Annotated in this window: 53 protein-coding genes, 1 tRNA gene, 1 pseudogene and 1 other annotated feature (1 of these 56 cut by a window edge); of the genes and pseudogenes, 49 read left to right on the top strand and 6 right to left on the bottom strand. The window is 30.3% G+C overall.

Translation table 4 applies throughout. The features are described 5' to 3' along the window. Nucleotides 1–235: 235 nt before the first annotated feature. Complete coding sequence (locus tag ELUMI_RS04550; protein ID WP_156921436.1) at nucleotides 236–448, bottom strand: hypothetical protein; 213 nt, start codon at nucleotides 446–448, stop codon at nucleotides 236–238. 390 nt (nucleotides 449–838) lie between these two features. Between ELUMI_RS04550 and ELUMI_RS04085 the strand changes: the two genes are divergently transcribed. Next, entirely contained in the window at nucleotides 839–1,051 is a 213-nt protein-coding gene (locus tag ELUMI_RS04085) for a hypothetical protein (protein ID WP_025734735.1), read from the top strand. Between the two features lie 289 nt (nucleotides 1,052–1,340). Here the strand turns inward: ELUMI_RS04085 and ELUMI_RS04080 are convergent, their stop codons facing one another. After that, entirely contained in the window at nucleotides 1,341–2,732 is a 1,392-nt protein-coding gene (locus ELUMI_RS04080) for a lipoprotein (RefSeq protein WP_100618554.1), read from the bottom strand. Between the two features lie 470 nt (nucleotides 2,733–3,202). After that, nucleotides 3,203–4,132, bottom strand: coding sequence for a TMEM164 family acyltransferase (locus ELUMI_RS04075; RefSeq protein ID WP_198514013.1), 930 nt, complete (start codon nucleotides 4,130–4,132; stop codon nucleotides 3,203–3,205). Between the two features lie 101 nt (nucleotides 4,133–4,233). Here ELUMI_RS04075 and ELUMI_RS04070 point away from each other — a divergent pair, with 101 nt between their 5' ends. Next, nucleotides 4,234–4,707, top strand: coding sequence for a PTS sugar transporter subunit IIA (locus ELUMI_RS04070; protein ID WP_025734828.1), 474 nt, complete (start codon nucleotides 4,234–4,236; stop codon nucleotides 4,705–4,707). Nucleotides 4,708–4,767: 60 nt separating this feature from the next. Here ELUMI_RS04070 and ELUMI_RS04065 read toward each other — a convergent pair whose 3' ends face one another. Next, nucleotides 4,768–5,541: a DeoR/GlpR family DNA-binding transcription regulator gene (locus ELUMI_RS04065; protein ID WP_025734827.1), complete on the bottom strand. Its 774-nt coding sequence runs from the start codon at nucleotides 5,539–5,541 to the stop codon at nucleotides 4,768–4,770. A 129-nt stretch (nucleotides 5,542–5,670) separates the two neighbouring features. Here ELUMI_RS04065 and ELUMI_RS04060 point away from each other — a divergent pair, with 129 nt between their 5' ends. From ELUMI_RS04060 to ELUMI_RS03985, 16 genes and pseudogenes are all read left to right on the top strand, one after another. Then, complete coding sequence (locus ELUMI_RS04060; protein WP_035019158.1) at nucleotides 5,671–6,837, top strand: SIS domain-containing protein; 1,167 nt, start codon at nucleotides 5,671–5,673, stop codon at nucleotides 6,835–6,837. Nucleotide 6,838: 1 nt separating this feature from the next. After that, nucleotides 6,839–7,084 (top strand): hypothetical protein, encoded by a 246-nt coding sequence (locus tag ELUMI_RS04055; RefSeq protein WP_025734825.1) that lies wholly within the window; start codon nucleotides 6,839–6,841, stop codon nucleotides 7,082–7,084. Between the two features lie 12 nt (nucleotides 7,085–7,096). After that, a complete protein-coding gene (locus tag ELUMI_RS04050; protein ID WP_025734824.1) occupies nucleotides 7,097–7,675 on the top strand; it encodes a hypothetical protein in 579 nt (192 codons plus the stop codon). Nucleotides 7,676–7,789: 114 nt separating this feature from the next. Next, nucleotides 7,790–9,436, top strand: coding sequence for a PTS transporter subunit EIIC (locus tag ELUMI_RS04045; protein ID WP_025734823.1), 1,647 nt, complete (start codon nucleotides 7,790–7,792; stop codon nucleotides 9,434–9,436). Between the two features lie 127 nt (nucleotides 9,437–9,563). Further along, nucleotides 9,564–9,860, top strand: a complete 297-nt coding sequence (locus ELUMI_RS04040; protein WP_025734822.1) for an MPN207a family PTS transporter accessory protein — start codon at nucleotides 9,564–9,566, stop codon at nucleotides 9,858–9,860. A 147-nt stretch (nucleotides 9,861–10,007) separates the two neighbouring features. Continuing rightward, on the top strand, nucleotides 10,008–12,050 hold the full coding sequence (locus ELUMI_RS04035; RefSeq protein ID WP_025734821.1) for a PTS transporter subunit EIIC: 2,043 nt from the start codon (nucleotides 10,008–10,010) through the stop codon (nucleotides 12,048–12,050). Between the two features lie 76 nt (nucleotides 12,051–12,126). Next, nucleotides 12,127–12,333 carry a hypothetical protein gene (locus ELUMI_RS04030; RefSeq protein WP_025734858.1) on the top strand — a complete coding sequence of 69 codons (207 nt, stop codon included), beginning with the start codon at nucleotides 12,127–12,129 and terminating at the stop codon, nucleotides 12,331–12,333. Between the two features lie 3 nt (nucleotides 12,334–12,336). Beyond that, nucleotides 12,337–13,041 (top strand): hypothetical protein, encoded by a 705-nt coding sequence (locus ELUMI_RS04025; protein ID WP_025734857.1) that lies wholly within the window; start codon nucleotides 12,337–12,339, stop codon nucleotides 13,039–13,041. Nucleotides 13,042–13,141: 100 nt separating this feature from the next. After that, nucleotides 13,142–13,441, top strand: coding sequence for a PTS sugar transporter subunit IIB (locus ELUMI_RS04020; RefSeq protein ID WP_025734856.1), 300 nt, complete (start codon nucleotides 13,142–13,144; stop codon nucleotides 13,439–13,441). A 206-nt stretch (nucleotides 13,442–13,647) separates the two neighbouring features. Then, nucleotides 13,648–14,199, top strand: coding sequence for a translation initiation factor IF-3 (gene infC / locus ELUMI_RS04015; protein ID WP_025734855.1), 552 nt, complete (start codon nucleotides 13,648–13,650; stop codon nucleotides 14,197–14,199). Between the two features lie 25 nt (nucleotides 14,200–14,224). Further along, nucleotides 14,225–14,419: a 50S ribosomal protein L35 gene (gene rpmI, locus ELUMI_RS04010; protein ID WP_025734854.1), complete on the top strand. Its 195-nt coding sequence runs from the start codon at nucleotides 14,225–14,227 to the stop codon at nucleotides 14,417–14,419. A 19-nt stretch (nucleotides 14,420–14,438) separates the two neighbouring features. After that, a pseudogene (gene rplT / locus ELUMI_RS04655) lies at nucleotides 14,439–14,789 on the top strand (50S ribosomal protein L20); the annotation flags it as partial. A gap of 877 nt (nucleotides 14,790–15,666) precedes the next feature. Further along, the gene (locus ELUMI_RS04000; protein ID WP_025734852.1) at nucleotides 15,667–16,623 is read left to right on the top strand and encodes a hypothetical protein; all 957 of its coding nucleotides are present in this window, start codon (nucleotides 15,667–15,669) and stop codon (nucleotides 16,621–16,623) included. Between the two features lie 338 nt (nucleotides 16,624–16,961). Further along, complete coding sequence (locus ELUMI_RS03995; RefSeq protein ID WP_025734851.1) at nucleotides 16,962–17,837, top strand: mediator of RNA polymerase II transcription subunit 4; 876 nt, start codon at nucleotides 16,962–16,964, stop codon at nucleotides 17,835–17,837. Between the two features lie 307 nt (nucleotides 17,838–18,144). After that, nucleotides 18,145–20,628 carry a PTS fructose transporter subunit IIABC gene (locus ELUMI_RS03990; RefSeq protein ID WP_025734603.1) on the top strand — a complete coding sequence of 828 codons (2,484 nt, stop codon included), beginning with the start codon at nucleotides 18,145–18,147 and terminating at the stop codon, nucleotides 20,626–20,628. 69 nt (nucleotides 20,629–20,697) lie between these two features. Continuing rightward, nucleotides 20,698–21,057, top strand: a complete 360-nt coding sequence (locus tag ELUMI_RS03985) for a hypothetical protein (protein WP_025734604.1) — start codon at nucleotides 20,698–20,700, stop codon at nucleotides 21,055–21,057. A gap of 23 nt (nucleotides 21,058–21,080) precedes the next feature. On the opposite strand, the gene trpS is transcribed toward ELUMI_RS03985, so the two are convergent. Then, a complete protein-coding gene (gene trpS, locus ELUMI_RS03980) occupies nucleotides 21,081–22,088 on the bottom strand; it encodes a tryptophan--tRNA ligase (RefSeq protein WP_025734605.1) in 1,008 nt (335 codons plus the stop codon). Between the two features lie 88 nt (nucleotides 22,089–22,176). Between trpS and ELUMI_RS03975 the strand changes: the two genes are divergently transcribed. From ELUMI_RS03975 to ELUMI_RS03960, 4 genes are all read left to right on the top strand, one after another. Then, on the top strand, nucleotides 22,177–22,980 hold the full coding sequence (locus tag ELUMI_RS03975) for a diacylglycerol kinase catalytic domain-containing protein (protein ID WP_025734606.1): 804 nt from the start codon (nucleotides 22,177–22,179) through the stop codon (nucleotides 22,978–22,980). Nucleotides 22,981–23,060: 80 nt separating this feature from the next. Further along, nucleotides 23,061–24,365 carry a thymidine phosphorylase gene (locus tag ELUMI_RS03970; RefSeq protein ID WP_025734607.1) on the top strand — a complete coding sequence of 435 codons (1,305 nt, stop codon included), beginning with the start codon at nucleotides 23,061–23,063 and terminating at the stop codon, nucleotides 24,363–24,365. Between the two features lie 789 nt (nucleotides 24,366–25,154). Continuing rightward, nucleotides 25,155–26,960, top strand: coding sequence for a ribonuclease J (locus ELUMI_RS03965; RefSeq protein WP_025734608.1), 1,806 nt, complete (start codon nucleotides 25,155–25,157; stop codon nucleotides 26,958–26,960). 65 nt (nucleotides 26,961–27,025) lie between these two features. Next, complete coding sequence (locus ELUMI_RS03960; RefSeq protein WP_025734609.1) at nucleotides 27,026–29,536, top strand: DNA translocase FtsK; 2,511 nt, start codon at nucleotides 27,026–27,028, stop codon at nucleotides 29,534–29,536. A 47-nt stretch (nucleotides 29,537–29,583) separates the two neighbouring features. Here the strand turns inward: ELUMI_RS03960 and ELUMI_RS03955 are convergent, their stop codons facing one another. Next, on the bottom strand, nucleotides 29,584–30,084 hold the full coding sequence (locus ELUMI_RS03955; protein WP_025734610.1) for a hypothetical protein: 501 nt from the start codon (nucleotides 30,082–30,084) through the stop codon (nucleotides 29,584–29,586). 355 nt (nucleotides 30,085–30,439) lie between these two features. Between ELUMI_RS03955 and oppB the strand changes: the two genes are divergently transcribed. The 27 genes from oppB to ELUMI_RS03820 all read left to right on the top strand — a co-directional run. After that, nucleotides 30,440–31,780: an oligopeptide ABC transporter permease OppB gene (gene oppB, locus ELUMI_RS03950; RefSeq protein WP_051449474.1), complete on the top strand. Its 1,341-nt coding sequence runs from the start codon at nucleotides 30,440–30,442 to the stop codon at nucleotides 31,778–31,780. A 15-nt stretch (nucleotides 31,781–31,795) separates the two neighbouring features. After that, nucleotides 31,796–32,791 (top strand): oligopeptide ABC transporter permease OppC, encoded by a 996-nt coding sequence (gene oppC / locus ELUMI_RS03945; protein WP_025734612.1) that lies wholly within the window; start codon nucleotides 31,796–31,798, stop codon nucleotides 32,789–32,791. 15 nt (nucleotides 32,792–32,806) lie between these two features. Beyond that, entirely contained in the window at nucleotides 32,807–34,366 is a 1,560-nt protein-coding gene (locus tag ELUMI_RS03940; RefSeq protein ID WP_025734613.1) for an oligopeptide/dipeptide ABC transporter ATP-binding protein, read from the top strand. 3 nt (nucleotides 34,367–34,369) lie between these two features. Next, entirely contained in the window at nucleotides 34,370–36,220 is a 1,851-nt protein-coding gene (locus tag ELUMI_RS03935) for an ATP-binding cassette domain-containing protein (protein WP_025734614.1), read from the top strand. 15 nt (nucleotides 36,221–36,235) lie between these two features. Next, nucleotides 36,236–39,034, top strand: coding sequence for an oligopeptide ABC transporter substrate-binding protein OppA (oppA, locus tag ELUMI_RS03930; protein WP_025734615.1), 2,799 nt, complete (start codon nucleotides 36,236–36,238; stop codon nucleotides 39,032–39,034). A gap of 146 nt (nucleotides 39,035–39,180) precedes the next feature. After that, nucleotides 39,181–41,085 carry a M13 family metallopeptidase gene (locus ELUMI_RS03925; RefSeq protein WP_025734616.1) on the top strand — a complete coding sequence of 635 codons (1,905 nt, stop codon included), beginning with the start codon at nucleotides 39,181–39,183 and terminating at the stop codon, nucleotides 41,083–41,085. A 101-nt stretch (nucleotides 41,086–41,186) separates the two neighbouring features. Further along, the gene (locus ELUMI_RS03920; protein WP_025734617.1) at nucleotides 41,187–41,906 is read left to right on the top strand and encodes a hypothetical protein; all 720 of its coding nucleotides are present in this window, start codon (nucleotides 41,187–41,189) and stop codon (nucleotides 41,904–41,906) included. A 42-nt stretch (nucleotides 41,907–41,948) separates the two neighbouring features. Further along, nucleotides 41,949–43,715 (top strand): excinuclease ABC subunit UvrC, encoded by a 1,767-nt coding sequence (gene uvrC, locus ELUMI_RS03915; protein WP_025734618.1) that lies wholly within the window; start codon nucleotides 41,949–41,951, stop codon nucleotides 43,713–43,715. Nucleotides 43,716–43,742: 27 nt separating this feature from the next. Beyond that, nucleotides 43,743–44,213: a transcription elongation factor GreA gene (gene greA, locus ELUMI_RS03910; protein WP_025734619.1), complete on the top strand. Its 471-nt coding sequence runs from the start codon at nucleotides 43,743–43,745 to the stop codon at nucleotides 44,211–44,213. Nucleotides 44,214–44,251: 38 nt separating this feature from the next. After that, complete coding sequence (gene rsmI / locus ELUMI_RS03905) at nucleotides 44,252–45,139, top strand: 16S rRNA (cytidine(1402)-2'-O)-methyltransferase (protein WP_025734620.1); 888 nt, start codon at nucleotides 44,252–44,254, stop codon at nucleotides 45,137–45,139. Between the two features lie 20 nt (nucleotides 45,140–45,159). After that, a complete protein-coding gene (locus ELUMI_RS03900) occupies nucleotides 45,160–45,471 on the top strand; it encodes a hypothetical protein (RefSeq protein WP_025734621.1) in 312 nt (103 codons plus the stop codon). A gap of 29 nt (nucleotides 45,472–45,500) precedes the next feature. Further along, a tRNA-Arg gene (locus tag ELUMI_RS03895) sits at nucleotides 45,501–45,577 on the top strand. 117 nt (nucleotides 45,578–45,694) lie between these two features. After that, nucleotides 45,695–45,773: a sequence feature (ribosomal protein L21 leader region), on the top strand. Between the two features lie 7 nt (nucleotides 45,774–45,780). Further along, on the top strand, nucleotides 45,781–46,083 hold the full coding sequence (gene rplU / locus ELUMI_RS03890; RefSeq protein ID WP_025734622.1) for a 50S ribosomal protein L21: 303 nt from the start codon (nucleotides 45,781–45,783) through the stop codon (nucleotides 46,081–46,083). A 20-nt stretch (nucleotides 46,084–46,103) separates the two neighbouring features. After that, entirely contained in the window at nucleotides 46,104–46,415 is a 312-nt protein-coding gene (locus ELUMI_RS03885) for a ribosomal-processing cysteine protease Prp (RefSeq protein WP_025734623.1), read from the top strand. 5 nt (nucleotides 46,416–46,420) lie between these two features. Beyond that, entirely contained in the window at nucleotides 46,421–46,717 is a 297-nt protein-coding gene (gene rpmA / locus ELUMI_RS03880; RefSeq protein WP_420855233.1) for a 50S ribosomal protein L27, read from the top strand. Between the two features lie 47 nt (nucleotides 46,718–46,764). Then, nucleotides 46,765–47,685 carry a DnaJ domain-containing protein gene (locus ELUMI_RS03875; RefSeq protein WP_025734625.1) on the top strand — a complete coding sequence of 307 codons (921 nt, stop codon included), beginning with the start codon at nucleotides 46,765–46,767 and terminating at the stop codon, nucleotides 47,683–47,685. A 68-nt stretch (nucleotides 47,686–47,753) separates the two neighbouring features. After that, on the top strand, nucleotides 47,754–49,106 hold the full coding sequence (locus tag ELUMI_RS03870; protein ID WP_025734626.1) for a Sapep family Mn(2+)-dependent dipeptidase: 1,353 nt from the start codon (nucleotides 47,754–47,756) through the stop codon (nucleotides 49,104–49,106). 185 nt (nucleotides 49,107–49,291) lie between these two features. Continuing rightward, nucleotides 49,292–50,158, top strand: a complete 867-nt coding sequence (gene rpsB / locus ELUMI_RS03865; RefSeq protein ID WP_025734627.1) for a 30S ribosomal protein S2 — start codon at nucleotides 49,292–49,294, stop codon at nucleotides 50,156–50,158. 13 nt (nucleotides 50,159–50,171) lie between these two features. After that, entirely contained in the window at nucleotides 50,172–51,071 is a 900-nt protein-coding gene (gene tsf / locus ELUMI_RS03860; protein ID WP_025734628.1) for a translation elongation factor Ts, read from the top strand. Nucleotide 51,072: 1 nt separating this feature from the next. Continuing rightward, nucleotides 51,073–51,720 (top strand): hypothetical protein, encoded by a 648-nt coding sequence (locus tag ELUMI_RS03855; protein ID WP_025734629.1) that lies wholly within the window; start codon nucleotides 51,073–51,075, stop codon nucleotides 51,718–51,720. 105 nt (nucleotides 51,721–51,825) lie between these two features. Then, nucleotides 51,826–52,539 (top strand): UMP kinase, encoded by a 714-nt coding sequence (gene pyrH / locus ELUMI_RS03850; protein WP_025734630.1) that lies wholly within the window; start codon nucleotides 51,826–51,828, stop codon nucleotides 52,537–52,539. 10 nt (nucleotides 52,540–52,549) lie between these two features. Further along, nucleotides 52,550–53,104, top strand: a complete 555-nt coding sequence (gene frr / locus ELUMI_RS03845; RefSeq protein ID WP_035019016.1) for a ribosome recycling factor — start codon at nucleotides 52,550–52,552, stop codon at nucleotides 53,102–53,104. Between the two features lie 82 nt (nucleotides 53,105–53,186). Then, a complete protein-coding gene (gene argS, locus ELUMI_RS03840) occupies nucleotides 53,187–54,845 on the top strand; it encodes an arginine--tRNA ligase (protein WP_025734632.1) in 1,659 nt (552 codons plus the stop codon). Nucleotides 54,846–54,856: 11 nt separating this feature from the next. Next, nucleotides 54,857–56,380 (top strand): MFS cation transporter, encoded by a 1,524-nt coding sequence (locus ELUMI_RS03835; protein ID WP_025734633.1) that lies wholly within the window; start codon nucleotides 54,857–54,859, stop codon nucleotides 56,378–56,380. A 46-nt stretch (nucleotides 56,381–56,426) separates the two neighbouring features. Then, the gene (locus tag ELUMI_RS03830; RefSeq protein WP_025734634.1) at nucleotides 56,427–56,690 is read left to right on the top strand and encodes a hypothetical protein; all 264 of its coding nucleotides are present in this window, start codon (nucleotides 56,427–56,429) and stop codon (nucleotides 56,688–56,690) included. A gap of 101 nt (nucleotides 56,691–56,791) precedes the next feature. Beyond that, a complete protein-coding gene (locus ELUMI_RS03825) occupies nucleotides 56,792–57,646 on the top strand; it encodes a hypothetical protein (RefSeq protein ID WP_025734635.1) in 855 nt (284 codons plus the stop codon). A 13-nt stretch (nucleotides 57,647–57,659) separates the two neighbouring features. After that, nucleotides 57,660–57,671 carry the 5' end (the start) of a segregation and condensation protein A gene (locus ELUMI_RS03820; RefSeq protein ID WP_025734636.1) on the top strand. It continues 822 nt past the right edge of the window, so only the first 12 of its 834 coding nucleotides appear in the window; the start codon lies at nucleotides 57,660–57,662; the stop codon falls past the right edge of the window.

Genomic DNA, 57,671 nt, shown 5'->3' with positions numbered 1-57,671 from the left:
TCTAAATGAAATAAACAATTCTTTTTTCATGTATTTATCTTCTAATATCAATGAATTTTAAAATTATTTTTAAGAGAAATAGTCTAATCAAATTCAAAAAATGTAAAAATTAAATTATTAAGATAAAAAGTACAAAAAGACTAATAGAAAAACTATGTACAAGTTGATTAACTCGATGTTGCCAAAAATTGGGCTTATAACAGGCATTTCATGAGCTAACATATTTATTTAGTAGTTAAAGATATAACATAAAGAGAAACATTAAAATGACCACTATAGAAATAATTATTTTATTGTTTTGCTTAACCATTTTGATTGCTTTTTTAGGTTCACTTTCTGGAGTTGGGGGTGGGGTCTTATATGTTCCTTTATTTTTACTAATTTTGACTTCAAAATCTATGGAATAAATTAAATTTATTTCGACTTTTCTAGTTTTTATTAGCACCACTTTTAATGTTGTTCTTGAATCCTTTAAAAAGAATATTAATTATCTGATTCTTATAGTTGCTGTTTTTTTCACAACCCCAGCCATCTTTTTAGGTAATTATTTAAACACGCTTTTTAATGCTTTTATCATTTAAATCATTATGATTGTCTTTTTAGGAATTGTCACGATTTGTTTAATCTTGTCAGAATATGTTTTTAAAAAGAAGACCCAACAAATAATTGTTGATAAAAAAGCTTTTTGTTGATCAAGATTAATCAACAAAAAGCTATCAAAATTAATATTTTAAAAGTGGCGTTCATTTCCTTTTTTTGCAGGAATTATTACCGCATTAACAGGAATGGGGGTGGGGCAATTATTATACCTATCTTACTACTTTGATGTTTTTTAAACATGAAACAAGCAACCCCAATTAGTCATACAAAAATTATGGTTTCAAGTTTAATGAACTTATTAGTTAATTATCAAATGTTTGGTCAAGGTGATCTTGGATTAAATTATTTACTTCCCATATCTTTTGCAGCACTTGGTGCAACTTTTTTAGCTTTTTATCTAAAAAAGTATTTTACAAAAGAAATTTATATTAAATGACTGTTAATCCTTTAATCTGAGCATCAATGATTAAAATGATTATTGATCTTGTTTAATAATTAAATATGTTTGTAAGATTGAAGATTTGGTGTTGAATAGAAAAACACACTAATTCAACAATATGCCAAAGAGATATTCTAATTTGTAATTATAGATTATAGGAAATTGATTAAATATATGATTAAAATGATACATTTGTAAATTAATAACTTATTTAAGCCCCACAGACAAATAAAAATCACACTTATAAAAAGTGTGATTTTTAAGTTTTATACTATTTTTCAATATGTTTTTTGTATTTATTTTATGCTTTTTTTTCAAAAGTTACATCAGCAAACCCAGTGTGAGTTGTTGAAGATTTAACTTCAATTTTAGCTGTAGTTGCATCTGCAGCTAATTCATCTTTAATTTGTAATTCATCTTTAACTAATTTTGCATTTGGGTTTTTAGCAATAAATGCATCAATAACTGCATCTTTAGTAGTATCTACTTCTAATTTCCCTAATGTTTTGACAAGAGTTCCAATATCTGTTTTAGAACCTTCAACTGGTTTTTTTTCAAAAGTTACATCAGCAACCCCAGTGTGAGTTGTTGAAGATTTAACTTCAATTTTAGCTGTAGTTGCATCTGCAGCTAATTCATCTTTAATTTGTAATTCAGCTTTAACTAATTTTGCATTTGGGTTTTTAGCAATAAATGCTTCAATAACTGCATCTTTAGTAGTATCTACTTCTAATTTCCCTAATACTTTGACAAGAGTTCCAATATCTGTTTTAGAACCTTCAACTGGTTTTTTTTCAAAATTTACATCTACAAAACCTTTGTGAGTTGTTGAAGTTGATTTAACTTCAATTTTAGCTGTAGTTGCATCTGCAGCTAATTCATCTTTAATTTGTAATTCATCTTTAACTAATTTTGCATTTGGGTTTTTAGCAATAAATGCATCAATAACTGCATCTTTAGTAGTATCTACTTCTAATTTCCCTAATGTTTTGACAAGAGTTCCAATATCTGTTCTTTTATCTTCAGTTGGTGTTTTAACTGTAAAAGTTACTGTAACATCTCCGTTAAATATACCTTGACCAATAATTTTTGCTGATTTGTTATCTGTTCCTACTTCAATTTTAATATCTGTAGCTAGAAGATTTGCACCAGCATTTACTTTATTAATTGTTGCTAAAATAGTTTCTGGTTTAACATCAGCGATTTCACCTAAAGCAAGAGTTTTGATCACTTCTTTAATAGATTTTACTGGTTGTCTACTTGGTTCAACAATAACTGTGAATTTTGTCTTCAACAATTCAAGTTTTGGAGCTGCCGCATCAGTTTTAGTTCCTGGTGTTACTGGTGCTTTTTTTGTCCCTTGTAATACGATTGTAGCTTTACCTTCTTTTAAACCTGTAAAACTAATTACTCCGTTTTCAAGTTTTACTTTATCTAAAACTGGTTTTGGTTTTTCTGCATCCGCTTTTGTAGCTGGTGCTGGAACAAAACCTTCTTCATAGGCTTTTACATCATTGTATCCTTCAACTTCTTTAATTTCATCTCTGGTAAGGTTGATTTCACCATGTTTACCAACTTTTATTGTTGAATCAGATACTTTAGCATCATTTTTGCCAGGGTTACATGCAACAACTGTTGCAGCTGTTGCAGCAACCATTCCAACACTTCCTAATAATGTTAATAATTTTTTCATTCTTTCTTTTTGAACTCCTTTTATTTCATAATGTTTTTTATTTGCACATCTCAATCAAATTCTTCAATTAAATAAAAACTTTCGGAGGATTTATTTGAAAAGATTTAATGATATTTTGATTTAAATGTCCGCAAATCATAGTTATTATATTTTTTTTTTTTTTTTATTTGCAAACATTAAAAATCGAAAAAGTGAATAAATATTGCTATAACTACCTAAAAACCATTAAAAAACATGTTTTTATTTAAAAAGTTCAAAAAAAGTTAAATTCAATATAAGGCCGTAAAACCTTGCACTTGATCATTTTTGGCATATTTAAGATGATCAATGTCCTGTTCAATTTAAGAGTTATATCGCTAATCTGTTTCATAGATAAAATATAGCAAATATCTTTTAATAATCGAGCTCAAAAAAATCACACTATTTTTTAAAGTGTGATTATTGGATTTATTTTTTATAAGTAACTTAAATTAATTTTTATCAAGAGGTGGTTTTTTGCCTGAAGTTGTAATTTTATTAAGCAATGATTTTGACGTTTGTTTAAAATTGGCTTTTGTAAAAATTGTTCTAAAACCTAAGATGTTTTCATGAATATCAAATTTTAATCTTTGGGTTCCACAATTTGCATACATTGGTCTTAAGAAATATAACATAGTTCAACACAAAGTTAAGATCAATGGCATTAAAACAAAAATCATTAAAAAGTATTGGTTTAATAAACTGAATCGACCCATTCCTAAGTAATACATTAAGAATTTGTATAGGTAATTTGGACCTCATCATTTATTTAAATCTTCACCAGCTGGAACTGGTTCAAGCGGATTGTTTGGTGAATATGCCATGTTTCAAACCATTAAGAATGTAGCTAAGAAAATCGCGAATGCGGCTGATCTTCTGATGCTTTGTCAACTCAATTTGGCTTTAGTATAACCGAATAAATAAGTATATAAATAAGCAAACATTAGTCCTAAGTGTCCAAAGTAGTAATTTCAATATCTAAAGTTGTCAAAGCCTCAACTTTTTGTATCAGCAGTTGGAACCACAATCACAATAATTGGGGCTAAAATCGCAAAAGGAAGAAATAAATCTAAATTTAATTTTGATGGGACAACCATCAAAATGATCGCTGTGACAGTTAAAATCGCACACAACTCTCAATACATAAACATCGGATTTAGTGTTCCGTCAGCGAATTTAAAGACAAAAATATCTTTAGTGACAAGAAATCAAATTTCCCCAATTAGTAATCATGAACCCACGATAATTCTCACTCAATAAGTTTTAGCGGTTTTGGCTCAAAACTTATGAAAAATAAATAATGAGGAGATCAAAGCAATTGAGGCAATGAGACTAAAAAGAAATTCTGCTAAATGATCCATAAATAAAATAAGTCCTTTCACTGTTTTTCAACACATAAATTATTATATAACATTTTTAAATTGATAATAATATTCGCATAATGTAAAATAAAATTTGAGATTTATATTCTTAAGGAGAAAATATGTGATTGTTTAAAAAGAAAAACAATGAAGTGAAAATTTTTGCCCCAGTTGATGGGAAAATGATTGGACTAGAATTAGTTGAAGATGATGTTTTCAAAGAAAAAATGATGGGTGATGGTTTTGCCATTGATCCAACTGATGGAGAGTTTGTGGCCCCCATTGATGGAGAACTAGTAACTGCTTTTCCAACTAAACATGCTTATGGAATTAAACATAAAAGTGGAATTGAATTATTGTTACACATCGGAATTGATACAGTAACTTTAAATGGTAAAGGTTTTACTTCATTTGTTGAACAAGGACAAAATGTGCAAGTTGGAGATAAACTAGTGGATGTTGATTTTAAAAAAATCAAAGATAAAGTCCCTTCAATTAAAACTCCAATTATTTTTACTAACGATATGGGTAAAAAAATGGAAATTTTAAAAACTGGGGCAGTTAAAAAAGGTGATTTAATTGCGATTTTCAAATAATTTGAAAAACTCAATTAAAGATTAATAGTGAAAAAATAACACAAAGTTCTTTTGAGAGAACTATTGTGTTATTTTTAATTTTTCAGGAGCAATTTGGTCAGTGATTTTTTTGGGCATTTGAGCACTAGTGACGAAAAGATCAAAAGTGTTAATATCACCCACCTTGTAATAATCACCTTTAATTTTAAATTTATTCGGGTCAATTAAAGCAAATTTCTGGTGGCTTTTTTTCAAAGCTGCTTGATAAACTTCACCTTCTAATTGGTTGTTATTATAAAAATTCAAATTTTCATCAACACTATTGGCAGTAAAGATCCCTTTATCAAAAGAACAAATTTGTTCAATTGTTTTAAGAGCATATTCACCAACAAAACTTCCGGTCGAGGTTTTTAATTCCCCACCAATTAAAATAATCTCTTTGATTTTGGGGTTTCTCCTGGCTTGATTAAAAATATGCAACCCACTTGTCACTAATTGTTTAATTGGGGTTTTAATGTTTTTAACAAACAATTCATTTGTTGTTCCTGGATCCACATAAATGATGTCGTCTTCATTTAAAAGACCAGCAACATATTTACCAATTGCATTTTTAGTTGCGTGATTTAAATTAATTTGTTCGTTGCGCGTTTTTTCAATTTGGTAATTACCAATGTATTTGATTAACCCGGTTTTTAAACTAATTAAGTGTTCTTTTTCAAAAAACGCTAAATCCCGTCTAGCAGTAATGTTGACGATTCCAGCTTCTAATGTCAAGCTAAAGTATTCTTTCAAAGACATTTGTTGGCGTTTTTTCAAAACTTCAACAACAGCGTTTCGACGTTCAATTTTATTCATAATCAATTCCTTCTTCGTTATTAAAATTTTATAGTTTTTTTTATAAAAGTGATAATTTTTTTTCACTTTTTTGTTAAACTAAAGGTAGATTAATTTTAGTGAAAAAAAATTAAATCTAAAAGGAGAGCAATGATTTTAAATTTTACCGAAAAAGAATTAAGAGAAAATAAAGGGATTAACACTTTAACTGAAATTCTGCAACAACCACAAATGTGAATCCAAACTAGTCAAATAATTCAAGAAAATGCCGCTGAAATTCAAAAATTTTTACAAAAAAATTTACACCCAACCACAAAGGTAATTTTAACTGGGGCTGGAACTAGTGAATTTGTTGGTTCATCCCTTGTGAGAGATTTGATTGTGCAAGGAATTGATGCTCAAGTGATTCCAACAACAGATATTGTTTCAAATATTGAAGAATATGTGAATCCAAAAACTCCAACGATTTTAATTTCGTTTGCCCGAAGTGGTAATTCTCCTGAATCTGTGGCAACTTTTAAAATGATGAATCAATTTGTGGAAAAGATTCAGCACATCATTATTACTTGTAATAAAGATGGGGCATTATTACAAGTTGCCACAGACCAAAAAAATTGTTTAAAAATTGTTTTACCAGAACAAACAAATGATCAATCATTTGCGATGACTTCAAGCTATTCAAGTATGGTGGTGGCATGTTTAATGGTGTTTAATATTTTTGAATTTGATCGTTATGTTAAAAGAGTCGAACAATTAGCAGTTTCGGTGTCTTTAAATATCAAAACACATTATCAAGAAATTGCTAAGCTTGCTCAAATGCAACATGAACGCATTGTTTATTTAGGATCTGGAAATTTAAATGGGATTGCTCAAGAATCACATTTAAAAGTTTTAGAACTTACAGCTGGGGCAAAAACAGCATTTTACAACACCCCACTTGGATTTAGACACGGTCCAAAATCGGTTTTAAATCAAGAAAGCATTGTGTTCTTATTTATGAATCAAGACCCATATAAAAGAGTTTATGACCTTGATTTATTAAAAGAATTAAGTCATCAAAAACAAGCAAAAACTTTAGTTGTTTTTGATTATAAAAATAATTTGGAAACTAAAGCATTAGCAAACTTTTATTTTGATTGTGAATTTCAAGAAGATTCAACGGCTTTATTGGGATTAAATTATATTGTTTTGACGCAATTATATGCTTTTTATAAGTCACTTGATAATGGCAAAACCCCCGACAACCCTTGACCATCAGGGTTAGTTAATCGGGTTGTTGCTGGGGTTATAATTTATGAGAAAGAAGTTTTAAAATAAAATGACCAATATATCCCATGAAGCCATGCTTGGATTGATTATCGCGACAGGAATTATGTTACCAATTTTAATTGCAGCCCTTGTTTATTGATCAATAATTTTTTATAAAGAAAAACGCGAGTTAAAAATTCGCGAAACAAAATTTACCAACCGTTACTTTAAACTTTTTATTTTATATCTCTTAATTTTATTTACGCTTGCTGATTTTTTGGTCTTCATTGTGTTTATTAGCACTTATTTTAAGTAGAAACGAGGAAATATGAATTGAGAAAAATGAGTTATTCCAGTCATTGTGGCGGTGGTTTTAGTTTTAGGTTTTTGTTTCTTTTCGTTTTTGCATATTGCCAACAAAAGAAATAAAAATTTTATCAATTTATCCAAAATTATCACCGATATTGAAAGCAATTATCATTTAATTCCAACCACCAAAATTCAAGATATGAATTTTGGGATTAAAGTCTTTGATAAATCTTTAGATCTTTACATTGAAAAATCAGCTTACATTCAAAAACGCCGAATCAATCATTCACTAATGCTTTTTGATGCTTATTTAGATTCCAATCGAAAACAAAATCAAGAGATTAAAACTAGTGATGGTCAAATGCACATTGACCACCAACAAAAGGTGATTGAATTGATTGTTCCAGGCTCACCTAATCAAAGTTTTAAAATTGAAGATCTTTTCTATTTAAAAACAGTTTATGACTTTAAAACCAAAGCCTTAATTTTTGAAATTGTTTGTTACAACAACACCCAATCTGTGAAATTTCAGTTGCTAACAGAACCAGATTTATGAGCATTTAACCAACTTATTTTTGATTTAATCAATCAAAAATAAGTTGGTTTTTATTGTCTGATTAAAAACTTAAAAAAATTTTAAAAAAAGTGATAAAAATTTATCACTTTTCTATTTTTAGGAATACAATAATTTATGAGAAAGGAAAAACTCAAAATGAATTTTTTAAAATTAAAAAAACAAAATTCAAACAATCTTCAACCTTCTAATTCACGAGTAATTTGAAGTAGAATTTTTGCCAGACTGCAAATGCTGGGAAAAGCATTATTATATCCAATTGCGATCCTACCGTTTGCAGCTTTGTTAAACCGTTTTGGAACGTTGGGAATGGATTTAAATCCCATCGAAGACGGAGTTAGAAACGTTGGAAATTGAATTGGATTTATTATTTCAAGACCAGGGGCCATTGTTTTTGATAACTTACCATTATTTTTTGCAATTGGAACTGGTTTTGGATTAGCCAAAGAAAACCGTGGTGAGGTTGCTTTGGTAGCAGCATTGATGTATCTGGCGATTACCGCTTTCTTAATTGAAGGTGGTTTGCCATCATTGATGTATAAAGGGGTGTTAACTTTTGACACCCATGATGGAAAAGCTTTCTCTGAATTGTTTTATGTTAAAACATTTGGTATGGTCAACAACAAAATCGAGGTAACAGGTGGTAAGTACATTCTCGATATTGGAGCGTTGGGTGGAATTATTTCTGGTTCGATGACTGCTTATCTATATAACAAATTTAAAGACATTCAACTTCCAGAAGCTTTAGGTTTCTTTGGTGGACGTCGCTTTGTTCCGATGATGGTGATGTTGGTTTCATTACCATTAGCCTTTCTATTTTCTGTAATTTGACCATGAATCCAATTTGGATTAGTTAAATTCGGTGGTTTAATTTCATCAAGTGATGCTTGATCGATTCCAGGTGCCTTTTTATACGCTCTGGTCAATCGAATTATTCAACCATTTGGTTTACATCACATTATTAACACTTTCTTATGATTCCAAATGCCAATTGAAAATTACATTACAGATATTAATGGAAAAATTGTTTTAGATATGGATGCCTTTGGGGGTGATAAATTTAACATCGCCAATTTACAAGCAATTGCTTCACACTGACAAACAAACATTAGTATCACAGAAAGCAATTGAAAAGATTACTTTGTTCTAAGACAAGGATTGGTTGCAAATTCAAATAACACAATTTTTGCCACAGGGAATTTAGCATCAGCAACTGCTGGAATGTATACAGTTTTTGGAGATATTAACGCGTTCCAAAAATCAGTCATTTCTGGAACGTTCCAAACTGGATACTTCCCAATGTATTGAGGGGGATTAACAGCTGCGGCTGGTGCAATGGTGTTAGCAGCTCCAAAAGAAAACCGTAAAAAAACAATTACTTTCTTAGCTGGAATTGCGTTTGTAGCAGCCCTAACTGGAATCGATGAACCAATTGTCTTTGCATTCATCTTTGTTGGTCCAATTCTATGAGCATATAATGCTGTTTTCACAGCTATCTTTGCTGCAATCGGAATTGCGATGCATATGCATATTGGATTTGGATTCTCAGCTGGTCTAATTGATTACATTATTTCTTTTGCTAATTCTTGAGGAATGAGCAAAGCTGAAGCATTTATTCATGGACCAGTTTATGGGGTCACTTCAAATCCATTATGAATGTTATTATTGGCAGCATTAATTGCCCCAGTTTACTTCTTCTCATTCTATTTCACAATCAAAAAATTGGATATTCCAACTCCAGGTCGTGAAAAAGATTTGACAAACATTCAAGTGATGAAAAAGTAAAAACAACAACACTGATTCAAAATTAAACGCACTTTTGCGTTTAATTTTTCTTGCCCGAGATAAGTTAAAATCCTTAATCGCATTTATCTTTTTCTGATATTAAGGCATAATCATTGCAAGGAGCCAGATGATTGCAATTAATTTATTAACGAACTCAACTTCACCAATCTCACAAACAACAGCCATTATTTTTATTGTGGTGGGAGCTGTTTGTTTGCTTTTAGGGATTGGTGTGATCTTTCTTTTAAAAGAAGTATTAAAAAGAAAAAAAGATGCACAAAACCGTGGGTTTAAATTAGAAGATAAAAAATTTACGCATAAAATTTTTAATTTTTGAATTCAATATTTATACTTTTTCATCATTGGGGTTTGTTTCATTGCTGGTCTAGTTTTATTTGGTGTCGGAATTGGATATTTTATTTAAAGCCCTAAAAGGTCTTGATTCTTTGGAAAAAATGGAGTAATTTCCATTTTTTCCATTTTTTTTGATGAATATTGGAAAAATAATTTTATTAATTTTATATAATGAAGGTAGTGTATGAAAGATTACGCTACAAGAAAGGAAAATTAAATGTTCTTATCAATTAAAAAGAAAAAAGAAACTACATTTGGTACTCCAAATAGTCCCAATCAAAAAGCTAGTTTCTTAATGCTCTTACAAGAACTAGGTAAAGCCTTGCAATTTCCCGTTGCATTATTGCCATTCGCTGCGATCTTAAATCGGTTCGGTGCTTTGGGTGTGACTTTCACAACTGATGCAAATGGTGTGATTACCAACGATGTTGGTTATTGAATTTCGTTTATCATTCAAAAACCAGGTAGTGTTGCATTTGATAACTTACCGTTATTATTTGCCATCGGAATTGCTTTTGGTTTAGCCAAAGATCATCGAGGTGAAGTCGCCTTAGTTTCTGCCGTCTTTTATTTCATCATTGCTGTGATGAATGCTGAACACGGACTACCTGAAATGATGTATAAAAATGTTCTAACATTTGAATGACATAAAACAGTTGAAGGTCAAGCCCAATCAGGGTTCTTATCATCACTGTTCTATGTCAAAAACTTTGCCGGTGACGGCAAGACGGTTGTTGGAGGATCGTATGTTTTAAATGTCGGTGTTTTAGGAGGGATTGTGGCTGGATGTTTTTCTGCATACTTATACAATCGCTTCCAAAATGTTAAATTACCTGAAGCACTAGGATTCTTCTCAGGAAGAAGATTCGTCCCAATGATTGCAACTGTTGTTGCAATCCCAGTGGCGTTCTCATTTGCAATTGTTTGACCATGAATTCAATATGTCTTAATGTTATTTGGACAAGCAGTGGCAAACCCGAATAACCCAGCTGTGGCAGTTCCTGGAACTGCAGTTTATGCGATGTTGAATCGTTTATTATTACCATTTGGTTTACACCAAATTTTAAATACATTCTTCTGATTCCAATTACCAATTGGAGGTCCAGTCATTGACCCAATTACTGGACACATCGGAAGTCAGACAATTTGAGCAAATGGAGATATTTCTGCATTTACAAAAGGAATTCAAGGATCAGGATTCTTCCAATCAGGATTCTTCCCAATCATGATGGGTGGAATTCCGATGATTGCTGTGGCCATGATTTTTGCAGCTAAAAAGGAAAACCGTAAAAAAGTCTCAGGATTCTTAGGTGGTGTTGCACTTGTTTCAATCGTTTCTGGAATCACTGAACCAATTGAGTTCTCATTTGTGTTTATCTCACCAATCTTGCTAGGAATTCATGCAGTCTTGACAGGATTATTTGTCGCGGCATCAACCGGAATGGGAATTGAGGTCGGATTCGGATTCTCGGCGGGATTAATTGACTACATTGTCTCATTTGCCCAATCTTGAGGATTTGCTGCAAGTAAAACTGGAGCTTTAGGAGTAACTTCTAACCCATTATGAACATTAGCATTAACAGCTGCTGCTGGTGGAGTTTACTTTATTGTTTTCTACACTTTAATTACAAAACTAGATATTCAAACCCCAGGTCGTGAACATGATGTTCCACCAAGTTTGGCGGCTAATGTTGAAGTTAAAAATGCAGAATCAAAAACCGAAACCAAAGTTACAGTTGCAACTTTGGTTCAAAATGCAAATATTGAACCAGTTCAACCAAAAGTTGTGGTTGCACCAAAAACTGATAAAGTTGTGGTTGCCAAACCAAAAGTGGAACAAGCAAAAACTGAAAAAGTTGTTGTTGCCAAAAAAGTTGCAAAACCAAAAGTTGAACAACCAAAAGTTGTAAAACCAAAAACTGATAAAGTTGTAAAACCAAAAGTTGTAAAACCAAAACAACCAAAAACTGAAGTAAAAGATTTAACAAATGATTTAGTTAAAAAATATGATGCTAAATTGTCAACTAAAAAAATCGTTGATGAAGAAGCACATGCAAAACTAGAAGTTATAGAACGTGCTAAAGTTGATGGATCAGCTGAAATCACAGAAGCAAGAAGCGAGTTACAAAAACACGCTTCATCACTTCGTGCCGAAGCAAAAAAACAAGGAATTAAATTAAAAGATGCAAATCTACGTAATATGACTAAAAAAGAACTTATTGTGTACATGAAAAATACAGCATTAAAAATTAATTCTTAATAATAATCAACCACCATTAATGGTGGTTTTTGTATTTTTATTTTATAATTGATTATGATACAAAGGAAAACCCAGTATGAAAAGTAACCAAAATTGATCATCAGTTTATATGTTTTGCAAACAATGTTGAGAACAAAGAAAATTTGATTTTCCCCAAGATTTTAATGATCTTGAACTGACTGATCAAATATCAGGAAAGTGCAGTGTTTGTGAACGCAAACAAGCAGTTTTAATCAAAGATATTAAGGAGTATTATGATCATTTAAATGATCATAATGAATAATTTATGCACCATAATTTATTAGTTGAAGTTACCAACAACGGAACTGGGGTTGAAAATTTACCTTGATGAAGTATTTTAATTTTCATTGCTGTGGTTTTAATTGCGTTGGTTTTTATTCCTTGATCGAAAATAAAAACCAAAATTGATGATAGAAAACAGAAAAAAACTGAAACCAAACAATTACAACCACCATCTAAAAACGCCCATTCTGCTTTTTTTGGGATTTACAATTGATTTGGTAAAAAACAAGCGATGCGTTTACAACGCACAGTTTATGTTCAAGAATTAGAAGATGCTTGTCAATTGTGTCGTCCCTTCGAAAACAAAGTTTTATCTTTAGAAGATGACGATAAAATTATGACCATGAAACAAGCCATTGAACAAGGTTATCATCATTTAGGATGTCATCACATTGATGTGGATTATTTTGTTGATCTGACTGAAATCAAACCAAACCAATGAACCGATGAACACAAACAATTTCGTCGTAGTTTAGTTTTAAAACAATTCAAAATCGAAGATGAATTGCGTGATCTAAAATATCAATTAGATAATCGTAAAATTATGTCCAAACAAAAGGAAAATGATTTAATCAAAAAGATTGAAACTAAAGAAAAAGAATTAGTTAAATTTATTGAGGGTAACAATTTACAAAGAAATAAAGCTCGGGAACAATATAATCTGTCTGATATTCAAAAATTTACTTAATTATTTACCCAAATTAACTAAAAGTGTTAATATATAAAATGTAATAAAAATAAAGTTTAACAATATATTACAAAACAAAACATAAAAAGAGGAAACAAAAATGGGATTATTTTCTAGAAAAGATAAAGATAAAGAACCTAAAGTTAAAGTAAACAAAAGTTTAATTAAAGCACAAGCAATTGTTGATGCAATTGGGAAAGACAATTTTATTACAATTGATAACTGTGCTTCAAGATTACGTTTAACTTTAAAAGATAACAAAAGTGTGGATGACGCTAAAATTAAAGCAGCTGGAACATTTGGGTTAGTAAGATTGGGAGACTCAGCGCTTCAAATCGTCATTGGTGGAGATGTTGAACATGTGACTAATGAAGTTAGAAACCTTGTTGAACATAAATAGATTCGTTTTTTAAAACAAATGCTTTTTGCATTTGTTTTTAATTTATATGTATTTTTGAGAAAATAACATATATAATAATAAAGTTAAAAAAGAAGCACAATGCTCACCATGAATGTTTATATGAAGTGGTTGAATATATTTATCAAAAACAGATAAAGTGTGCTTTCTAATTTAATGGCACACTTTTTATATTATTAGGAGAAAGAATGGACGAAAAACAAAAAAATCCAAGACAACCAAGAAACAACAACCAAGATCCAATCAATGGTTTTATTCGCGCAAGAGAAATTTTTGTCATTGATGAAGATGGCAATAAATATGGAATCTTACCAAAAAGAGCAGCGATTGAATTAGCTGAACAAAAAGGTTTAGATTTAGTTCAAGTTGGTTTACAACCAAATGGAGTAGCGATTGCTAAAATTTTAAATTATGGAAAATATAAATACGAATTGCAAAAGAAAACTAAGATTGCGAAGAAAAACCAAGTCAAAACTGAAAATCGTGAAATTCGTTTAACAGTGAATATTGGAGAACATGATTTAGATACAAAAGCTCGTAAAGCAAGAGAATTCTTGTTGGATGGAGACAGAGTAAAAATTTCTTTAAAATTCAAAGGAAGAGAAATCACTTATCAAGATTTAGGTCAAGCAACTTTAGATCGCTTTTTTACCAAAATCGAAGATATTGCAAAAATTGATAAAGAAGCAAAACTAACATCTCGTTTCTTAGATATGTATGTTGTGCCAAAGAAAAATTAGAGAACAAAAAAAGGAGAAATAAATTATGCCAAAAATGAAAACAAAAAAAGCTTTAGCTAAACGTGTTAAAAAAACAGGTAGTGGTAAATTAAAAAGAGGCCACGCTTATTGTTCACACTTAGCTTTAGGAAAAACAACTAAACAAAAACGTCAATTAGGAAAATCAGCATTTGTTGATAAAACTGATGAAAAACGTTTAAAAGGATTATTACAAAATTAAGAGGGGATGGTAAGAAAATATGGCAAGAGTTAAATTTGGTAAAGTAACCAGAGCAAGAAGAAAGCGTTGAATTAAACGTGCTAAAGGGTATTATGGAACAAAGAAATCATCATACAAAAAAGCACATGAACAAGTAGTTCGTTCAATGGCTTACGCATATATTGGGCGTAAACAAAAGAAACGTGATTTCCGTCAATTGTGAATCACTCGTATTAATGCAGCAGTTAGACCATTTGGTTTATCATACTCAAGATTTATGAATGGATTAAAAAAAGCAAACATTGATGTTAACCGTAAAATGTTATCTGAATTAGCAATTTCAAATCCAAATGAATTTGAAAAAATTGTTCATTTAGCACAAACTAGTTTAGGGCAACCAACAACTAAATCAACTGCTAAACCAGTTGAATTAGCAAGTGCTAAAAAAGTTGAAAAAACAGAACAACCAAAAATTGAAAAAGTTGAAAAAGTTGAAAAACCAAAAACTGAACAACCAAAAATTGAAACTGTTGAAAAAACAGAAGTTGATTCACATGATTATTTAGCTGAAATGGAAGCTAAATATGCAGCTGAATTAAAAGCACATGAAGAAGCTGAAAAACTAGAACGTGAAGCTCATGAAAAAGCATTAGCATTAGCAACTGAAGCAGCTGAAAAAGAAAAACTAATCAAAGCTCGTGAAGCGGCAAAAGCTCAAAAAGCACAAATGTCAACTGAAGAAAGAGCTAAATTAGATGGATCTGATTCAATCAAAGAAGCAAGAAGTGAATTACAAAAACATGCTAACAAAATGCGTTCATTAGTTAGTGATGATCATAAAACAATCAAAGATGCAAACTTACGTGATATGACTAAAAAAGAATTAATCAAATACATGAGACAAGTTGCAAACGTTGTTAAAAAATAAAAAATTTGAACATTAAAAAATGTTCTTTTTTTATGTTCAAATTTGATTAATTAAGTGATCAAAAACGCTAATGATCAAAATTTTTCACATTATCAAAACTGTGATCTTCATCAATTTTAGAATTACATGATCTTAACAATGAAAAATAGATATTTTGTCCAAAACATAATCAGGATAAAAATATGATTGATTAAGGATAAAAATATGCCTTTCTTGAAAAAAAATAATTTAGATATTTCATTTTGCTTACATAACACAATTTTTTTTATTTTTTATTTGGTAGAATAAAATTAAATGGATGTGATCAAACATTTCCATTGTCTCAGAAAGGAAATTACAAATGAGAAAAACAATGAAAATATTCTTTTGAACATTTTTTGGTATTAGTATAGCTGCTTTGTTAGTTGGTATTGGTATCAAATGATTGAATATTCAAACATCCCCAATAGTGGACGAAGGGTGAAAAATAAGTGAGATGTTTTCACCATTCAAAGAAAAAAATTGATCGTTAAATGTGGGGTTTAATTATGAATGAATTCAACAAGGAAGCGATTATTGACAAGTAAAAGATATTCACTGATACAATGGAACTGCTCTTAGCCCAACAAACCTAGTGTTTGATATGGTTGCTAACTATGCAATTCTTATCGTTTCAACAGTTGCAATGGGTATTGCACTATTATCATTAATCTTCTTTATCTTTTCAAAAAAACAAGGGATTAATCCTAATCAAGTTCAAGTGATCGTGAACACTTTACCAAATGCAGCTCCAACACAAGATGCTAATGTTCAAGAAAACACACAACCTCAAATCAAAATTGAAAAACCAGCCCCAGTTGAGGTTAAACCAGTCAAAGCTGTAATTGCTGAACCAATTCCAGTTGCCCCAGTTGCCCCAGTTGAACCTAAAAAAGTTGATGAGAATAATTCACAAGACTATTTAGCAAAACTTGAAGCCAAATATGCTGAAGCGCTTAAAAAACAAGAAGAAGCTGAAAAACTGGAACGTAAAAAATATGAAGATGCTTTAAAAAATGCTGCTCAAGAAGAAGAAAGACAAAAAATCATCAAATTACTTGCTGATTCAGTTGCTAAAAAACAACAAATGTCAACTCAAGAAAGAGCCAAATTAGATGGATCTGATGCAATTGCAGAACCACGAAGCGAATTACAAAAACATGCTAATAAAATGCGTTCATTAATTGATGAAAAACACAAACTGTTCAGTGTAAATTTACGTGATATGACTAAAAAAGAGTTAATCAAATACATGAGACAAGTTGCAAATATTATCTAATAAATTTAATATAGAACATTTCAAATCAAATTTTTTAAAGATTCATTCTTTAAAAAATTTGCTTAAAAGATGTTCTTTTTTATATCCAAAAATAAAAGACTAATTATATTTTTTAATCCAGAAAGATAATTGCTCCCTTTCAAAAAAAGCCATATAAAAACAAAACAAAAAAAGGTTGGTTTTACTAAAAATAAAAAAAGTCCTCTTAATTGACTATAAAAATGTATTTTTTTAATCAAAAATGGGGTATAAATACACTTTTATTGTTTTTTTATTTGGTAAAATAAGATTATACAAATAGAACCAAATATTTCTATTATCTAAGGGAGAAAAAACAGATGCAAAAAGCAACGAAAATACTTTTTTGAACATTTTTTAGTATTAGTCTAGCGATGCTGATGTTTGGTATTGGGATTAAGCTTATCAATATTCAAACATCGATAAAAATTGCTGATGCAAATTGAGGAATCAAAGAAGTATTTTCGCCCTTTCAAGAAGGAAGTTGATCGCTAAATTCAGGGTTTAATTTTTATTGAATAGATGCAATCAATGGAAAACCTTGACACGTAGTTGAACTCTTTTGATACAACGGAACAACACTTATCACCCCGACAAGTCTTGTGTTCAATATGGTTGCTAACTATTTCATTCTTATCGTTTCAACAGTTGCGATGGGCTTTGCACTTCTTTCAATAATTTTCTCTTTATTTGCAAAACAAGAACAAAATAAAATTCAAGTTATCATCAATACTCCAGTCAACATGACTTCAAAAATTAATAATTCAAATCAAGAAAATCCATCAAATCAATTAGAGATTCAACAAGTTGAAGCAAATGTTGAAATTGAAAAATCTGCTAAAAAAATGAAAAAGGTAAAACCTTCAAAAGAAGTTTCGTTGGCATATGCTGAACAGCTTCAAATTAAATATGCAGACATTTTAAAAGAATATGAAGAAGCAGAAAAATTATTAGAACAACAACAAAAAGATGCTGCTTTGAAAAAAGAACGCAATCGAAAATCAAGACAAAAACGAGATGGTTCAAAAAGAATCAAAGAACGACGTTCAAAATTACAAAAACATGCTAACCAAATGCGTGCAGCCATTGATAAAAACAATAAACTTTTCCATGTTAATTTACGTAAAATGACTAAAAAAGAATTGATCAAATACATGAAAAAACTGACAGTTTTAATCAACACAACTTCAAAATAACATCTCTTATTTTTAAAAATACAATCACCAAATAAAGAACATTTATTTGGTTTTTTTGATCTTAAAAATAAAAATCTTGAGCTGTGATTATTTATCATTTTTAATCAATCAAAACCACAAACTTTTGTAAAAATTTGTAATTTTATTTTTTATATTTTGTGCTTCACTCGAGTTTTCTAGACAAATAACTTCTTATTTGGGAATACAATTGATTTTTTTTTTTTTTTTGTGAAACTTATAGTGGAAATATTTTTGTTAGAGAGTGAGAATTATACAAATAAACTTTGAAAAATAGATAGGAAAAAAAATGAATTCAAATATATTGAATAAAAATTTTGTCTTTCTTGATATTGATGTTAAAAACCAGACTGAAGCATTTAAATTTCTTGCTGATCAAGCTGCTGCTTTGAAATTGATTCTTGTAAAAGATAAAAAGTTTTTAATCGAAGGTTTTGAAAAACGTGAACAAGAAGGATCGACAGGGTTTGAAGATGGTTTTGCTATCCCTCATGCTCGTATTGCTCAAATCAAAAAAGCAGCGATTCTTGTTTTAAGATTCAAAAAAGCAATTGATTGAAAATCAATGGATGACAAACCAACCAAAATTGCAATTGCCTTGTTAATTCCAGATGGACCATCTGGTGATGAACATTTAGCAATTTTAAGTGATGTGGCTTTAAAACTGATGAATGAAGAGTTTAAAAAACTGATGAAATCAGCCAAAACTCCAACCCAAATTTTAAAAGCTTTCGAAATTAAAAAAGAAGAAGTGAAACATGATGTTGCACCACCAAAAACTGAAAGTTTAAACATTGTTGGAATTACTGCATGTGTTGTGGGGATTGCCCACACTTACATGGCAGAAGAAAGAATGTTATCAGAAGTTCCTAAAATGGGATACAACATTCGTATTGAAACCCAAGGTTCAAAAGGAATCGGGACACAATTAACGCAAAAAGAAATTGATGCGGCTGATCTTGTAATTTTTGCCACTGATGTAGATATTGATAAAGAACGTTTTGTTGGTAAAAAGTTTTACCAAACAAAAGTTTCTGATGCAATTAAAAACCCGCAAGCTGTCGTGAACAACGCCATTGCCAAAGGTTATGTGATTGAAGCAAATAAAGGTTCATTTGATAACAAAAATAGTATGGCCAAAGTGAAAGCTAAAGTTGGTGTTTTACAACATATTCTTGCCGGAATTTCATACATGATTCCAATTATTGTTTTAGGAGGAATCTGTTTAGCATTCTCAATCGGGCTTGCAAAAGCAATTTGAGGACCAAGTGCTGGAACTGCTGGACCAATGATCCCTGGTCCTGATGGAAAACTAATTCAAGACCCAAATATTTTTTACCCTTGAGGACCATTAGCTGTTTTAGATAAAATTGGAGGAGTTGCTTTTGCATTAATGATTCCAATTCTTGCCGGATTTATTGCTAATTCAATTGCTGGTCGTGCTGCAATTGCCCCAGCGATGGTTGGTGCCTTTATTGGAAACGATGCAGGTAAATTCATGCCATTACCAGGAATGGATGCTGTTCAAACTCCAACTGGATTTATTGGAGCAATTATTGCTGGACTACTAGTTGGTTACTTTGTAAGATGAGTTAACACTTGAAATGTACCAAAATCAATTCGTCCAGCAATGCCAATTTTCTTCATTCCACTAACTGCCGGAATTGGAATCTCATTAATCTTTATTTATGTAATTGGTGGACCAATTGGATTTGTAATGGAAAAATTCTCAAACGCCATTAAAGAAGCGTATCAATCAGGAACTATTGGATTAGGACTTGGATTAGGACTTGGAATCGTACTTGGAGCGATGGCTGGATTTGATATGGGTGGACCAATCAATAAAATTGCCTTCGTTACCTCTTCAGCCTTAATTACTGCTGGAATTCAACAACCAATGGGAGCAATGGCTGCTGGAATTCCAGTTGCCCCACTTGCCATGGGTATCTCAACATTAGTTTTCCCTCGTTATTACAACAAGGATGAAAAAGGATTAGGAATTGCGGCCATTATCATGGGAATGATCGGAATTTCAGAAGGTGCAATTCCGTTTGCAATTCGTGATCCAAGACGTGCAATTGTATGTAACGTGTTGGGTTCAGCTGTTGCTGGAGGAATTGCTGGAGCATTCTTAATTACTGATGCTGCTGCTCATGGTGGACCAATTGTTGCGATTCTAGGGGCTGTGCCTTATGGATTAGACACATTGTGATACTTCATGGCTGTTGCAATCGGAGTGACTGTAACTGTTCTGAGTTATGGATTATGAATGAAATTAGAATCAGGGGCTGAAAAATCAGTTCGTGAAGCGCATAACATTCATATCACTGTTTTAAGAAATGATAAAAATGATAAAATTGAAGAAATTAAAGCTGAAATTAATAATATCAAACATGCTGATAAACTTGCTAAAAAAGAAACAGGCAATGATGTTAAATCAACTGCTAAAATTGAAAGTTTAAAAGCCCAAATTGTTGAAATCAAAGAAAACTTTAAAACTGTAGTTTTAAAGAATAAAGCGATTATGAAAGAAATTGAAACAAACGAAAAAACCGCGATCAAAAATCATAAAAATGATATGAAATTAGAGTTTGGAAAAATTAATGAAAATAGTAAAGCTGAAAAATCAACAATCAAAGATATTAAAAATAACAAAGAAAAATTAGATAAATTATCAGATATCAAAGAACAACAACGTGAAAATAAATTAGCTGTTAGAGCTAAATATCACCAAGAATTTGTTGACCGATACAACCAACAAATTGTTGCTTAATATTAATATGAAAAACCAGGCAACTGGTTTTTTATTTGGAGCATGTTATTATTTATAAGTAGGAACTATATGGCCAGATTTGATGAACTAAAAAATGAAGTAATTTTTGATAATAATGATTTAGAACAAGCGTGAGATCACGCTCCTAAATTAATTAATAAACCAGCTAATCATTTTCGCTTATGCTATGTTTGCAAAGTTCATATGGAAAGAAAAATGTTTGCCAATGACAAAAATGTTAATAATAAATTAGCATGAACCATCGATATGATTAATGCTAAAAAATTTGATTTAGAACCAACCAATTTAGTGGCAATTCATTTGGTTTGTGTGAAGTTAATAACTAAAAAAAATAATACTAGAAACTTGAAAAAAACCCACAAAATGCTATGACAATTTGATGAAGAGTTTTGAAAAAAGAAAAAATAAGCAATCAAATTGCTTATTTTTTGTTATTTGCGATTGTAATTTAAACCTAAAGCATTTTGAACTTTGTTTAATTTTTTTCTTGCTTCATATTGAGCTTTGATGGCGGCGTCTTTTAATCATTGTTCAACTTCTGAAGAGTTATATAATTGCTTGTAACGTTGTTGAATTGGTGCTAAAGTTTCGATTAGAGCAGCGGCCACATCGTCTTTTAAATCTTTGTAATTTTTTCCTTGTCAATGTTTTTCAGCTTCTTTGATGGTGATCTTTTTCAATGTTGTATAAATAGTCATCAAATTCGCAACTCCAGGTTTATTTTTGGGATCGTATTTAATTAAATTTTCACTATCAGTAATGGCTGCTTTAATTTTTGCTTCAATCACTTTTGGTTCATCCAACATATAAATAATGGCTTTTTGATTAGTTGAAGATTTACTCATTTTTTTGGTTGGATCTTGTAAATCCATAATTTTAATTTTATCTTTACTAATTAAAGGTTCTGGAATTTGAAAGACAGTGCCATATTTATTATTAACTCTAATCGCTAAATCTCTTGTTAATTCCACATGTTGTTTTTGATCAATTCCAACAGGGACAAATTTGGCATCATACATTAAAATGTCTGCTGCCATTAAAGTTGGATAAGTAAATAAACCAGCTGGAATATAATCTTTTGATTGGGCTTTAGTTTTACTTGATTTATCTTTAAATTGAGTCATTCTTGATAATTCCCCAATTGAAGATTGAGTATTCAAAATTCACCCAAGTTGAGCATGTTCTAAAACATCAGATTGCAAAAAGACCGTGCTTTTTTGTGGATCTAAACCACAAGCAAAATATAGAGCAGCAATTTCTTTGGTGTTTTTTCTTAAAATTTCCTTATCTTGAGGAATTGTGATCGCATGTAAGTTTGCAATAAAAACATATAATTCATATTCATCCTGAAATTCAACAGCACGTTTAATTGCCCCTAAATAATTTCCTAAAGTCATTTCTCCACTTGGTGTGATTCCTGTAATCATTTTTTCTTTCATCTTAACTCCCATTTCTTTTTATATTTTAAACCATTTAAATAATCATTTTTATTTATTGTATAATAAAACTAGTGTTTTTGAGGTCCAAATGAAATATTCAATCTTAACCAATCGTTACCAAGAATCTAAAGAAATTGAAAAAGAAATTTTAGAGATCATCGCATCCCAACCTAACCCAATTCAAGATGATGTTAATCCTGATTATGTGTTTGTGATTGGTGGAGATGGAACTTTTTTAAGTGCTGTGCATAAATTTGCCAATATTTTAGATAAAATTATTTTTATTCCGATTAAATTTGGGGGGATTGGTTTTTATACTAATCATAATTCGGTTGAAGATTTTAGAGATATTTTATCAATTGGAATTGAAAAAAATCAAAAATGAGTTGAATACAGTTTATTGAAAATTACGAATAATCAAGAAGAATGATATTCAATCAATGAAGTTAAAATTGTGAATAATACCAGACCAACCAAAATGGATATCTATATAAATGATGAATTATTAGAAACGTTTAGAGGCACTGGAATGGTTTTTGCTACTCCATCTGGATCGACTGGATTTGCTAGATCAGCATATGGTTCAATCATTTTTCCAAATACTAATCTCTTTGAAATGATTGAATTATTTCCAGTTTCAACCAATAAATTTAGAACTTTAAATGCCCCTGTCATTTTTGATAATCAACAAGTGATCACTTTGTTTTTAAAAGATTATCAAAATGTAGTTGTGGCTGTTGATACAGCCGATCACCAATTAACTGATCCTAAAATTGAAGTGCGATTAAGTGATAAAAAAATTAAAATTATGGCCTTATCAAAAAATCGTACTAGTAAAACAAAAATCTTAAATGATATTTTTGTTTTAAATAATGAAATTAAAGAAAAATAGAGATAATTTTAAAAAATTTAGAAAAATTCTAAATTTTTTTCTTTTATGTTAATGAGATAATAGAATAAAAAGGAGAAAAAATGAATTATTCATTCAAAAATATTATTACCCACAAAAAAGAAGGTAAAGAGCTTTCAAAAGAAGAGATTAAATGAATTGTTAATGCTTTTTTAACTGGTGAAGTGACCGATTATCAAATGGCAGCATTTCTAGCAACAATTTACTTTAAAGGGATGAGCGCCCAAGAAACTGCTGATTTAACTAGTGTTTATGTTGATTCGGGAAAAACTTATGATTTAAGTGCAATTAAAGGTTGAAAAGCAGACAAACATTCAACTGGAGGAATTGGAGATAAAATTTCATTTATATTTTCACCATTAGTTGCATCATATGGGATCAAAGTTGCTAAATTATCTGGACGTGCTTTAGGACAAACTGGAGGAACTATTGATAAATTAGAATCAATCCCAGGATGAAATTCTGAACTTACTGAAAAAGAATTTATTCAAGTTGTTGAAAAAACAGGATTAAGTATTATCGGTTCAAGTGCCAACATTGCCCCAGCTGATAAGAAAATTTATGCTTTAAGAGATGTTGTGGAAATGGTTGATTCAATTCCATTAATCGCAGCATCAATCATGTCTAAAAAATTAGTCATTGATGCTGATTCAATTGTTCTGGATGTGAAAGTTGGATCTGGAGCATTCATGAAAGATATTCCAACAGCTGTTGAATTATCTCGTGCAATGGTTGATATTGGAAAAGCTCACAATCGCCAAGTCGTTGCCTTGATCACTGATATGGACAAACCGTTAGGAAGAATGATTGGAAATGCTCTTGAAATCAAAGAAGCATGAGAAACATTACATGGTAATGGTCCTGAAGATATTATTGATATTTCAGCAACAGCTGTTGGAATCACTTTGGTTAAAGCTGGAATCTTTAAAAACTTAGAAGAAGCTAAAAAATCAGTGATGCAAAAATTAAAAACTGGAGAAGCTGCTCACTACTTAGTTGATATGATCAAAGCTCAAGGTGGAGACTGAAGTGTGATGGAAGATTATGACAAAAATTTTGCCACAAAAAATCATATTGAAATTAAAGCTGAAAAAGATGGATATATGAAATTTATCGATGCGCAACAATTAGGATTTTTAGCAATCGAATTAGGAGCTGGCCGCAAAGTTAAAGAAGATCACTTGGATCATGCTGCTGGAATTTACTTAAATAAAGTATCTGATGAAAAAGTGCAAAAAGGTGATGTTGTAATGACTTTATTATCAAACAAAGAACCGAATGCAAGTTGAAATGAAATGGCAAAAACTTCATTTGACATTGTTTCTCAACCTTTTGAAGAAAAAACAATTAAAGAAATTATTGAATAAAAGATTGTGACACACACCATTGCAAAATGGTGTGTTTTTGCATTTTTTTTGCTAACATATCTATGAGGAGCATTTGAATAAAATCTTTTTGCAGAACATTAAATAAGAATCGCGATCTTCTTTAATGTGTTCCCTCATCTATGCCCATTACGTTTGTAACAGCGGCCGCGCCCTCGAAAGAGGGCTAATTTTTTTAAAAATGAAATAATTAATAAAATTGAATTCAAAAATTGTGAATCAACAGTCTATTCTGACAAATGTTAATTTGAGATGTTTAATATTTTTTTCATGTAAAAAGATTGTTTTTTGCAATTTTTTGCTAATATATTTAAGAGAAGCTTTTTGAAAAGTCATTTAGCAAAGCACTAAAGATTCGCGATCCTCTTCAGTGTGTTCCCTCATCTATGCCCATTACGTTTGTAACAGCGGCCGTGCCCTCGAAAGAGGGCTAATTTTTTTAAAAATGAAATAATTAATAAAATTGAATTCAAAAATTGTTAGTAAATATTTGATTTTAATAAATGTTAATTGCAAATGTTTAATATTAAAAGACCCATTAACTAAACCAAAAATGGATAAATATTGTTACAAATTAAGTAACCATATTTTCCATTTTTATTTAATCTATTAAAAAATTTTATCGCTTGCTAAAATTTTGAAATTTTCCTGTTTTTTAATTTATAATGGATACATACAAATCTAACGTTGAGCGCGATTTGATTTACTTTAAACTACTTGAAATAATAAGCATTCAATAGTTTCAAACCTAAGAAAGAAGGAATTTTTACTATGTCAGATATTAGATTTTTTGCCCTTGGAGGGCAAGACGAAAGAGGGAAAAATTTATACATTCTAGAAGTTGATAATGATTTATTCATTCTTGACGCTGGAATTAAATTTCCTGAAAAAGGAATTTTCGGAGTTGATGTTGTGATTCCGAATTTTGAATTTTTAAGAGAAAATAAAGAAAGAATCAAAGGACTCTTTCTTTCAAATTGTTCAGCTTATAATATGGGATCGGTTGTTTATTTATGTAAAGAAATCAATTTACCAATTTATTGTAATGAAATTACAAGTCATGTTTTAAAAATTAAAGCTCAAAGAAGCAGATTAAAAAACATCGAACAAAATTTAAATATAATTCAGGATAAACAAATTTTAAAATTTGGAAACGTTAAAGTTGAAGTGTTTAGAACCACAAGTTCAACTCCGCAATCATTTGGATACGCTTTCCACACAGATAAAGGAATTGTTGTTTATGCTGGAGATTACATCATTGATGGTCAAGAACAATCATACTTTTCAACAGATTTTCGTCATCTATCAAACATTGGTGAAGCTGGTGTTTTGGCCTTAATTTCTGATGCTGAAACAGCATCAAGAAGTGGTTTCACTGTACCGAATCATACAATTACCAATTATATTTCAGCCCCGTTTAAGGAAAAGAAAACTAAAATTGCAGTTGGACTGTTTGAAGAAGATATTTTTAAATTAGGTGAAATCGTGACTGTTGCCAAAGAAAATGGTAGAAAAATTGCTGTTTATGGAGACACGATGAAAGCGGTTTTAGAATCTAACTTAATTTGTGATAAGTTTTGTATTAAACCCGAAGATTTAATTAGCAATGAAGAATACATGAAAAGTGAAAACGGCGTTTTAATTATTGCTGGAAATGGGGATGTTTTATATTCAAAACTAGCCAAAATCGCCAATGGTAATGACAACGTTGTCGAATTTGGAGAAAAAGATTTAATTATTATCGCCACTCCACCAGCCCCTGGGATTGAAAAAAGACATGCTCAAATTTTAGATGAACTAGCTCGAACTGATGCTCGTGTTGTCGCTTTATCAGATAAAAATATTTGATCGATGCATGCATCATATGAAGATATTAAAGTGATGACTTCAATTATGAAACCTAAATATTTTGTTCCAATCAAATCTTTATACAAAGACTTTTTGAGAGCCGAACAAGCAGCAATTGATGCTGGGGTGGAAAGCCAAAATGTGGGAATTATTGATAATGGAGAAATTTTAATTTTATCGAAAAATCACTTAGCAATTTCTGAAGAAAGCATCAAAAAAACTAATGATGTTTATGTCAATGGATTTGAAATTGCCGATATTGGGAATGTCGTTCTAAACGAACGTAAACAATTAGCAACTGACGGAGTGATTATTGTTGGTGCGACTTTAGACGCCAGAAATAAAGAACTTATCTCTTTACTTGATATTCAAATTCGTGGAGTGATCTACATTAAAGATGATGGTGTCATTTTCAACCTATTGCAAAAAGCAATTGAAAACATCATCATCAAAGGTCAAGAGCAATTTAAAGAAAATCCCAAAGCTTATGATATCGCTGAATTGAAAAAAGAGATGGTGAGCAAAATTCGTTCAACAATTAAACAAGAATCTGGTAAACAACCAATGGCGCTTGTAATCATCAATGAAATTGATGAAAAAGAATATGTTCCGCATGTTAGAGCTTCGAGAAACATTAACAATTTCAAAAATTATAAACCTCGAAACACAACCAAAACAAATTTACGCAACAATAATCATTCAAAAAAAGATGATAATAAGGAAAACTAGAATTCTAGTTTTCTTTTTTTAAACTAAATATTGTAAAATTAAAGATGTAAAACATTAGGAGAGAAATGAACCAAAATCAATCAAAAAAAACTAAACAAGAAAAGCCCGATCCTGAAATTATTGCTAGTCATAATTTTAATGATGACAGAACAGTCGCTTTTCAAAAACATAAAAAGAAACATAAAAAAGATTCAATCGCTTGAATTGTAACAGGATTACTTCTATTCTTTTTTACTTTCGTTTCTTTAGGCAGAATTACTGTCATCGGTCAATTTTTTGATGATGTAATTTTTAACTTAATTTTTGGTTGGTTCAAATTTCCAATGTATCTAATTTTGATCGTCATTGACATTTCAATTTATTCGGGAATTCGTTTCAAATTTAAAAAACGTTTTATTTTTATGATCGCCTTAACCGCTTTAATTTTATGTTTATATGTCTCACTTGCTTTAATGACTGCAATTTATGATCAACACCTTGTGATTGGGAAAAATTTAACAATTGATAAGCTTTGGGATAAAGATTCTCTTTCTAAATTATTTCAAATTTATTGAGAACAATGAAAAGTTGATTCAATTTTCGGTCCAACATATGGATTTGCAACAAAAATGGATTTCTTCATCTCATCTAATGGGTATGCTAATTTATACAATGGTGGTGGAGTAATTGGGACATTGTTGGCTGGATGTTTTTCTTATTTATCAATTCCTGGTGCATTTATTCTTGCCACATTCATTTTATTTATTGATTTGGTTTGAATTTTTACAGGTGATCCTTTCTTCCTTTTCAAACCAAAAGCCAAAAGAAAAGGGCGTGCATTACGAGTTCTATCATTAAAATCTAAACATAATCCAAACCCAAAAAATGAACTTCAAACCACTGATCAAAAACATGGAATGTGGAAAACATTAAATGTTTTTGATGATTCGCACAATTCTGAAATTGGGGATTCAGATTTAACAATTAAACTTCCTTCATTTGATGAAGAAACAATTAAATTAAACTTAAACGAAACAGATCCTAAAATCGATGTGAACAAACATGCGGATTCAGATTTATCAAATATTGAACCAATTTCAGAAGCTCAAGATTTTAAAAAAGAACTAAATAATCAAAAACCATTTGTCTTTCAATCACGAAGAAAAACCCAAGAAAAGCCAACTCCAGAATCTGCTGTGATTGAAGTTGTTGCCCCCGATTTTGATGGTGAATCAAATTATGGAAACTTAGATCCAAATGAAGCACGAAAATTGTTTGCCCAAGAAGCCAACTTAACTCCTTTTGGTCCGAAAGAAGAAAAATCTGAAATTTCAGAACCTGAAATTTCTGAACAAGCAGAAATGTTGAATGTTCCTTTTGAAATGGTTGATGAATCTGAAGATAGTGATACTTTGTTTTTTGATAATTTATATGAAGATAAACAAGTAGTTGATTCAAATGAATATAAGTTACCCCCAATTGATTTATTAAGAATCATTTCTGAAGACATGGTCAAAGATTATGAAAATAAACAAGCAGCAGTGACAAAAGCCCAAGCAATTAATGAGGTTTTCAACCAATTCAAAATCAAAGCTCGAGTGATTAATACGATTATTGGTCCAAGTGTTACTAAATTTGAAATTCAACCAGAACCAGGGACCAAAGTTAATAGTATGACAAGTTTAGAAAACGACTTAAAATTAGCACTAGCTACTCAGAACATTCGCATCGAAGCTCCAATTCAAGGTAAAAATTTAGTCGGAATTGAAATTCCAAATACAAAATTAATGATGGTTTCATTGCGTGAAATTATGGAAACAATTCCTAAAACAAGTGAAGCTAAATTAAATGTGGTATTAGGTAAAAATGTTTTGGGTCATCCGGTTGTAGCTGATCTGAATAAATTACCACACTTGTTAATTGCTGGTTCAACTGGGTCTGGAAAATCGGTGATGATTAATTCTTTAATCATTTCGATTTTAATGCGAGCAACCCCAAGTGAAGTTAAATTCTTAATGATCGATCCGAAAAAAATTGAATTATCAATTTATTCAAATATTCCACATATGCTGCAACCAGTTGTGTATGATGTTAAAGCCGCGATTGAATCATTAAAAATGATTGTTGAAGAAATGGATCACCGTTATCAACTTTTCCAAGATGAAAGTGTGCGCAATATCGAAAGTTATAATCGCAAAAAAATCAATGATAAACTTCCATTTATTGTTGTGATTATTGATGAATTAGCCGATCTTTTCTTAAATAATGATAAAAAAATTATTGAAGAATTAATTATGCGCATTGCCCAAATGGCCCGAGCTGCTGGAATTCATTTAGTGCTAGCAACTCAACGCCCAAGTGTTGATGTGATTACTGGAACAATTAAAGCCAATATCCCTGCTCGTATCGCCTTTGCGGTGACAACTGGGGCTGACTCAAGAACAATTTTAGACAGTCAAGGAGCTGAAAAATTAATTGGTCGTGGAGATATGTTGTTTATGCGACCTGGAACATCAGATTTATTACGTGCTCAAGGAGCATATCTATCTGATGAAGAAATTGAAAATATCGTGCAATTTATTGAACAACAAAAATAATAAGTTTCTAACATGAACTAAAAAATACCTTGATTGCAAGGTATTTTTTATAATAAACCAATTGTTAAACCAGTTACTAAAATTAAAGGTAAACATGTTAAAAAAACAATTTTTTTCCACACAATAATTTTGGCTTCTCACTCAGTTAAAGTATATTGATACCTTCTGGCTTTGTGATTAAAATATTTAGCAGCAGCACGATTACGGAATCAACTTAGCACCATATAAGCAAAAACAAAAGCAATTAAAAAGGATAAACTCACTCAACCAACCCCATGTCATCCACCATTAATTCCATTTAAATTGACATCATTATAAAGTAGTCAACCAATTAAAAATGATAATCCAGTTGCAACGAGGGCAAAAACCCAAGGTAACACTCATCCCCATCAACGAAGTTTTTTATTTTGACGATAAAAATAAACTTTAGCATTCTGATCACTAGCATCATATGTGTCTTGAAGTATTTCTTCAACTTCTTGGGCATGAACTTGCTTTTGTGAAGCACGATATTTTTTCAGTGAAGCACGTATGTTATCTTTTTTCATTGTTGTTTCCCCTTCGATAGATTAATCATAAAACATATTATTTCTTATATCTATAATTAAAAACGATTTATGATCGATAAATTTTCTGCATCATGAACAACAAATATTCATCATTTATAATGGATTAAAAGCTTGTTGCCTAATTTTCTGATAGGCACATTGTTTAAATTATATTATATTTATTCCATTTTTGAAGGAAAAAATGAGAATTATTTCTATTTTTTCGCTTTTTTTCGCTTTTTTTCGATCAGTATGCAAAAAAACATTTTATTTCTTGTTTTTTAAAATTATTAATGTTATCTATATAGAAATAAAATGTCATTTTTATTTAAATAAATTGGAAAGGGGTAAAAATATGCCAAAAGATTTAAAAAACAACAACAAAGAACTTAAAATGGTTCAAGCAACTGAACATGATTTTAATATTTATTCAACACACTTATCATTAGAAGATGAGTTAATGTACGGTAAATCGTCAAAGCTCCGTGAATTATATTATAAATATGAAGATTGAAATGCTAATATATATAAATTTTTAAGAGCTCACCCTTTAATAGGGTATTCAACCAAACGGATTTTATTCGGACTTATCACATTATTAATGGCGATCATTATTTTGTTTTTAATCGTTAATGCTGTAACCGATGTTAATAGTTACATGCCTGAGAATTGAAACAAACTTGGTTTAGGAAAAATTGGTAGTGAAAGATATAATCGTTTCCTTGAAGAAAGAATGAAATTATTTGGAGTTTATGGAACCGCATTAGAACGATTATTAAGTTATTTAAAAAACATCATCCCATTCATTCCTAAAACCATTGTTACAGGAGCCACTGTTACTTTTCACGGATTAGATCCTGTATATGCTTCAGAATTGCCTCTAACATTCACTGGTTTAGCATCAGATGTTGCAAATGCGATTGGAAGACCAATTACTGAACTTAATTTAGAAACTAAAACTGTTTGAATTTATTTAGGGGTTGTATCTTCTAAATCACTTGGAACACCAGGAACTACAGAGATTATGACATTATTTGCCAATGCAATTCCTTATTCATTAGCCTTTGGTTCAGTTGCTGTAATTCTATGTTATTTAATTGGAGTGCCATTAGGAATTCAAGCAGCTAAACGCAAAGGTCGCAAAACTGACACTGTAATTAACGGAACTTCAATGTTATTTATTGCAGTCCCGGCTGTAGTTATCATTGTCGGGATATATCTGGTAAGTATTAAAGTCTTTGGGCATTCTGCAATGTTTAACTCTGGATCGTTCTGAACCAAGTTTTGACCAACCATCGCATTAATGTGTATGATGATGCCTTCAACCATCATCTTCACAAGACGTTATGTGATTGACGAAATGACAGCGGACTACACTAAATTCGCCTATGCAAAAGGAATGAGTGAATCTCGTGTTTACTACATTCACATTTTCAGAAATGCAGGAATTAGAATCTTGCGTGACATACCATTAGAACTAGCAATCACATTGTTTGGAATGTCAATTTTAACAGAACAACAATGAGGAATTCCTGGTATGGGATCATTTATGGTGAAAGCCATCACAGGAACTAAAGATTCATTTATGATTTTAGGATATGTATCATTTGCAGCATTTGTGCGTATCTTCGGGTCATTGATTTCAGATTTATCAATGGTTTGAATGGACCCACGTGTCACTTTAACTAAAAATTAGAAAAGGAGAAATTTTATGAAAACAAAAGACCATACAAAAACTTTGAATAACGATTTTGACATCAATAAAATTGATCCATCTCTTTTCCAAGTGGTTGGAGCTAAAAGTTCTGAAAGTGAAATTTTAAACTCTAAACCATATAGTTATTGAAAATCAGTTTTTAAATTACTAGTCAAATCACCATCATTTATTATTGCAATTTCAATTTTAATTGCATTCATTATTCTATCAATTGTTGTACCTTGAGGCAAAGAAGCAACACCATTATTTAAACCAAATCCTTATGGTGGGGCCCCTATCACATCAGGGCAACCATATGCTCCAACATGAGAATTTCTATTTGGATTAGGTGTCCAAGGAGAAGATATGTGACTTAAGATGTGAGCTGGAATGAGAACCACATTAATGTTTGCTTTCTTAATCGCTATCATTCAATTATCAGTTGGAATTTTCCTTGGATCAATTTGAGGTTATTTTAGAAAAAGTGATATTTTATTTATTCAAGTAACAAACATTTTAACGCTAGTTCCATCGCTAATTCTTCTATTATTTGTAATTTTCGTTGGTGGAACTGGTTATTGACCGATAGTTTTAGGGATTTCAATCCAAGCCTGGATTGGAATTGCTGCAACAGTTAGGGTGCAAATTATTTTAGTTAAAAATACCGACTATAATACTGCTTCCATCTCGATGGGAAGTAGTTCTGGAAGAATTATTAGGAAAAATATTATGCCAAAAATTTTACCAGTAATTATTCAAGCAGGAACTTTTGCAGTTCCTGGTGCAATCTCAATGGATGCCTCATTATCATTCTTAAATTTTGGTTTTACTGATGGAAACAAAACAACATCATTAGGAAAAATTTTAAATGAAATCATGTCTGGAAGTAAATGAGAAGATTTCCCACACTTAGTCGTTATCCCACTAGTTTTAACAACAGTCGTTTCGATCATCTTCTTTGTTGTTGCTAAAGTGTTTGCTGATTCACTAGACCCAAAAAATCATCGTTAGAAAAGGAGAAACATTATGGAAAATAATAGAATCATTCTTTCATTGAAAGATATAGTAGTAAAATTTAGAGTTCGTTCAAAAATGTTAACATCAATCCGTAACGTTTCTTTTGATATTTACGATGGAGAAACTTTAGCAATTGTTGGAGAATCTGGATCTGGTAAAAGTGTTTTAACTAAAACATTGACCAATATGTTGGAATCAAATGGTTATATTGCCAGTGGTTCAATTATGTATTACCCAAATGAAGAAACACAAAATGATCCAGAGGCATATTTCAAAACTGAAACCAATTTAATCAAATTTCACCGTGGTGCATTAACAAAAGATGCTCGAAAAAGTATTAAATCATACAATAGATCTCGTGTCAAAAAAGCCAAAATTCAAATTGGAATTTTGAACAAACAAATCGAACAAAATATTGATGTTGAAAATAGTCAAAAAACAATTGAATCATTGCAAAAAGAAATTAATGCAGCGCATCAAGAAATGGCCTCATTTAATCGCCTTTCTTTAAAAATGCGATTAAAAGTTAAACCGCTGATGAAAATTTTACAAGCAAACAACGATGTTAGTGTACTTGATGAAGCAACAATTGATACAACTTTAGCTTATTTAGCACAAGAAGATTATTGAACTGAATTTGAAGCAAAGCTTGAAGAAATTTTACAATCAGCTAAGGCTAAAGAAAAAGTTGAACTTCAACAAATCAAAATTCTGTTAGAATTTTGAGAATATCAAAACCAAACATATTTCAAAAATAAACATCAAGCAACTAAGGATTTGAAAAAATTACGTGGGGGAACCATTGCAACAATTTTCCAAGATCCGATGACTTCTTTGAACCCATTATTAAGTGTTGGAGAACAAATTAGTGAAGTTTTAAGAAAACATCAAAATCTAAGTCATGCAGAAGCTAAAGCTGAAGCAATTAATTTGATGAAAAAAGTTAAAATTCCGAACGCTGAAAACCGTTATAAAGATATTCCGGGAAAATATTCAGGGGGAATGCGTCAACGTATTGTGATTGCAATTGCTCTTGCATGTAAACCAAGAATCTTGATTTGTGATGAACCAACAACAGCGTTGGACGTGACAATTCAAGCCCAAATTTTGGATTTAATCAAAGAGTTAAAAGTCGAATATAATTTAACAGTTATTTTCATTACTCATGATTTAGGAGTGGTTGCAAACATCGCTGATCGTGTGGCTGTCGTTTATGCTGGTCAAATTATCGAGTATGGAACAACCCATGATATTTACTTTAATCCTCAACACCCATACACATGAGCATTGCTTTGTGCATTGCCACAATTGGGTGAAAAAGGTGAAGAGTTATTCTCAATTGCTGGAACACCTCCATCATTATTTAATGAAATTAAAGGTGATCCATTTGCTCCAAGAAATGAATTTGCTTTAGCAATTGATTATGAAGTTGAACCACCAATGTTTGAAATTAGTAAAACACATGGAGCTAAAACATGATTGTTAGATCCACGTGCTCCAAAAATTAAAAAACCAAAACAACTAAATAAATTGCACGAAACCATCAGTGCATCGAGAGTAGGTGAATAAGTTATGAGTGAGAAAAAACAACAACAACCAATTCTTGAAATTCGTAATTTATTAATCGAATTCGGTCATGGACGTAAAAAAAATAAAGCTGTCAAAGGTGTCAACTTTGATATTTATAAAGGTGAAACTTTTGGATTGATTGGAGAATCTGGAAGTGGTAAAACCACAGTTGGTCGTGCGATAATTGGGATTCAACCGATTTCCGATGGAACAGTTTATTTCAATGGTCGTGTGGCACATGGGAAACCACCAGATTTAAATAAATTAAACGTCAAAATTTCGCATAATATTCGAATTATGCGAATGAACCAAAAAACAACAACCAATCGTTTGAATGAATATCTTGATGAATTCAAACGTACTTATCATAAATATATCGATTCAAAAAATTATGATTTAAAAACTAAACAATTAAAAGAGTATGATGATGGAGTTGATCGTGCGATTGCTGAAGGGGTTGATTTAAAATCAACCAATATTATTTCAGTTAAAAGAGATAAAAACTTAAATTATGTGACCGAATCTGTCAAAGATAACTTAAAACGTCTTTTAAAAATTATTCGTATTCAAGAAAAAACTATTCAATTTGTGGACTCAATTGCCCAAAACGTGGAAGTTGATAAAAAATTAAGAAAAGCGATTATCAAATATCAAGATCAAACTTATAAAATCGTTTTACAAGCTAAAGCTTTAGAGAATAAAATTTATGAAAATTTAGAATTAATCAAAGCCATTCGTGAAGCAGTTTTAAATAGTAAATACACATCAATTTCTAAATTTTTCAAAGATTTAGGAAAACTCTTAGAGTTGATTGTTCAAGATCATAAAAAGATTTCTGTCCTGTTAGATCAAGCTCGAAATATGCACTATTTCAATCTAGATTTATCATCAACAGATCGTGGGCGTAAAACGCACATAGAAACAATTGAACGTAGAATTATTTCAAATACGGAAAAACAAAAATTTGAATTAGTTGCTGAATTAGAACACATGAGAGAATTATTGCAATTACCTCATATTCAAAAACAAGTTCGTGAAGTGGAAAATTATAAAATTCCGAACAAAAAAGAAAGACATAACTTAAAACAAGAAATGCAAATGATTTTCCAAGATCCAGCTTCTTCATTAAATGACAGAATGCCTGTTGAAGGAATTATTGCTGAAGGATTAGAAAATTTTCCACATCTTTTTAAAAGTCAAGAAGCAGTTCAAACATATATTGAATGAAGTAATCACGATAAACCAGAAAGTGAATGAATCACAGCTGAAGACGTCAAACCAAAAGATGTGAAGAAATTTTTGATATCACAATTATTATCATCAGTTGGAATGTTACCAGAACACTTATCACGTTACCCACACGAATTTAGTGGGGGACAACGTCAAAGAATTGGGATTGCCAGAGCACTTGTGATGAAACCAAGTTTCATCGTAGCTGATGAACCGATTTCAGCCCTTGACGTTTCCATTCGAGCTCAAGTTATGAATTTACTTGCTAAATTTCAAAAAGAATTAAATCTGACTTATGTTTTCATTTCACATGATTTAAGTGTTGCTCGATTTGTCTCTGACCGTATTGCAGTTATTTATCGTGGGGATCTTGTTGAGTTAGCTGATGCTGATGAATTATTTTCAAATCCGCTTCATCCATACACAAAATCTTTATTAAGTGCGATTCCATTACCAGATCCTGAACAAGAAAAAAGCAAAACGCACTTTAAATACGAACCAGAAAAAGAACACTTTGATTACATTACAGATTTTCCAAAGTGAACAGAAATTGCTGCTGGACATCATGTTTATGCCAATGATCGTGAATTAAAAATTCACCAACAAAATTTTAAAACCAAATAGAAGGAGGATTGAATTATGAAAAAAATATTATCATTATTAACCGTGATTGGACTTGTCGCATCAACAACTACAACTGTTGTTGCTTGTGGTCCTTTAACAAATGAAAAATTATTAAACCGCACAGTTGATACAGAAACATACAGAAGCATACTTAATTCTCCTATGATTTCATGGTCATCTGGGACAAGTATGGAAGAAAGTGATTCACAATTCATTACGCAAATGCAAGATACATTACTGACACCAAATGCTCATGATGGATTTGAAGGTAGTTTAGCTCGATGATGAGGTAAAAATACTAGCAAAGTTGAATGATACTTTGATGTTCGTGATGAAGCGACTTGAACTGGATTAAAAGATCCTTCAAATTCAAATAGTGGATATGAAGTTAAAGGTCAAATCGGACCAAAAGGTATTTTTGATGCTTTCCGTTTTATTTTTAATGATTACAGTCAATCCCAGAATCAAGCAACTTGATCTTCAATTGTGGCTGAGGGAAATGAACTAGTTGATTTTCTTAAAACATTAAAAAAAGAATATCCTCAATTTTTTGACAATAGAAAAGGTTCAAGTACTGAAAATCCAACAGTTACTAATGTCCGTGTTACTAAGGCTGTAGATTCTGCAATTTTATATTACAACTTAAAATATGGTGAATGACTTGATAGAGGTAATAATCGTGGAGATGAGTGAGCTGATGGTAAAAAAGCTAAATCCTTTGATTGGAAAAAGCAATTTGGTCATCAAACACGCGGAGATAATCAAAACTTAATTAAAGAAGAAGTGGTAAAAGATATTGTTTTTATTTCTGCTAAACCTTCAGAATATTATGAAAAAGAAGTAGTTAAAAGTATGACTAACGGTGGTATTATACGTGGAGCAGAAATAATTGATGGAAAAACTAAAAAAAATCATGCCCAAATTTATGAAGGTGATGCATTGACACCAACACTTGAAAATTATAACTTAACAATCCGTTTACAAAAACCAGCTGAATACTTCGAATCAATTGCAGCATTCGTGGCTTTTGCACCAATGCCCCCAATCTCTGTTGACTATGAAACCACATCATTTTCTAGTTACAATTATGGAAGAACATGAGAAAAGGTTTGGGTATCAGGGGCTTATGTAGTTGAAAGTTATGGACCAAATACTGCGTTAATTTTAAAAACTAATCCATTCTATTTCAATAAAGAAAAAGCGTATGTTAAAAGACAAATATATTCTGCAGTTACTGGGAATGACATATCTAAACCAAGACTATTTTTTGAAGCCGGAGATGTCAGTGGAGTCGCACTTGATCCAGTCGATTCCAGTGGTTGAAATAAGTATGTTGGTTCTGATTATGACAATCCTGTTTTCACAGGATCGCATGCGATTAAAAAACCAAGTACAACTACCAATTTCCTTCTTTATAATTATGCAAAATTAAATGGAGACAAACTTGCAGATTCAGCAATTGCAATATCACAAAACTCTGTTAGAGCTTATATTTCATACATGCTAGAACGTACAGAACTTGTTAAATATTATTCCGAAGCAATGGATGGTCCTAAAAATGAAGTGGATCAAAATGGAAAACAAATTTCTAAATTCATTAGAAATAGTTATACTTCATCTGGTTTTGCCACATATTATGATGATAAAGTAAAGAAAGACTATGCTTTAGATTTCATGAATACTAAATATACTGACGAAGCTAAAAAAATTTCCCAAGGATTAGATCCAAACCAGAAAGATCCTCAGTTTGATATTCGTTATAATTTTAGTAAAAATTTAAATGATGGTTATGATGCACATCGTCGAAATGATCTACTAGCATTGCAAGCACTATCTCAAGATATTGCTGGTAAGGTTAGTGATAATAGAGAAAATTACGAAAAATTTAAAGCAATTGTCATAAAACAAAACGAAGAAATTGATGATGCAGGAAGTGTTGAAAAAGCTAAAGCAGATGGATTGTACACAAAATACGAAAAAGAAAAAATTAAAATTTTTCAAGATCGTGTTAAATCAGATTTAAAATTTGCTGTTGGTGAAGGCAAACAAGTTGAACTCCAATTTTTAATGAGTGGATCTAATTCAAACACTTCAAATAGATACATTCACAACATGATTGGTTTATTTAATGAGGTGCCTAATAATCCATTCAAAATAGTTGAACTAGTATCAACAGATCAGGATGGTTATAGAACTTTACTAAATGCTGGTAAATTTGATTTATCAATAGCTGGGTGAATACCAGATTATGCTGACCCTTATAATTTTTTACACACAGTAACATATGGAGGAGAGTATGATAACTATCAAAATCTTACAAAAATATTTGATAAAGAAGAGACTCAAGGAACTGATAGATCAGTCAAATTAAAACCTGGAAAATTAATTACCGAGATTCCAAATGGTGTAAAAATTTATGCAAATTTATTAAAATCATTTGAAACATTTACAACCAGAGTAGAAACAACTGATACAATTGGTGTTATGCATGAGCGTTATACAAAATTTGCTGAAGCAGAATATGATGGTATTATAAACGCGAATTTAATTTTACCAATGCAAGTAAAAAAATTAGGTACTACAATGACTATCTCATATCTAAATAATTTTACATCTCCAACATATCCAACAGGATCTAGTCATTTCCGTATGTTCGGTGTTAAAATGATTCCTAAGCTATGAACACGTGAACAATTTGAAGCTGAACAAGAAAAATTTAAAAATAATGACCCAATTTATGCAGATCATTTATGAGAATTTTCTGATAATTCTGGGAAACAAGCTGCTCCTATGAAAGGACCAAGAAGATCATAAAACTAAAAACAACAAATGTTATTTTTATTAAAAACCTTATTTTGATTAAATGAAAATTTTAATCAAAATAAGGTTCTTTTTTTACCTTTTAAAAGGATTTTAGATATAATTTAACTTAATTAGGTAAATAGAACAAGGAGCCAAAAATGGGAAAAAACACGAAACTAGAAGATAATTTTTATCAACATTATAATCAAGAATGAATTGAAAAAACACCTATACCGGATGGTTATTCAAGTTGAGGAAGTTTTGAAATTCTTCATCAAAAATCGTTAGATGATGTTAAAAAATTGATTGAATCTCTTAAGAAAAGTCCTGCTAAATTAAATTTAGCTCAAACACAAATTGTAAATCTTTTTGATAATTATTTAAATTTTAATAAGAGAAATGAACAAGGGATTTCTCCCATCCAACCAATCATTAATAAGATTGATCAATTAAGTTCAAAAGCAGATTTTACAAAATTTTTAATTGAATCTTTTCTAGAATTTAAAATTACATTTTTCCATTCTATAGGTATTGATAGTGATGATAAAAATAGTTTTCAACGAGCATCAATAATTGATTCAATAGATTTAGGAATGCGTGATCGTGATTTTTATGAACCAACAAATAATCGTTATCAAGAACTTAAAAATGCATATGAAATTTATGTTAATAGTTTAATTAAGGAAAGTGGTGTTTCATTTAATGGTGCAAATGTTTTTCAAACCATTTTTGATTTTGAAACTGAAGCTGCTAAAGTGATGCTTAAACCAGAAGAATGACGTGATCCTAATAACACTTATAATGTTGTTGATTTTGCTCAACTAAATCAACTATGTAGTTTTATTGATTGAAAAACTTATTTCAATCAAACAGGCTATGATAAAGCTAAAATCATGGTTTTACATGAACCAAAATTTTTTGCAAAATTAAATGAATTGCTGTTAAAAACTGATTTAACAGCAATTAAAGATATTATGAAATTTCAAGTTTTATCTAGTTTTTCAAAACTTTTAACAGAAAAAATATATGAAATTAAGTTTCAATATGCTTCTATTTTTAATGGAATTGAAAAAATGAAAACCCCAATAAATCAAGCAGTTGAATTTGTTAATAAGCTATTAGGTGAAATTATAGGACAAGAATATATTAAAGAACATTTTTCAGAATCTGCCAAACAAGATGTTTTAACAATAGTTAAAGATTTAATTAGAATTTATTCAAATCGAATTCAAAAATTAGACTGAATGTCACAAACAACAAAACAACAAGCGATTGAAAAATTAAATGCGATTACCATTAAAATCGGTTATCCAGACAAATGAAACGATTTCAGTTCAATTATCATTAATAAATATGTTGATGGTGGTAGTTTATTTGAAAATGTGATGAATATTTCGAAGTTTTTTATTGAAAAGAATCTTAAAGAAATTGCTTTACCAGTTGATCGTGATAAGTGATCAATGCATCCACAAACAGTAAATGCTTATTACAATCCAAACACAAACGAAATTTGTTTCCCAGCCGGAATTTTACAAGCACCATTTTATGATATTAAACAATCTAAAGCACAAAATTTAGGTGGAATTGGAGCTGTTATTGGGCATGAAGTTAGTCATGGATTTGATGATCAAGGAAGTCGTTATGATAAAATTGGTAATTTAAATAATTGATGAACTGATGAAGACCATGAGCAATATCGTTTGCGCACTCAAAAATTAGTCGAACAATATAATCAATATCAAATTGATGGAATCAATGTTAATGGTAAATTTACATTGGGAGAAAACATTGGTGATTTAAGTGGTCTTGCTGCTGCTTTAGATATTTGCAAAGAGCAATGCCCAAATGATTTAAAGGCTTTCTTTGAAAATAATGCAATGGTTTGAAGAAGAACAATGGTTGATCGAGAAAGACATACTAGATTAGTGATTGACCCTCATTCTCCAGAAGAATTTAGATGTAATGGAGTTTTCATTCATCTTGATGAATTCCATGAAACATATAATACAAAACCAGGTGATCAAATGTACCTGGACCCAGAAAAAAGAATTAAAGTTTGATAAAAAGAAGATGCATTATTTTGCATCTTTTTTTATCATTTTTAGTTTTTCTAAATTGTGATTAAAAAGCAAGAACTTTCAATTAGATTGATATAATAAGAAAGATGGAAACAAAAGACTTTTTAAAATTTAGAATTGATGAACAATTAAACAAAATCAAAGGCAGAATTATTTATTCTGCTGTTTTGATTTTGATTCCTTTACTACTTTTGATTGTAAATATTTTATCGCTGACAAATAATATTCTTCCCAATCCACGTTCTTTAATTAACTTATTATTTTTTGTTTTGAGTGGTTTGTTATGATATGCTGTTCAAACTTTAATTAAAAATATTATTGGTTTTATAGTGTTGAAAAATACCAAACAAAGAATTGTTGCAAATGATTTTAATGCATTGAATAGAACCAAAAGTTATTTATTTGTCTTTAATGAATATTACAGACAAATAAATTTAAAACTTGGTGAATTTATGCAAAATGATGTTTTTCATAAAATCAAAAACAAAGAAACATTAAAATTTTTGAACATTAAATATTTTGTTTTTGATGTCATTTTATGTGGTTTAATCTTTGGTTGTTTCATGAGTGAATGAGCACTTAAAACTGATCATTTTCATTGAGAATTAATTTTATCAATTGTGGTTTTAGCAATCTTTTTAACAGTTGGTTTATCTTTTTTAATTCTGCGTCAAATCATTTTGAATCTGCAAATTAAAAAATATAATCACCACCAAATTGAAGAATATGAATACTCTTTTAAATACAATTTTTTACTGATTAGTCACATCAAGGAAAAACTAGAAAATGCCAATCAACTTTTATAAAATCTTGTTCCTAGATTTAATAAGTATAAAATAATTAATATGATAGAGTTACAAACAAAAATTCAAAATTTACCAGAAAAATCTGGTTGTTATATTTATTTAAATAAAAATGGTGAAGTCATTTATGTCGGAAAAGCCAAAAATTTAAAAAAGCGTGTCACATCATATTTTAATCGTGTTCATAATATCAAAACCACGCGTCTAGTTAGGAATATTGTTGATCTGAATTATTTTGTTGTCAATAATGAAAAAGAAGCATTATTGTTAGAAGAAAATTTGATCAAAAAACATCATCCAAAATATAATATTCTTTTAAATGATGATAAAGCATACCCATATATTGTTGTCACCAATGAAAATGATCCGCAATATAAATATGTGCGAAAATTTGATAAAAAATATTTGAAAAGTTATGGTCCACTACCTCAAGGAACATCGGCTCGAAAAATTTTAGGTTTGTTAGAACAAACCTATCCCTTAAGAAGATGTAAAGGAAACTTGGGTCAACCATGCTTTTATTATTCAATTGGTCAATGTTCAGGAGCTTGTTTTAAAAAGGTTGATCACAAATATTACCAAGACCAAATTCAAAAAATTTCGCGTTTTTTTGCCGGAAATATTGCTTCATTGGGAAAAGATTTAGTTTTGAAAATGCATTTGGCAGCTGATAATTTGCAATTTGAACATGCACAAAGAATTAAAGATTTAATTAAGTCTTTTAGTTTTGTTGTTGAGTCAAACAACGTTGAATTAAATGATCATAAAAATCGTGATGTTTTAGCTTTTGAATTTAATCATGATCAAATTGCCATTACAATGTTGTTTTATCGTGGTGGAAAATTACTTAATAAAGATCAAATCATCGCTGATTATAATGAACAAGATTTAGATGAAATTTTAGATTTTTATTTAGCCCAAATTTACAAAAAAAATATGATTCCTGATGAACTGATTCTGCCAAAAGAGTTGAATTTAAATGATTTACCAATTCAAATTAAAACGATTGCAACCCATCCAATTAATAAGATTGAAAAAAATTTAATGTCAATCGCCATCCAAAATACCCAAGAATTTATGCGTGTCACAAATTTAAATCAACGAACAGCAATCAATAGAGAAGCACAAATTCTTGATGAGTTAAGTGTTTTGCTTGATGTAAGAGAATACTTACATCACATCGAAATGTTTGATATTTCCAACATTGGTGATGAATTTGTGACTGGTGGGGTTGTTGTTTATAAAAATGGTAAACCTGATCGAAATAGTTTTCGCAAATACAATATCGAAATTTCAGAACGCGATGATTTGCATCGATTACAATATCTTTTATCGCGTCGCTATCAAAAAATGCTTGATGAAAAAACACCACTGCCAAATTTAATTATTATTGATGGGGGTTTAGTTCATGTGCAATTTGCTAAGCAAGTTTTAAATGCTTTAAAACTTGCAAAAATTCCAGTCATTGGTTTATCCAAAGATGATCATCATAAAACAAATGAGTTAATTGATGTTCAAGAAAATATCATTAAATTAGAAAGAAAATCTCAAATTTATAATTTTCTAAGTGGAATGCAAATTCGCGTTGATGCGTATGCTAAAGCTGGGTTCAGAAAAAAACAAAATAACCAATTACTCACAAACTCACTTTTAAAAGTCGAAGGTTTAGGTGAGAAAAAAATCCAATCCCTGTTTAAAATTTTTCCAACAATTGATCAAATGAAAAATTGTTCATTTGATCAATTAAACCAAGTGATTAAAAATAAAAATACTACAAAAAACTTAATGCATTTTCTAAATAGTAATGTATAATCAATAAAGTTAAAAAAGGATGGTAATATGACTGAAAAAATTATTTTAACCAAAGAAGGTTTGGAAGAAAAAAAACAAGAATTAAAATATTTGATTGAGATTGTGCGTCCTCAAGTAATTGCTGAATTAGTTGAAGCTCGTAATCAAGGTGATTTAAGTGAAAACGCCGATTATGATGCTGCTAGAAATAGACAAGCAGAAATCGAAGCTAAAATTAATGAAATCGAAGCAATGATATCAAAAGTTAAAGTGATTGATACAAAAGCTGACAGAAAAGGAAATGTTAAAATTGGATCAACTGTTGAATTTACAACTAAAGGTTTAACAGATGTTAAAGTCGTTAAAATCGTTGGTGCAGTTGAAGCTGATCCTTTCTTAGGAACTGTCTCAAATGAATCACCATTAGCTAAAGCCATGATTGGTCATCCTGAAGGTGAAACAGTTGAAGTAAGAGATATTCAAAATCCTTACAAAATAACAATTAAATCTGTTAAGTAATCAGGGCCTTAAAAGGTCCTTTTTTGTGAAAGGAATTTATGATTAATCAAAACACATTTAAAAATGATGCTCCAACAGTTTATTTAGTTGGAACCCCAATTGGGAATTTGGATGATTTTTCTTATCGAGCAATTTCGATTTTAAAAACAGTGGATGTGATTTTTTGTGAAGATACTCGCACTTCAAAAACTTTGTTTAAAAAATATCAGATTGATAAACCATTGATTTCTTTAAACAAAGTTAATGAAGTGGAAAAAATTGATCAAATAATTAAGCGGTTAGAAAATCACCAAAATATTGCGATTGTGAGTGATGCTGGGGCTCCAATTATTTCTGATCCCGGAGCAATTGTGATCAGTAAAATTCGAGCTCTAAATCCTGATTTTAATGTAACAGCAATCAACGTTGGACCTGCTTATATTCACGCGTTGGTGATTGCTGGTTACACCAATATTTCTAATCTATTTTATGGATTTATTCGCAATAAAAACCTTAAAGCCAAAAAAGAAGAACTCCAACAAGTGTTGAATAAGTATAGCAATGATCATCTGATAGTTTTTTATGAATCTGTGCACCGAATCAAAGACACGATCAAAACTTTAATGGAAATTAATCCTCACCAAGATTTAATGATTGCCAGAGAATTGACCAAAATCAATGAGCAAATTATTCAAGGCAATATTGTTGAAGTCAATGATTTTATTCAATCAGAGGCTTTTGTTGAAAAAGGGGAATTTGTGCTTGTTTTGGATGTCAACAAGCATCAAAATCTTGAAATGAATGATCCTCAATTGCTTGAGCTTGTTGAAAAATATTTAAATGAGGGTTATAAATTAAAGAGAGCAAGCGAAATGATTTCAGACCTTTATGACTTAAAAAAGAATGAAATTTACAATAAATACATCAAAATGAAAAAAAATTCCTAATCTATATAGGGGTGATAAAAGTGAGGGAACTTACAAAACAAGAACTTAAGAGTACGAGTGGAGGGCATATTACAGGCGCTTTATTAGGAGGTATAGCTGCGCTCTTGGAAGTTGGAATTCAATTTATTGGTGGAATTTTTAATGCAATTATTTCCTTTGGACATAAAGATGACGTTAAAGGTCATGTTAAATCTAAAGCATCTGATGTTAGTTGAGATAACACCAAAGAAATTGAAGCAAAAATGCACGAAGCACCAAGTGTTTATGTGCCTGAAGTAATTACACATCATCATGATGTGCAACCAATTGACCAACCACACGATATTCTTTAAAATCAAAAAAGGCTTTTGCCTTTTTATATGTCCATATAGCTCAGTTGAATAGAGCAACAGCCTCCTAAGCTGTAGGTCGGAAGTTTGATTCTCCCTATGGACGCCAAAATTGAAAAAATAAAGGCTCACATCGTGAGCCTTTCTACCCGAAAAACCTAAATAAAATCCAATATAATAAACATTTTTATGAAAAAAAGTGTATTATATATTAAGTTGAAATCTTAAAAAGTTTCAACCGCTCTTAAAAGCATGTTTCAAGTAGAAGTTAATTCTCACATGCAAAGGCGAGTCTAGACTGGAGGAAAAATAATGTTTGCAATTATTAAAACTGGTGGAAAACAAATTAAAGTTGAACCAGGACAAGAAATTTTTGTGGAATTATTAACAGGTGAAGTTGATTCAAAAATTGCTTTTGACGAAGTATTGATGATCGATGGAACAATTGGTAGCCCAACTATCAAGGGTGCTAAAGTAATGGGGACAATTCTAAAACATGGAAAAGATAAAAAAATCCGTGTTATTAGATACCACCCAAAGAAAAATGTTAATAAAGTTTATGGTCACAGACAACCATACACAAAAGTAAAAATCGACGAAATTATTGCTAAATAATTTCGTAAAGGAGTGATAAGATGGTTAAAATAAAAATAACTTATCACAATAATGAATACAAAAGTATTGAGCTAACAGGACATGCTTTAGCTGGTGAATATGGACAAGATTTAGTTTGTGCAGCAATCAGTGGAATCATCAATGGAGCCTTAAATGCTTTTGATCAAAAATTTGAAAATGATATTGAAATTATTGTGGATGACAATTGAATTGAATTAAAACTTAAAAATAGTAATCAACAAATTCAAACGATGTTTGAAATGTTAAAAATTCAATTAGCAACAATCATTGCTCAATATCCAAAAAATGTAGAATTAAAGGAGGTTCGTTAGTTATGATGAAATTTAAATATTTATTAGGTTTACAGTTCTTTGCTTCTAAAAAAGGAGTAGGGTCAACTAAAAACGGTCGTGACTCAGAATCAAAACGTCTAGGAGCTAAAAAAGCTGATGGACAATTTGCTAATGCAGGATCAATTATTTTTAGACAACGTGGAACAAAAATTCACCCAGGACAAAATGTTGGTCGTGGTGGAGATGATACATTATTTGCTTTAGTGTCAGGAATTGTCAAATACGAAAGATTTAACAAAGGACGTACTAGAGTTAAAGTTGTGATGCAAGAATCAAAATAGCCCATATCGGCTATTTTTTTTACCTAATTTTAAGGTAAAATATTTTTATGAACAATATATTTATCTTTCTTATCATCTTTGCAATAATTTCTGTTTTTTCATCATCAGGTGGTTTTTGGTATAAAAAATCACGAGGAAAACGAGGGGCAAAAGGTGATCGAACATTTGATGTTTTTGAAAAAAACAAAATGATTTGATTTCAAAGAGTCCAAAAAACTCATCAAATTCCCTTTTACGGAATTGAAGAAGTTTTTAATGTGTTTCCGTTTTTCAGTGACTATAATGAAATCAAATCTTGATTAATCAAAAAGAATATTAGTAGTAAAAAAATCGACCTGATTTTATTAACTTTAAAACATTATGAAGAAAATTTTATGAAGTATTGAATTGAACAAGAAAGAAATTTACTAATTGCTTTTGATAAAATCAATTTACCGCAATCACAACGAGCAATTGATTTTTTATTACTATATTACAATCTATTTTTAGATGTCTTTCAAGAACAAATGGTTAATTGTTATATTCAAAAAATTATTCCTGCAATCATTGGTAATGTCTTAGAAGAAGATCCGCAAAAAATTATTCATGGTCAACAAAACAATGATTACAAACATTTTTTGCATCAAAAAATTGAAGAATTTTACATGAATTTAAACAATGATGTCCAAATTATTATTCAACAATTATATGCAGACATTAACAGAATCAGATATACCAATTCTTCATTTAATCAATCTGAACAAAATCAACAATCATATAACTTCAATGAACAAGCGAGCGAACTTGGAAAAGCATATAAAACACTTGGTGTTGATGAACAAATTTCTGATCAAGAATTGAAAACCAAATATCGTCAACTTGCCATGGAATACCACCCAGATAAAAACGATTCACATCAAGCAAAAGAGAAGATGGCCAAGATCAATGCAGCCTATGATTTGGTGAAAAAAGTTAGAAACATCAAATAAAACTATTAAAATTACCACTTTTAAGATTTATAATTAGAAGTAAAGATAGAAAAAAAGTGGTATTTACTATGAAAATTAACATGCAACAGCTAATGGAAAATTACTTTCCATTAGCATTAGAAAAAACAAAAGAATTAATTAAAATTAAATCTTTTAAAACCGAAGCCAAACCAAAAGCTCCATATGGAGAAGGAACCAAAGAAGTTTTAGATTACATGATCAAGTTAGGAAACGAACTTGGTTTTAAAACTTATCAAGATCCTGAAAATCGTTATGGTTTTTTAGATTATGGTGATGATGACAAAGAATTATTTGTTATTCTTTGTCATTTAGATGTTGTTCCAACAGGAAATATTGAAGAATGAACAACACCTCCATTCGAACCATTAGTTAAAGATGGAAAATTATTTGGACGTGGTTCATTTGATGATAAAGGTCCAACAATGATGAACCTTTATGGTCTTAAATATTTAAAAGATAACAATTTCCAAAGTGATAAATATAAAATTCGTATGATTTTTGGTTTAACCGAAGAAACAACTTGAGAATCAATTCGTGCTTACATTGCTGATTTTGGAGTCGCAACAGCTGGATATGTTCCTGATGGTGAATTCCCTGTGGTTTATGCTGAAAAATGAATTGTGGACTTAGATATGCACGGAACACATCCAACTGATTTTGAAATTAAAGGTGGAGAAGCTTACAATGTTGTGGCTGATTACATCAGTTACAAAGGACCAAAAGAAGCAGAAATTGAAGCAGATTTAAATAAAAACGGGATTAAAACCGAACGCAAAAATGGTCTTTTAATGGTTAAAGGAAAATCTGGTCATGGATCTTTACCTTGACTTGGTGTGAATGCAGCAACACATTTATTTCAAGCAATGAAAAATGTCGGAATTAAACATAAAATCGTTGATTTTATGTGTGAACATATTCACAATAATCACAATTTTTCTCAAGTATTCCCCAATATCGAAGATGAAACTGGAGTTTTAACCCAAAATTTAGGAATCATTGAGATCGAAAACGGTAAACAAAGATTAGCATTTAACTATCGAGTGCCGGTGTTCACTGAACCAAAAGAAAAATTCATTCCAAAAATTACTGAAGAAATTAAAAAATATGGTTTAACTTCAGAAGTGATGGCAGTTGAAGATTCAGTTTATGTGCCAAAAGAATCTGAAATGGTGCAAAAAATTATGAAAGTTTATCAAGAAGTAACTGGAGATTTAAAATCTCAACCCCTAGCAATTGGGGGTGGAACTTATGCTAAAGCGATGCCAGGACTTGTTGCATTTGGGGCTGAATTTGATATTAATCGTTCAACTATGCATGCCTATAATGAAAATGTTCCAATTGAAGATTTAGAAAAAATGCTTGAAATTTATACTAAAGCAATCGTGCTTTTAACTAAATAAAAATTGCTAAAAAAGCTCAAATTAAAGGGCTTTTTTTGATTATTTGGGTTATAATAATTTTATTGTGTATGACTGAACAGATATATACAAACACACTTAGGAATTCATTGATCTAGTGCCCAAATTTAATAAAAAGGGTGATTGATGTTCGAACTATTTGGAAGAATAACGAAAGGGGACATAATATGTCACAAATTTTAACAAGAGAAGAATTATCTCAAGCAGGTGTTCAATACGGACACCAAACAAAACGTTGAAATCCAAAAATGGCACCGTACATTTTTGGAGTAAACAAAAAAAATCACATTATTGATTTACAAAAAACAATGGATCAATTAGCAGTTGCTAATGGATTAATTGAAACTATCGCTAAACAAGGTGGAAACATCTTGTTTGTGGGAACAAAAAAAACTGCTAAATTAGCAGTTAAAGAAGCTGCTTTACGTTCAGGAAATTTCTATGTAAATGAACGTTGATTAGGTGGAACTTTAACCAACATGAAAACTATTTCATCAAGAATTAAAGCTTTATGAATTATTGAAAAAGAAGAAGCTGATGGAAAATTAGCTTTAAGAACTAAAAAAGAACAAATCGGAATCTTAAAAGAAAAAGCAAAACTTGAAAGAACTTTAGGTGGAATTAAGCAAATGCGTAAATTACCAGCTGTCTTAGTTGTTGTTGATCCTAAAACTGATGAAATTGCAGTTAAGGAAGCAATGAAATTAAACATCCCAGTGATCGCGCTTGTTGATACAAATATGGACCCAGACATGGTAAGTATTCCAGTTCCGGCCAATGATGATATGGCAGAATCAATCAACATTATTGTAAACAATTTTGTTGATACTTTTGCAGCAGCAACTAACTTGACAATGGTTCCTTCAGCTTTAAAAACTGTTGTGACTTTTAAACCAAGAGAAGAAGGCGAAGAACAAGGAAGAAGACCATACTACAAAAGAGATGGTGAATTCAAAAGAGATGGCGACTTTAAAAAAGATGGCGATTTCAAAAGAACTTGAAAACCAAGACCAGATAAAGATGGTAAGGAATAATTAGAGGATATTTATGGCTATTGATGTAAAAAAAATAAAAGAATTACGTGACATCACTCAAGCAGGAATGATGGATGCTAAAAATGCTTTAGAAGCAACTAACAATGATATTGATGAAGCAATTATTTGATTAAGAGAAAATGGTTTAGCAAAAGCTGCTAAAAAATCTGATCGAGTAGCTGCTGAAGGTGTAACTATTGCCAAACAAAACGATAAATATGCAATTATTCTTGAAGTAAATTCAGAAACTGATTTTGTTGCTAAAAATAAAGATTTTTTAGCTTTAATTGATGATATTGCTGATGCTTTATTACAAGCAAATGTCAACACAGTTGAACAAGCACATGAAATCAAAATTGCTAAAGGAATGTCAATTAAAGAAGCTTTAATTCACGCGACAGCAACAATTGGAGAAAAAATTGAATTAAGAAGATTTGAATTAATTGAAATTAAACCAAATCACACAATCAGTTTTTATAACCATGCAAACAGTCGTGTTTCAGTCTTATTAGATTTCGAAGGAAAAATGGATAGTGCTGATGCTTACAATGTGGCGATGCATGTCGCTGCGATGGCTCCAAAATACCGTACAATTAATGAAGTGCCAGTTGAATTTAAAGATGCTGAATTACATATCATTACTGAAAACGCTAAAGAAGATCCAAAATTACAAGGAAAACCTGAAAATGTTTTACATGGAATTTTACAAGGAAAATTATCAAAACGTTTAGCTGATATTAACTTAGCAGACCAACAATTTGTTATTGATGAAAAATTTAAAGTTGGAGAATTTTTAAAAGCTAAAAATGTTTCATTAAAAGAAATGGTTCGTTATGAAGTTGGTGAAGGAATTGAAAAAATTGTCGCTGATTTCGCAAGTGAAGTGGCGGCACAATTAAACGGAGGAAACTAACATGAACTCAAACCTATTTAGTTTAAAAAACTTAAAATCTAATCATCTATTGGCAGATATTTCTGAACACCAAACGCCATTATTGGCAATGGGAATTATTTTACTATGTGCATCATTGATTATTATTGGAGCATTTATTTACTACTTGTTTCAATTCAAACAAAGAAAATCAGAAACTAGCATTCGCAGTTCGTTAATGATTTATTTAATGATTGCAATTTCGCTTGTGGTTACCATTTTAGGAATTACAGGAATCGTGATGTACACCCAAAAAGAAGTTCTTAATATTGAAAACAATTTACTAGGAATTATGATTGGAATTTATGCAGCTGGATTTATAACTTTAGTTGGATTAATGATTTTCATTTGATTTGGTATAAATAAATTTGCCATCTCATTGACAGATGAATCAATTCTTTTCATTGGTGAAAAAATTGATTATTCTAAAATTTTAAAAATCATCAAAGATGATTCTAAAAATGCAGTATATATCAATTATGTACAAGGTAAAAGAAGTTATAGACGTCAAAAATTCAGTTTAAATTCTGCTTTTGGTGTGTGAATTGTTAAATATTCAGAATTAACTGGACACAAAGTTGAAGATGGAAATGAAGACGAATATTTCAAAGCTTTAATTAAAAGAAAATAAGCTTAAATAGGCAAAAAGGGCAGCGCCCTTTTTATTTTGTGTGCATGAATCAATAGTTAAATAGCCTTAATTATTGTTATAATATAAATAATGAAGAGGAGTTAAATGAGCTTAAAATATAAAAGAATTTTACTTAAATTAAGTGGAGAAGCCTTAAAAAGCGATGATGAAATCTATGATAAACATGCTTTAGAATCAGTTAGTCAACAAATTATCGAACTAAGCAAACAAGGTTTGGAAATTGGTGTTGTCATTGGTGGGGGGAATATCTGAAGAGGAAAATTAGGTCTTGATCTTGGTTTACCACAAATTGAAGGTGATTATATGGGAATGATGGCCACCTATATGAATGGTTTGGCCTTGGCCGGAACCTTAAACCGTTTAGGTTTTCCGAAAGTTGAAGTCTATGCATCGTTAGAATTAAAAACTGTGACAGTTTCATATAATTTTAAAGAAGCACGTCAAAAATTAAAAGAAGGATATGTTTTAATTTTTGTCGGTGGAACTGGATTCAGTTATTTTACAACTGATACAGCTTCAACAATTAGAGCGATTGAAATTGGTGCTGATGCTTTATTGATGGCCAAAAATGGTGTGGCTGGAGTTTATGAATCAGATCCTAAACACAACCCCCAAGCAAAAATGTTTAAAGAACTAACTCACAAAGAAGTGGCGGATAAAAATTTAAGAGTGATGGATTTAACAGCCGCCACTTTAGCCAAAGATGCTAATTTGCAAATCGAAGTTTTTGACATGCAAGGTGAAAACAACATTGTTAAAGTGATGAATAATCAATTAGAATCAACAATTATTAAATAAGGAGAAAGAAATGATAGAAACAACAAAAGTCTTAAATGACGTTGAAAAAGATATGAAACAAACTATTCAAGCATGAGTAGATTATTTAGGAAAAGTAAGAACTGGAAGAGCTAATGCAAGCATGTTAGACACAGTTTTGATTAATTATTATGGAACCATGACTCCCCTTAATCAAACAGCCCAAATTACAACCCCAGAACACCATTTGATTGTGGTTAAACCATACGATCGCAACATGGTTTCTGAAATTGTTGGTGGAATTCATAAGGCTGATTTAGGATTAAATCCAGTTTCAGATGCTGAAGTTGTGAGAATTAAAATCCCAACCCTAACAGAAGATTTACGTAAAGAATTAGTTAAAAAAGTGACTAAGGAATTGGAACACTACAAAGTTCGAATTAGAAATGCCCGAAGAGATGGAATTGATCTTGTCAAAAAAGATAAAGAAGTTTCTGAAGATGTGATTAAAGGAGTTGAAAAAGACATTCAACATTTAACTGATAAATACATCAAAGAATTGGATGATTTAACTAAAGCCAAAGAAAAAGACTTGTTAACAATTTAATAAACCCAAGAAAACATTGTAGAACAATGTTTTTTCTTTATAATATGAGTTAAAATATTTATATGTTTAAAAGGAGTGAATTATGAAAGTTATCGATATTTTTAGAAGTGATTTAGTCGAAATTCTAAAAGAAATGCAAGTTGATCTCGAACCCATTGTCGAGATCAACAAAGGGAAAGAAAATGGACATTTTTCAACAACTATTGCTTTAATGCTTGCAAAAAAAATGGGCAAAAATCCGAAAGATTTAGCAACAATAATTGGAGACAAATTAAGTCAAAAAGATTATTATTCATCAGTTAAAATTGCTGGAATTGGATTTATTAATGTGGAAGTGAAAACTGATTTATTATCAACAATTATTTTGAACATTATGAACCAAAAAGATAATTATGGACAAAATGAACAAAAGAATTACATCATTAATTTAGAGTTAGTTTCTGCCAATCCAACTGGTTGATTACATCTTGGTCATGCAAGAAATGCTGTGACTGGAGATACTTTAAAGCGCGTTTGAGAAAAAGATGGTTTTAATGTTCAAACTGAATATTATACAAATGATGCCGGAAATCAAATCAACGTTTTAGCTGTCACTGTTTTTGTTTATTATTTAAATATGATTGGTGTCAAAGCAGAATTACCAAGTGTTGCTTATAAGGGTGAAGCATATGATGAAGTTGCAACAATGTTTGTGGCTGAATATGGGGATAAATTTAAAGATATTAAATTCACAGATACTCAAATTTTAGATCAAGAAGCACATGATATTTTTCGATACAAATCTGTTGCCTTTTTCATGGATATTATCAAACAACAATTAAAAGATTTTGATGTTGAAATCGAACATTATTCAAGTGAACAAGAAATGTATGATAAACATGAACTTGAAAAAACTCTTGAATTATATAAAGAAAAAAATGCAACATATGAAAAAGATGGAGCGCTTTGATTAAGAACAACTGATTTTGGGGATGACAAAGATCGTGTTTTAGTCAAATCTGATGGAACATTTACTTACATTCTGCCTGATTTAGCAACACATCGTATCCGTATTGAAAGAACAAAAGCTGATAAATTAGTGAATGTTTGAGGTGGAGATCACCACGGTTACATCGCTCGTATGCGTGCTGGTTTAGCTTTACTTGGAGCACGTCCAGACATTTTAGATATTGAAATGTGTCAAATGGTTCGTCTTGTTAAAGACGGACAAGAATTTAAAATGTCTAAACGTAAAGGGACAGCCATTTGAATGGTTGATTTAATTGAATTGGTTGGAAAAGACGCTTTAAGATATATGTTAGCTTCAAAATCTAGTTCATCACATATGGAATTAGACATTGGATTAATTCAACAAAAAACTAGTTCAAACCCAGTTTATTATGCCCAATATGCAACAGCGAGATGTAATTCAATTCTAAATCAAGCAAAAGAAAAAAACATCCAACCAAAATTTGAAAAAACCACATTGTTAAATCATGAAAAAGAGATTCAATTATTGATCACTTTGGATAATTTTTCAGACATCGTGCGAATTGCTTCAAAAAATAAAACTCCACATTTAATTTGCGAATATATTCAATTAATTTCAAAACAATTCCATTCATACTATTCAGATACTAAAATTATTAATGAAGAAGAAATGGAACTAACTCAATATAGATTAGGATTCATCCAAAGTATTTTACAAGTTTTTAAAAATACTTTTGATTTAATCGGAATTGAAGTTATGACAAAAATGTAACAGGAGCATCAATGCATTTATTCAATTGAGACTTATTAATAATCAAACCAATATTTATTTTTATTGGTGTTTTTTTAATCTTTTTTCTGGCGAAAAAAGAAAAAGAAAATAAATTTTGATGATTATTTTATCTTGAAACATTAGCAATTTGAATTGTTAATGGTTTTGTTGTTAGACTTAACCTTTTACAAGTAGGAATCGCCACAATGAATATGACAACAATTGCAATGATCATGTTTACCATTTTTGCCAGTTCTTATCTAATCGGAATTATTTTAAAACCATTAGCAGTTTGATTAACTTATAAAGTTCAAAATCGAAGAGTTTGAATGTGAATGGGAATTATGACCACCTTTTTGGCATTAATTTTGGCCTCAACTTTCATCAATCAACAACCCCCAATTTGAATCTTGGTGATTTCAACCTTATTGATTGGGTTTTCAATTTCCACCCAAACACTATATTTTTTATTACCAAATGAACAATTTTATTATCGTTTATTTCCCATTTTTACAAGTTTGAAAATGGGAATGGTGACTAGTTTGGGTGGTTACATTGGAATTTTCTTATTTGATTTCAATATTTTATTGTCTGGTTTTCAAGAAGTTTCGATAACGAACTTACATAATGTTAGTTTTGCTCTGGTGATTACAATGATGTTTTTACTGATCGGTACATCTTTTGTTTTGTCATTCTTTAATTTAGAAAGAACCAAATTCATTGATGCATTTGAATCGAACATTCGCAAAGAATTACAACCTTACAATAAAAAAATTCTTTTTTTAATTGTTTTGGCAGCTTTTTGATTAGGAACGATATCTGGTTTAATCCAAAACAATTTAATTAATTTAACCATTGCTGGATCGCTCAAACAAAATGGATATAGTGAATCTTTCATCTATAGTTTAGTTTCTTTTAATCATGATGCATTTCTGGTGCCGGGTTTCTTATTTGGATACTTACTATATCGAATCTTTTTCAAAAAAATGACAATTATTCAAACTTTGTTAGTCTTATTTGTGGTTTCAGGCATTTTTGCGATTGTTGCTAGTTTTACAAATTCTTGAGAAATTATGATTTTTACAAATTTCATTTTTGGAATTTCCATTTCCATAACCTTTTATTTATTGATTGGATATTCAATGATGTGAAATTATCGCAACAAAGGTTTATTAATCACTGGTTTTGTTGTTGCAGCTGACATGATGGGACTATTTTTAGTGCAAATTATTTTAACAATTATCAAATCATCACTTTTCGCAGACTTTGGTCAAATAACCTCAATTCAAAGTATCCTCAACGCTGATGCTAATACAATTTCAACGTTTTTAACTCAAACTGATGGCTTTTTATCAATCATTTATGCGATCGTCTTTACCTTAATTGCTTTCTATTGCATCTTTATTCTTTTATGATTCAAACAATTTTTAGCTGAAATGAACGATATTAAAAAAGGTACTTTAAAAATGGCGGTTATTGAGAAAAAAATTATGATCACCAAAATCAAAGAAAAAATTATCGAAATCGATAACTAATCAAAAGTTGATTAGTTAACTCGCTACACATTCAAAGGAGAACAAAATGAGATTAAAAAGATTTATTGCTTCATTTCTAAATATATTTTTAGTTTTAGTGAATCTTGTATTTTTAATAATGGAACAACCACCAATTGGCGAACAAATTATGCATGTGCAAATTCCTCGCTTTCGCGAAAAACAACTTGTGTTTGGAATCATTGCATTTTTAACATGACTTTCAATTGTTTGTTGAATTGCAAACATTTATTTTTGAGCTAAAAATCAAGATTCAATCCCCACCCAATTGTTCAATAGGTATGTAAAATAATTCCTTCAACCAGCATTGAAAGGAATTCTAAAAATGTCGTTCAAATGCTTGGTCATGTGAGTGATTGCATACTTTTTAAGAATAAAGTTTATAATTAAAATATGAATAAACAAACCGATAAAATAATTGCTCAATTAGAGATAGTTATCACCTATTTAAAAACCAAAAAATATGAAGAAATTGAAATTTTAAAAATTAAAAAAATTTTAGTTTCGGCGATTGATTTTTTAATCATCGAAAATAATGACTTCGTTTATCTTCTTGATCAAGAAGATAAACGCAATGGGTTAGATTTAAATTTCTTTGTGAATGCTAAAAATAAAAAGCTAATGCCTTTTGAAGATGTTGTTAAAATCCTTTATTATTTAAAAACAATTTTTGCCATGTTTGTCACTTATGTTCCTGAGTATTTTAATTATTATATTTATTCAGAAATCAAATATATGATGATGTATTACATCAAAGAAACAATTGATGATCCTAAAATTGAGGCAATCAATAAAAAACACAAAAGTTCAGATATTTATTTTCATAAACAAATTGCTTTGTTCAAATATATTTATTCAATGTATGACAAATTCTTATATATTAATTTACAAGTTGGTAAAAAAATGGAATTGAACAACGATGATGAAGACAAATATTATAGATTTAGTGCAGATTTTTTAAACTCATCAAGACCCTTAATTAAAGACGGGATTATGCTACGAAAATTTGAAGTATTTTTAAAATCTTTATATCGAAGTAGTTCGTTTCACTACATTCGAATTTTAAGAAATAACTTAGAACACAATTTTATTAATCCTGAAACAAAATTCAATTATGGTTTACAAACCCAGTTATTGTTTGTGATGTTGATGCGAATTGTGTTGGAAATTGAGTTTGATTTCAAACGCGATAGTGAAATATATGATTTATTATCAAAAAATAACCTTAAAAATGGTATAAATAATTAGAAAAGGCAACGACATGAAACATTGA

This window comes from Williamsoniiplasma luminosum, from assembly GCF_002803985.1.
Classification (GTDB): Bacteria; Bacillota_I; Bacilli_A; order Mycoplasmatales; family Mycoplasmataceae; genus Williamsoniiplasma; species Williamsoniiplasma luminosum.
The sequence above is the reverse complement of the archived record's forward strand: the minus strand, read 5'-3'. Positions and strand labels throughout refer to the sequence as shown.